We start from the raw sequence: 45,333 nt of genomic DNA on the forward strand, positions 1-45,333 counted from the left end.
AGAGCAAGCATATCAATCGATAAACTCAGGAGCAGGGTTTAAAATCAGTGAACAAATACACGCAGAGTTTGTTTATAAAGATAATGTTAAGTTATACATATATGGCTCTGACCTGAGATGTAGATATATAAATATTCTGTTTGATTGACCTTCTTCTGGCCATACCCCACATGCTGATAATATGAACATAGCGAGTTTTCAATGAAGAATTTAATTGTTGGTCCTTCACATGTTGTAAGGATGCAACACGCAAAAAGCAGCAATTGTCTACCAGCCGACATTGATGAGCCTGTGTTCATAGGTATGGGAGGAGCACCAACATGGAGCGATAATATTTTTAATAAGGTATCAGAGTCATTGGATTCTGGCTCAAAAATTCATCTTATTCTAGGTGATTATCGTTTTGGAAATAACATTCTTGCCGAGGGAAAGGATGTCCTCAGCCAAGATAAGGTTTACATTAATATACATGGGGAGTTTTTGACGCCTGAAAATGATAGAAAAATGTACGGTTTCTATCTACAAGGGCTAGATAAATGGCGTTCATCGTACCCTAATATAAATATTATACCATGGACGTTACTAATGAGGAGGGCTGAAAACATTTCCACTCAACATCACGTCGATGTAAATGGGATCTATACTCATCCAACCGTAAATGAAGAAATGTTAATTGGAAAGTATTGTGAGCCATCGTATCTAAGATGCTTAGAAATTCCCAGTTCTGTTCTCAAGAACTTTTACATAGACAACGATCTTCATCCTTCGACACTTGGTTATGTCTTTCTAACAAAATGTATTATTAAGCTTGACCCACATGAAAGTGTATACGCTAGTTTAAAAATTATAGAGTTCGTTATTTCTGATTTCTTTAAAAAATTAAGTATTGAAAAGAAGATCTATATTACTGGTGATAGTGTCGCTATGGCTACAATCAAGAAGGTGTTGCCTTTCGAATACAATTTAAAAAACTTTCTTTGTTTTGAAAAATATCACGGCGTTGATTACATTGAGATAAATATTGAGTCCGTGACGTCCAGTTTATCCAATTCGAACTTTTCAAATGCCAATGATAATAATAAAATATCATTCCCTTGGGACTACTTAGGATTTAGCGCAATTTCGCAGAGACATCCTGACTTGAAAAGGTTACAACCTGCACCACACACATTGCCTTTGTCGGAACAATTATCCTATTATGAACTATTCAAAAGCGATGAATTTTTTGATATTGGAGAGAAGTTAACACCAACATTAAAGGGTATGCTTTTTATCCTGTCATTAGCGTCAAGAAAGCCATCTAATGAAAAAGTTGCAATTATAAACAACTCAATTAAGGATATGTTCTCTTCGGTCGACCATGCTTCTTTTAAATATCATGAATCAGAACGGAGCATAAAGAAGAGTGATGAAACCATTATGTGGAAAATTTCTAATTTTCTAGTTTCCCTGCTGAAGTGATTTTTTCTTTTTTAATTTATAATTGACAATTTGCACTATAACCAAGTTGGAGCAGACCTTTGGAAAGGAAAAAGATTGAATCGCTCGATTTTGTAAGAGCATTATCTGTATTGTTCATTATCATCTTCCATTATGCAGCGGTCATACTCTATGACAAAAAATGGATGTTAATATATCCAGATATATTTTCCCTTTTTTTGGTGGTCTTGGTGTTTCTTTCTTTATTATAATTTCAGGTGGTGGGATTTATAACTCAATTAGATCAAATTTTAACCTTTCGGATTTTTATAAGCGACGTTTCCTTTCAATATTCCCCTCATACTATGTTGCCTATTTCATAACGGCAGTTGTACTGTTTGTTTTTAGTGGTAGAGTAATTTTTCAAGGTGATTTCTTAAAGATTTTCTGGACTTTGCTAGGTTTGGATGGCTTTTTATCTCAAAGGGTCCAGACTTTTTATTTGATTGGTGAGTGGTTTGTAGGTTTCATCATTTTGATGTATGTGATTTTTCCTGGGATACTTGCGCTATATCGTCGCAGTAAAGCTGTGACTTATATTGTTGCAGTTGGCTTGGCTATTACCTCAATACATTATAATGTTTTTTTATACGAGCATATACCATTTTGGAATAAACGAGACATATGGAATCCTATTGCGCGATTGCCAGAGTTCATTCTAGGTATGGTGCTTTTTGAAGCAATTGCTAATAAAAATCACCAACTATTGAAGTACATTACTATAGTGGCGGTTGCTGTTGTCTTAGGCTACTCTATTCATGATCATAGAGATATGGTGATTAATGAATCCAGGAATATACCTCTTTTCTCATCGATATTAGTAATTTTAGTTGTTGTTTATGAATATGCTCTTAAATTCATTCATTCGAATCATATAATCTCTTTCTTATCGAATTATTCCTTTTTAGCCTTTCTTTATCATCATCAAATTTTATCAATTATCTCATCAAAGATTAACTTCCAGAACCTTGATAAGACTTCACTTATTTATTGTGGCGCTATGGGGATTTCTTTAAGTTTTCTTTTAGCCTACGCTACTTTCGACATCTCAAGTAAATTCAAGGACTTTTTAAGTAAGAAGATCTACCGTTAAGACTTTATGATTCGCAGTGCTGAGCGATTAACGGCTAGCACTGCTGTTTAACTTTAAGTTTTTTTCAAACCACCAACAACTCTCCCTCACGCCCCGCATTCTCCCCAGCCAGCCTCACCACCAGCATCCCCGCTGTCGCAAACTTCATCAAATTCCTTGCATACAGCACGCCACCAAACTCAGCAAACAGCGGCGTCACCTGGTCGGTAATTGGGTCAACAATCTCAGCCACCACTTCACCAGGCTTAATCCACTCACCCAAATTACGACGGTTTAACAGCAGCCCAGAGTGAGGCGCATGAATATACTCACAGCCTGCCAAAGGCGTGGCTGGGTTGATCAGGGCAGGGGACTCACCCAACTCACCCGCAATATAGCCACCTTCAATCAGCGCATTGATAATCGCATCGGCATCTTTTTCTGCTTGTTCTGGCGCAACATCTGCCACGCCGCGTAACTCCAGCGTCACTGGCAACAATCCGCGTGGCATGGGGTATTTATCACCAAACCGCTCAGCCAGCGTTAACCATGGCTCGCAGCAGGCTTCATCAAATGGCTCCCCACCGGAGATTTGCGCCAGCAGCTGCACTTCACTACCCAGCCATCGTGCCAGCGGTTCGATGTCCTGCCAGGCATGCGGAGTGGTGTAGAGGTGTGGCAGTGCATCCCAGTCGCAGTGCAGATCGATCATGAGATCCGCCTGGCTGGCCATGCGCATCAGGGTAAAGCGCTGCGAATCCAGTTCAGTCTTGGCAATACGGTCGCGATAATGACGGTCAATCGCTTCGCGAATCAGACGTTTGTTTTCGTACTCACTTTGCGTCAGTGAATCCGCGAGTTCAGCGGCCAGGGTTTCACCCAATGCCGGGAAGCGGCGATTAAAATCTTGGCCCGATAAAGTGTGGAAGCGTCCCAAGTGACTGCCGTGCCAGTGTTGTCCCATCGCTAAAGGATTGGCGACCGGCACCAGGGTGATCTTTGATTTAAGCTGTCCGGCGGATTCCAGTGCCAGCAGTTTGTGTTTTAAATACCACGCTACCGCCATACCGGGCAGCTCATCACCGTGTAAGGCGGCCTGAATATAGACGCGCTGCTGGGAATCGGTACCGAAGTGGAAGCTAACGATTTCGCGCTGTGTTCCAAGGGAAGCACTCAACAGAGGATGATGTTGCTGTTGCATGAGGTTGTCGATGTCCTGTCTCTACGGCACCTAAAGATTCGTGCCTAAAATTTATTGATTGGAATTATAGTGCTGCTGTGAAAATGAGCGGAATAAAAGCAGTGAATTATGTGTACTGAACAATGGAATCCAGCGGCTGGGGGGGCTGCAGGCCGCCCCTACCAAATACCATACGTTACTGCTGAATGGAGATGTCAGTCGCGAAGTACTTCTTCTGAATCTTGTCGAAAGTGCCGTTCTTTTTGATTTCAGCGAATGCGTTATCAAGGGCAGTTTTCAGCTCTTCATCGCCTTTACGCAAACCAATGGCGGTGCCTGGGCCGATGATCGGGTCTTGTACAATCGGACCTGCCAGTTCGAAGTCTTTNTTTGATTTCAGCGAATGCGTTATCAAGGGCAGTTTTCAGCTCTTCATCGCCTTTACGCAAACCAATGGCGGTGCCTGGGCCGATGATCGGGTCTTGTACAATCGGACCTGCCAGTTCGAAGTCTTTGCCCTGTGGCTGCTTCAGGAAACCATTAGCGGCCTGGGCGGCATCAGTGAACACTACATCAAGACGCCCAGAGATCAGATCACTCTCAACCTGTGCCTGATCGCCATAAGGAACCACTTGTACACCGTGTGGCTGCCATTTTGCCAGCGCATAGCGTTCCTGTACGGTTCCCTGCTCAACACCCACGGTTTTACCTTTCAGGGATTCAGCGGTCGGCAGCAGACCAGAGCCTTTGCGCGCGATCAGTTGGGTGTGCGTATCGTAAAGCGGCACGGTGAAGTCAATCTGCTTCAGGCGCTCTTCGGTGATGCCCATATCCGAGAGGATAGCGTCGAACTTGCGTGCTTTCAGTGCCGGGATCATGCCGTCAAACTGGCTCTCTACCCAGACGCATTTGGCTTTCATCTGCTCGCACAGCGCGTTGCCAAGGTCGATATCAAAGCCAACCAGCTTGCCTTGTGGGGTTTTGGATTCGAATGGAGGATAGGTTGGGTCAACGGCGAAACGAACCTGATCAATCTTTGCCTGAGCGCCAAACGCACAACCTGCCAGCACAGCCAGAGCCAGCGTCTGACGCAGGCGGGCGGTAAAACGAGAACTTGCCATAATAACGGTCTTCTTTTTTCGTGATGTGGAATCACGCAGAGTACCGCTCACCGTCAGCCATGGCAATTAGCAGATTATTTTCAGAACGTTACCATTATGCAGCTTGCGGTAATCCGCCACATTAAGCACCACGGATTTCTCCAGTAAGCCAGCATTAAAGGCAATTTCGTCGTAGCGTTCGAACAGCATGGGATCAACCACCAACTGCAAATCAGGATGGAAACTGAAGGGCGGAATGGCTCCAAATACACAGCCGGTTAAGGCATCCACTTCTGCGGGAGAAGCCAAGGAAGCGCGACGGCCACCCACCGCTTCAGCGACTTTGCTCAGGTCTGCTTGTTGATCGGCGGGTAAGATCGCCAGTACGTGCTGTTTAATGCCGTTGCCTTTCACATGGCACACCAGCGCTTTGGCCCCTTGCCCCACTTCCGTGCCACGGATAGCGGCCACCGCCTCACACTTGCCGGTTGCTTCATGCTTCATGATTCGATAACGGGCGTTGTGCTGATCGAGCAGGGCGAGCAGTTTTTCATGAGTGGTCATGAGACTCTCCGTGTTGAATAAGATTGGTGAGTAGTACCTGCATCATATGTGTCTGGCGAGGCAACAAACCCAGCTTCAATCCTAGCGGCTTAAAAGCGCGATTCAATGTCGTCAACGTTATGCTCTCTTTGTCCTGTTCGACATCGGATAAAGTGCGGCGGCTGATCCCCGCTAAGCTGGCATAGCGATCCTGTGAAAATCCCAGCACCTTTTTACGAAGCTGCATTAAGAGTTGACCATGGGTTAACTTCTCCTCAATGAACTGCTGTAGAAGGTCCAATAACATGGCTTCTCGTTCAAAAGGCGTCATCGTTTTTTTCATAACTGCCACCCAGCAATGCGTTCATCCAGATAATTAAAGCCAATACCGGGCATTTCCAGAATAGATTGCGGTACGCCGCGATCGGCAAGTCGTCCTTTCAATCCAGTAAGTTTATTGGCTAACTCACCTAAGCTTTTCAATAGTGTTGCTTCAGGAATGAGATCGTCCAGTTGATGTGCAATCAATTGCCAATTGTAGTGGCCACCCTCTTCATAAGGTGAGCCCCACTGAGTGGTGCGCACCACGCCCTCAGGATCGGCTTTCATCGGGGCAAAGTCATAAACCGGTGCAAGCCACATTCCTGCCGATTTCTTGAGAATGGCACTGTTACGCCCATGATTATCTGAATTACCAAATGCAATATTGAGCATGTCGCGTTTAACCCATTCACTGACCAACTTTTCTCGATGTTCTCCAGTCAGCGCTAATCGATCAACCAGGCATCGAATGACCTCAAAATGATTGAGATAACTCCCCGGCGCTTTTTTCATCAGCGAATAGATGGATTCCAGCCCGTACATCACTTTTCTATTTTCAACAAACGCGATATCGAATCGTGGTAGCCAAAGAGAAGGGTATCTTTCACCTTCGCACAACAGCATTGCCTGGGTATCAATCGTGTCGATGCCCATGGCCTGTAACTCATGATAGAAATGATATTCCGCACGCAGAATGTCACAGTCGATTGGGCTGCGTGTACCACGCGGATACTTGACCAGATACGGGGTATCCTGGTTTTGTTGATCGTCTTGCCAAGTATCAATCCATACTTCGCTTTTCGTATTTCGCCTTAAAAGTAGTTTTGGCGCTTCCCCACCAGCACCTGTTGCGCCGCCGCTGGCAGCGCCCATTTGTTGTGCATATTCAAGAAAATCACTGTCTCTCTCAATCGCCCATTCGGCAGGAAAACGTCGAGTTTTGAGTTGGCTATTTTCTGGCAATTGGGGAAGGGAATCTTTGATACGCAAATTTCCAACAGGCGCAATAGTTCCGGCTTTTAACAGTGCGTAATCTTGCTCAGCCGACGATTTTCCCTGTAATCCAAGATGTTGAATCCAGTAACGTCTGCTTGCACCCGCAGGAACAATATCATCAAGGAAGCTAAACCAGGGCTGCGCAAAATGGCTGCCAATTAGCATGACGGGGTAGTTCAGGCTGCAGCTTGCGATATCGTTTCGGTCGAGTTGCTCGGCTGCATAATTGAAGTCATAGGCAAGCAATGTGGCGCTTTCACGCCCCTTAGACGGCTCTTTAACATCAAGCTCGGCAGCGTCGTGCCATTGTCCATCAAGGTATAGCTGTAGGGTAAGCATGCTGAACCTCCATTGAGCAGTATGTTGCTCAATTTTAGCTAGCTTTATCTTTTTTGAGAAGTATGCTGCTCAAAATCGCCATAAAAAGCCAATTCTGAGCAGCATAGTGCACAATCTGTTACTTATGGCGTGCACGCAGGTTGTTGATGATAGTGCTCAGATCCAGGTCTTGATCCTGCAACAGCACCATCAGGTGATACAGCAAATCAGAGGCTTCATTGGTCAGCTCGTGGCGATCGTTCACCGTGGCGGCCAACGCCGTTTCAACGCCTTCTTCACCCACTTTCTGCGCGATGCGCTTGGTGCCGCTGGCGTACAGTTTTGCGGTGTAAGAGCTTTCCGGGTCGGCACTTTTACGTGAAGCCAGCAGTTGCTCCAACTGATACAGGAATGCCCAATCAGGTGCGGCGGGTGAGAAGCAGCTTGAGGTGCCTAAGTGGCAGGTTGGCCCAATCGGGTTCGCCAGCACTAGCAGCGTGTCGTTATCGCAATCAGGTGTGATGCTCGCCACTTGCAGGAAGTGGCCTGAGGTTTCACCTTTGGTCCACAGACGGTTTTTGGTACGTGAGAAGAAGGTAACGTTGCCTTCCGCCAGCGTCTTTTGCAGCGCTTCCTCATTCATATAACCGTGCATCAGCACTTCGCCAGAGACGTTGTGCTGGACGATAACAGGCATCATGCCCGCGGTTTTGGCCCAATCCAGTTTGGCCAGTTGTTCTGCAGTTAACACGCGCGAATCTCCACACCGTTGTCGATCAGGAAGTTTTTCAACTCGCCGATATTGATTATTTGTTTGTGAAACACGGAAGCAGCCAGAGCGCCATCCACGTTCGCCTGCTCGAAGGCTTCAAGGAAGTGCGGCATGGTGCCCGCGCCGCCAGAGGCGATCAGTGGCACTTTACACACGTCACGCACTTTCTTCAGTTGCACCAGGTCATAGCCGTTGCGCACGCCATCCTGGTTCATCATATTCAGTACGATTTCGCCCGCGCCCAACTTCTGCACTTCCTGCACCCAGTCGAGGGTTTCCCAGGTGGTGACACGGGTACGTGATTCGTCACCGGTGTACTGGTTAACGTGATACTTGCCGGTTGCTTCATCGAACCAGGTATCAATGCCTACCACGATACACTGCACGCCAAAGCGATCGGCCAGACTGGTAATCAGCGTCGGGTCTGCCAGTGCGGGGGAGTTGATGGAGATCTTGTCCGCACCGAACTGCAGAATGCGCGCTGCGTCTTCCGGGGTTTTAATGCCACCGGCCACGCAGAAAGGAATATCGATCACTTCCGCAACGCGTGACACCCAGCTTTTATCGACGACACGGCCATCTGAAGAGGCGGTGATATCATAGAACACCAGCTCGTCAGCGCCTTCCTGCGCATAACGCTGCGCCAGCGGCACGATATCGCCGATGATTTCGTGGTTACGGAATTGAACGCCTTTCACCACTTGCCCGTCACGCACATCGAGACAAGGAATTATCCGTTTTGCCAGCATGCAATCGCCTCCGCCACTGTGAATTTATCTTCTAACAACGCACGACCGACAATCACGCCCTGTGCGCCGCTGCCGCGCAAGGCAGCGATATCATCCAGCGAGCCGATGCCGCCAGAAGACTGGAAAGCGATATCGGGGAACGCGGCAGACACCTCTTTATACAGTTCGACGTTGGAGCCGCTCAGGGTGCCATCACGTGAGATATCGGTGCACAGTACGTGCTTCAGGCCGACAGGTTGATACCAGCCAATCACTTCTTCCAGCGTCACACCGGCCGCTTCCTGCCAGCCGCTGATCGCCACTTCTTTGCGATTACTGGCGTCGATACGCACATCCAGTGCCAGCACGATGGCATCGGCACCAAACTCGTTAAACCAGCTTTTCACTTCCTCTGGCTGCTTCACGGCGGTGGAGCCAACCACCACACGCGTGGCGCCGGCTGCCAGCAGGGCGGCAACGTCGTCACGATTGCGGATACCGCCGCCGACCTGCACTGGCACGTTGACGCCGCGCAGCAGAGTAGTGAGCAGAGGGATCTGGCGCTTAGCCGGATCTTTCGCGCCGGTTAAATCCACCAGATGCAGCACTTCCGCGCCCTGGCGTTCGTAATCCTGTAGACGTGGCAATGGATCGCTGCCGTAGTCGCGCTGTTGGCCGTAGTCGCCCTGATGCAGACGCACCACTTTGCCGTCGATTAAATCTAATGCGGGGATAATCATCACATCTCCAGGAAGTTTTTCAGCAACTGCGCGCCTGCTTTGCCAGAACGCTCCGGGTGGAACTGCACACCGTAGAAGTTATCTTTCTGCAACGCAGCGGTGAACGGGTGGCCGTAATCGCACTGTGCGATGGTGGCGGCATTCACTGGCATGGCGTAGCTGTGCACAAAATAGAAATAGCTGCCGTCTGGAATATCACGGAACAGGTGATTGCCCGCTTGTGAGGTGATCTGGTTCCAGCCCATGTGCGGCAGCGGTAGATCTTGCGTATCCATCAACGAGACCGGCTCATCCACCAGGCCCAGCGTGGTCACGCCGCCATTCTCATCGCTACCGCGTCCCAGCAACTGCATACCGAGGCAAATCCCTAGCACCGGTTGCGTACAGGCTTTAATCAGGTCGATTAAGTCACGTTCTTTCAACTGGTCCATGGCGGCCTGCGCGGTGCCCACGCCTGGCAGCAGCAGCTTATCGGCACGCAGCACCACATCCGGATCGCGGCTCACCACGGGCGTATAGCCGAGGCGCTCAATCGCCCACTTAACCGAAGAGAGGTTGGCGCAGCCGGTATCGAGAATCACCACGTTCATCACAGCACTCCTTTCGAACTCGGCAGGGTGTTGCCATCGACGCGAATCGCCTGACGCAGCGTGCGACCAAAGGCTTTGAACAGGCTTTCCACACGATGGTGGTCGTTCTTACCTTTGGTTTTCAGGTGCAGCGTACTCATCATGGCGTAGGAAAGGGAGCTGAAGAAGTGCTCAACCATCTCGGTGCTGAGATCGCCAACGCGCTGATAGCTGAACTCGGCTTTGAATTCGATGTGTGGACGGCCAGATATATCCAGCGCACAACGCGCCAGGCACTCGTCCATCGGCAGTACGAAGCCGAAACGACCAATACCGCGTTTGTCGCCCAGCGCTTTCAGCAGGGCTTCACCCAGCGCCAGACCTGTGTCTTCCACGGTGTGGTGATCGTCGATATACAGGTCGCCTTTAACATCGATATTCATGCGGAAGCCGCCGTGTACCGCAATCTGATCCAGCATGTGATCAAAGAAGCCAACGCCGGTGTTGATCTTGCTGCCGCCTTCACGGTCCAGCCACACTTCGACTCTAATCTGCGTTTCTTTGGTATTGCGTTGCACCAGCGCATAGCGGTCACGCTTGGTCAGTTGCGTTTTAATCGCATCCCAGTCAATGCCTTCTGCGCCATAACGCAGGCCCTGAATGCCCATATTCTCTGCCAGCTGAATATCGGTAAGACGGTCGCCGATCACATAGCTGTTGGCGGTATCCAGTGCACCTTGTGCCAGCCAGGCTTCCACCATTTTGGTTTTCGGCTTGCGGCAATCGCAGTTGTCTTCAGGCATGTGCGGGCAGATCAGGATATCGCTGAAGTTGACGCCCTGTGAGGTCAGAATCTGCATCATCAGGTTGTGCGGGCCATCGAAATCCGCCTGCGGGAAGCTGTCGGTGCCCAGACCGTCCTGGTTAGTGATCATCACCAACTGATAGCCCGCATTTTGCAGTGCCAGCAGCGCAGGAATGGCGTTCTTTTCAAACGCCAGCTTCTCCATGCGATCCACCTGATAATCGGTTGGCGGTTCGGAGATGATGGTGCCATCGCGGTCGATAAAAAGGGTCTTCTGACTCATGCTTGCTCCACTGATAAGGCTTGCAGCGCGGCGATCAGGCGCTCGCACTCTTTACGGGTGCCGATGGAGATGCGCAGGCATCCCGCAAGGCCGGGGTTTTTGTTTTGGTCGCGCAGAATAATGCCTTGATCCCACAGCGTTTTAAACACTTTTGGCGAATCGGTGAAGCGCGCCAGAATGTAGTTGGTTTCGCTCGGGAACACCTGCTGCACCATGCTCAGCTGTGCTAACTGCTCAAACAGCCAGGCGCGGTTAGCGTTAAGCTCCGCCACGTGCTGACGCATCAGCGCGATGCCTTGCTCGCTCAGCGCCTGTCCCGCTACATCGGCAACCGGGGTGGCCAGCGGGTAAGGCGCGATGACCTTCATCAGCAGATCGATCACCGGTTTGTTCGCCAGGGTGAAGCCACAACGCAGGCCCGCCAGCGCAAAGGCTTTCGACAGTGTGCGCAGAATCACCAGGTGTGGATACTCTGTTAACCATCCCGCCAGTGTCGCTTCCGGGCAGAACTCGATATAGGCTTCATCGGCGACCAGCAGTGCTTTACCGGCGGTCATGTCGAGTAACTTGCGGATGTCGTCAGGATTGATCAGGTTGCCGGTCGGATTGTTCGGGCTACACATGTAGACCACTTTAACGCCGTCCAGTTGCTCGGCAATGGCAGGCAGATTCAGTTGCCAGTTATCCAGCGCGGCGACGGTGCGATACTCAATGCCGATGGTTTCGGCGCTGACGCTGTACATGCCGTACGTCGGCGGGCAGAACAGGATCGCATCTTTTCCCGGCTCGCAGAAAGCGCGCATCAGCAGTTCAATGCCTTCATCGGCTCCACGGCAGGTCAGCACTTGCTCTGGCGACAAACCGGCATAGGCAGCGTAGCGCTCAATCACAATTTTAGGCTGACACTCTGGATAACGGTTCAACGTTTGCTGAGACAGCTCAAACGGCACCGGCAGCGGGAATTCATTGGCGTTCAGCCACACATCCCCGTTACCCCCTAAACGACGCGCAGAGAGATAAGGCGTCAATGCACGCACGTTAGCGCGGGCTAAATCTTCAATGCTCATGCTTGCTCCTTCAGCGCGGCAACCCGCAGGGTAACGGCGTTTTTGTGGGCTTCTAACTGCTCAGCGGCAGCTAAGGTTTCAATGGTGGCGGCCAGGTTGAGGAAGCCTTGCGGCGTCAACTCTTGCACCGTCATACGTTTCTGGAAATCCGCTAACCCCAGGCTGGAGCAGGTGGATGTATAACCGTAAGTTGGCAAGACGTGGTTGGTGCCAGAAGCGTAATCGCCCGCGGATTCCGGTGACCAGTCGCCGAGGAACACGGAACCGGCGCTGGTGATCGCATCCACCAGATCGCGCGGTTGACGCGTTTGAATGATCAGGTGCTCTGGACCATACAGATTAGAAATTTCCACGCACTGTGCCAGATCGCGCAGCACAATCAGACGGCTGCTTTCCAGCGCCTGGCGTGCGGTTGCGGCGCGTGGCAACTGTGCCAGCTGCGCTTCAACCGCCAGCGCGACGCCTTCAGCCAGCTTCAGCGACGGTGTCAGTAAGATCACCTGCGAATCAGGGCCGTGTTCCGCCTGGGACAACAGGTCAGAGGCGACAAACGCCGGGGTTGCACCTTCATCTGCGATTACCAGCACTTCAGAAGGTCCGGCTGGCATATCAATTGCCGCGCCATCCAGACGTTGGCTGACCTGGCGTTTGGCTTCCGTGACGTAGGCGTTGCCTGGACCAAAGATCTTGTCCACTTTGGGCACGGTTTCGGTGCCGAAGGCCAGAGAGGCAATCGCTTGCGCACCGCCTACCTGAAACACTTCTTTCACGCCGCACAATTGCGCCGCGTACAGAATCTCATCGGCAATCGGCGGCGGTGAACAGAGCACCACACGACCACAACCGGCAATACGTGCTGGCGTGGCCAGCATTAACACGGTTGAGAACAGCGGGGCGGAGCCGCCAGGAATATACAAGCCAACGGATTTCACCGGGCGGGTGATTTGCTGGCAGCGTACGCCTGGCTGCGTCTCAATATCCACTGCGGGCAAAATCTGTGCATTGTGGAAGGTTTCGATGTTAGCAACCGCAACCGCCATCGCCTGCTTCAGCGTATCGCTCAGGCGATCGCTTGCCGCCTGCATCTCTTCAGGTGTGACGCGCAGGTTTTCCACCTGCGCTTTGTCGAAGCGCGCGCTGAACTCGCGCAGCGCGTCATCGCCTTGTTCTTTCACTTTCGCCAGCACATCGCGCACGATTTCACTGATGCTCGCCGACGCAGAAATCGCCGGACGCATCAGCAGCGCCTGCTGCTGCTGTTCATCACACTGTTGCCAGTCAATCGGGGTCATGATTGTGCTCATGCTGTTACTCCAACATTTTTTCGATTGGCAGTACGAGGATCGAGCTGGCACCCAGCGCTTTCAGTTTTTCCATGGTTTCCCAGAACAGGGTTTCGCTGCTGACCATGTGCATTGCGACGCGGCTCACTTCACCTGCCAGCGGCAACACGGTAGGGCGCTCAGCACCTGGCAGCAGGGCGATCACTTCTTCCAGTCGCTCGCTTGGCGCGTGCAGCATGATGTACTTAGATTCACGCGCTTTAATCACGCCCTGAATACGCGTCATCATTTTGTCGATCAGTTCTTGTTTCGCCGCTGGCAGCTCGCCGTCACGTTGAATCAGCACCGCTTTAGAACGGTAGATCACTTCAACTTCACGCAGGCCGTTGGCCTCCAGCGTGGCACCGGTAGACACCAGGTCGCAAATCGCATCCGCCAGGCCAGCGCGTGGCGCCACTTCAACCGAGCCGTTTAGCAGGCAGGATTTGAAAGAAACGCCTTGTTTATCAAGGTATTTCTTCAGCAGGTGTGGATAAGAGGTGGCGATACGTGAGTTCTGCAGGCACTGTGGACCGGTGTATTCGGCATCCACTGGCATCGCCAGGGAGAGGCGGCAACCGCCGAAATCGAGGCGACGCAGGGTGAAGTAACGCGGGTCTTCACCTTGTGCGCGGCGGTCCAGCAGCTCTTCTTCTAATACGTTTTCACCGACGATACCGAGATCAACCACACCGTCCATTACCAGGCCTGGGATATCGTCATCACGCACGCGCAGGATATCAATAGGCATGTTCTCCGCAAACGCAATCAGACGCTGCTGCTGAAGGTTGATTTTGATACCGCAGCGGGCCAGCAATTCGCGTGATTCATCACTTAAACGGCCAGATTTCTGCATAGCTATGCGAATACGGGTGTTATCTAACATGTTTCCTGTCCTCTTATTCAATCCTGTCTGAACTCAGTTGGGTTGCGTCCGCCCATAAAAAAACCCCCGGAAGATGATCTTCCGGGGGCTCTCTTTGCGTTCGCACCACTGGAAGATCCTAATCGTCTCCCAGCACACATCGCCTGAAAGACTAGTCAGGATGATGGTGATGATGGTGGTTGAACTGAACGCGTGTCATAGTAAATTCCGTTGCTGAATGAGTATTCATTTGCGTGCTGATTAACCTAACGAAGATAGCCGCTTTTGGCAACCCTTTTTTAACGTCAGTTCTCGGAACCTTCCGCAACAGTTTGCGCTGGTTTGCCATACGCGCTGGGACTAAGATGAAGTGTCTTAGCGCTGTAAAGCAGGAGTCGGTATGAAAAAAGTCGCGATTGTAGGTCTGGGATGGCTCGGTATGCCGCTGGCAATGGCGTTAACGGCACGCGGCTGGCAGGTCACCGGCAGCAAAACCTCTCCGGATGGTGTCGATGCCGCGCGTCGCTGCGGGATTGATGCGTTTCAACTGGTGCTGACACCCGAGATCGAGTGTGAAGCAGATGAGTTAGCTACGCTGATGGCGGTGGATGCGCTGGTGGTGACCTTACCTGCCAGCCGCACCGTACAGGGTGGCGAAGATTACATGCAAGCGGTGCAGAACGTGGTCGATACCGCGTTAGCACATAAAGTCCCCCGTATTATTTTTACCAGCTCGTCATCCGTGTACGGCACCGGTTCCGGCGTGATGAAAGAGAGTAGCGCGCTGCAACCCGAAAGCGTGGCCGGTAAGACGCTGGTAGAGCTAGAAAACTGGCTGCACGATCTGTCTGGCACCAGCGTCGATGTTGTGCGCCTCGCCGGGTTAGTCGGACCGAATCGCCATCCAGGGCGTTTCCTGGCAGGTAAAACCGGGTTGGATAATGGTGGTCACGCCGTCAATCTGGTGCACCTGGATGATGTGGTGGATGCGATTGTGCTGTTGCTACAAACACCGAAGGGCGGCCGGGTGTATAACCTCTGTGCCTCGAAACACCCCGCACGTGATGACTTTTATCCGTTTGTTTCCAAACAGCTTGGCTTGGTGCCACCGACGTTTGCGGCTGAGGCTGAGCGAACAGCTGGCAAAGTGGTGGATGGCTCGAAGATTTGCAACGAGCTAGGGTTTGAGTACAGCTATGATGACCCGATGAAGATGCCGTTAGAGTGATTTGTGGGTTAATTGCGCTGTTATAGGGCAGCGCATTAATAGAAACCGAACGTATGAGTCGAACATTAAATTATTCATGTAGTAACTTAATTCGAATGTTGGCGATTATAGCCCTGAAAACCCGCAATCTTAAGCGAAAAAAATTACCCATAATTTAGTAAAGATATTGGTGCCTATTCTTTAGGGAAGCGTTAACATAACGACATGATACTTACCCAAAGATATGGCGAATTTATGGATAATCGCAATTGTACGATTGACTGTTTTAGGGCAATGGCCGTTATTCTGGTTTCTTTCTATCACGTATATCGACACATAAACCCTAATTTTACTGTATTAGGATTGAATGTTTACAATACCATTTTAAACGGATGGATGGGGGTTGGTATATTTTTTGTTATATCTGGATATTGTATGGGGATGGCAACAAACTCCATGCAGTCCAGAGGGGTAACCTTAACCTTATATAGGAAATACCTCGCAAAAAGATTCTTTAGAATCTCAGTCCCATATTATTTTGCGGTAATTTTTTGGATAGTAGCAGTCAATATATTTCACTTATTACCCAAAAGCGCAGGTTTGATAGATATTTTTACGCATGTTTTATATATTCACAATTTTAACATTAAAACAATGTATTCTATCTCGGGTGTGTTTTGGTCACTAGCTGTAGAAATGCAGTTTTATTTAATGCTGCCAGTGCTAATGGTAATCTTCAATAGTGATATCAAGAGGGTGTTGCTTGTCATATTTCTTTTCGGATTGTCATTGTCCATCCATCTAATCGCATCTGATAATGTTATTTTGACGTGGGGTATTGCATCTTATCTCTATGTTTTTATTTTAGGGTGGGTTCTTTATCTGAAAAAAGATGCTCTCAAGGGTTACTTAAGTGGCAGGGCACAGTTATATTTCTTGATTGCTCTGTATGTATCAATGATATGTATAGATCCAATTTATATCAAGGTTAATAAGTTTTATGAGCTTTTGGTTTCATCAGTGTTTGGTTTGCTAATGGTTTCTGTTATGAGTCAAAGTATCACGCAAAACCTTCGAAATTCATTTTTCGTAAGATTTTTTTCATGGATTGGAAGAATGTCATTTTCTATATATCTTTATAATTACATTTATGTAGCATTTGGCTTTCCATCCAAAAGTTCATATGGTATTCCTCTGGTCGCATTTATTTTAGTCTTTGGGATTTTTATGTATTATATGGTGGAAAGTCCATATGAAATTATTAGAAAAAGAAATTTCAATAGTAGTGCAATGAGCACCAAATAACCCCCCCACCATCCCGTACAAACCAAGTGATAGGGCAGAGTAGCATCAATTCAGCCTCTGCACGCTCTGATCGGCACCAACGTAGATGAATATATTAGACACCTCGGTGGGTTAGTCAGACCAAACCGCAATTCAGGACGTTCCTGGCGGGCAAAATAGGGCTGGATAATGGCTCGCACCTGTCTATCTGTTGCATCTTGTTGATGTTGTGAATGTAGTTTTACGGTGATCGTCCGGTTACCTAACCTTGCGCTTATGGACACACACTGCGCATGACGACTTTTATCCGTTTGTTTCAAAGCTGGTGGGATTAAGGCCCCCGACATTTGCGGCAGAGTAGGAGCGATACAGGTAAAGTGGTTGATGGTGCGAAGATCTGCAATTAGCAGGGATTTGATTACCGTTATTTAGGCCTAGTAAAAATGCCGCTTTAGTGATTATGGAGTACTGAAATTTCATTGGACAGCACATTAATAAAAGCTTATAAGGTAATTTTTTAAACTTACAATTTAAATTTTTTGAATGTTATTGAAAGTCAAAATTCACAACTTTACTTCACGTTATGTTTACATGGGGTCGTATATTAATCAATGGATTATATAAAAGTAATCTTTAGTATTTTAACTGGAATTAACTTGTTAATTTGGAGGGCGTGCATAAAGTATGCCCTCCAAATTTTATTCTAGAATGAAGTCGAACAATATTTTATTATGTAATTATTATTATCCCTCATAATAGAGCCATTTTGTGGCCAGCAAGGCATGTTTTCTATTTTCGCATGATTCTCTTTTATAATACGATCATCAACACGCTGTAAACTCAAGAAGCTAGTCATGTTTATATATTGAACTATTCTGCTGTCACCATACTGGAAGAATGACATCCCGAAGTTTTCGGAGTTATTTGGCTTCCATTTATTATTCAGAGGATCATTGCCATAAAAGTAAATTTTATCTCTTCTAGCTGAGAATGTTGGATACTGCCTGAAAAGGTCGCTCAGCATCATCTGGCTTAACTGGGTGTCTTGTTGATTTGTTACGTAATCTGCGTAAAACATCCTGTTTGAATTTGCTGAGCCTATACAAAGAAGGGTTAATGATACAGCGTAAAGAAATGTTCTTTCTACATCAAAAAATGTAATAACTACAAGTGCTGCAAAGCAAATGGGCATCTGCGTAAGCGTTCTAGCAGGCAGCCATGATCCAGTAATTATATCCAGAGAAAATGGGAAAAGATAAACGCAAATTACAACAAGTACCGGATAAATATTTTTTCTTGATATAGCATGCGCGATCACTGCAATTATTGAGCAAATTGTTATCCAATAGATCCCTAATCCGAAATGAGATTTGTTAGCCAACCTCCACTTTAAGTGGGTAAAAATCCCCTTCAAAACATTACTGGATGAATCCTTACCCCATGATGCCATATCGGTCAGGTACGATGTAGGAGGGATATGGGTTATCCTTTGAACTAAATGTGTTGCAATTGAATAGAATGCATAAACAGAAATAATGAGAGACAAAAGGAAAAGTATCTTCTTTAATCCATTTTTCAATGATGAATTACCATTCATTGAATTAATGAGTTCTCTACTTAGTATTAAAGCCACTGGCATTAAAATGATGCTCTGATATATTGACATTGACATGATGCCCATGACAATAAATGCAAGAGATTTGATTATCCATTTCAGTTCCCCATCAAAAACCATAGCCATTAATGTTGCCAGAAGTATCGAAATAGACAATGTGTCAGCTTGATTCTGGAATTGAAATTGATATGCCAAAAGAGGAATTGATGCACAAATTATAGAGAAGCAAATTGATTTGTGCTTTTGCTCGAAGAGATAGGTTCCAGCTAATGCTGTTGCAATACTTGTTATTACTATGGATAAGGCCATAGTAAAAAATGGTGCGAATGGTTCAGGAAGAATATATTTCCTAATGATGGCGTGGCCCCATCTTCCAAGCTCAATTGTATGATGGTAATTATCAAAAAAGTCTTCATCAATTGATAAGGTGAAATGAGTTAGTTCGAACCCATACATGACGCAGTAAGAAATAAATGCTGCGAAAAAAGCATATTTAAATGTATTAAGTTTTTCATGGTTAAAATCAATCGATTTACAAAGACTCATGTGGGGTCCTTCTTAATGCTTCTGTAAGAATAATCATTGTTTTTTTGTGGGGCATGCAATTTCCATGATGTAACTCGTACTGTTTTAGCAGCAACGGCCTGGCTTTCAGGATGTAATTAAGCTTCACTATATTAATCCTCGAATTGATCTATCAAGCAATCTCATTTCTTATTGTCATCAGTATTGTAAGTTGATAAGCATGTTAGTTTGTTTTTTTTTTCATGTTATCTTCACAAACCTGCGGTGTCATTTTTTTTGATTTTATATATCTAGGTCGCCCTTTGCTCTCAATATAAATCCTACCAATATACTCACCAAGCACACCAATGCCGATAAGTTGAACGCCACCTAAAAACAGCATTGAAACCATAATCGAAGGATAACCCTTCACTGGGTTACCCCAAAATATGGTATCTATCAACATCCATGCACCATAGATAAAAGACAGGGCAGCAACAAACAACCCAATATACGTCCATATTCTCAGCGGGAAGGTCGAAAACGAAGTGATCCCTTCCAGTGCCAAATTCCACAGTTTCCAACCATTGAACTTCGTCGTACCCGCTACGCGATCAGCGCGGGCATATTCAACAACGGCTGTTTTACCGCCGACCCAACTCAGTACGCCTTTCATAAATAAATTACGCTCTTGAAGCAGTTTGATATTTTCAACCACCTCGCGTGACATCAAGCGAAAATCACCCACGTTCTCTTCAATCTTAGGTGAGCTGATTTTGTTGTGTAATTTATAAAACCATTCGGCTGTTTTTCGCTTTAGGTGAGAGTCTGTACTACGGTCAACGCGTTTAGCGAGCACGATGTCTGCACCTTGCTGCCATTTCTCAATCATCTCAGGAATGACTTCAATGGGATCCTGCAAGTCCACATCAATAGGGATAATGGCGTCGCCCGTTGCGGCTTCTAGTCCGGCAAAAAGTGCCGGTTCTTTACCAAAGTTACGGGTAAATGAAATGTGCTTCACCAGGTTGTCATTGGCTTCTAATTGCGTTAACACTACCTCAGTGCTGTCGGTGCTACCATCATTAATAAACACCAACTCAAGGCTGTGTTCTTTAAAGGCTTCAAATTCGCGCACAGCATTATAAAAGAGGGGAATGGCCTCCTCTTCATTCAACACTGGAACGATCAAAGAGAATTTCATTAACTTTTCCTAAACACAAAAAACTTCGAATAGACGAAGCCGCAAACCAGACTCAGTGCGGAGAAGAAAATCAGTGTCACGATGGGGTTAATATGAAGGCGGTCTGCTGTCCAACCGACTGACACCGCCATGGCTCCCATAAAGAATATATAGAGGAAATATCGCGCGGTGGTGGCTTCGGCGTTAAAGGTCCATTTCGCATTGGCGAAGAAGGAGAATGTGACAGCAACACAGAAGGCAGCAAGGTTAGCCGTAGATTGCTTGGCACCACTGGCTAAGAGCGCACCAAAAACTGCCCAATGGATGGCTGTATTAACCACTCCGACAGAAGTATACCTCGCAAACAACCTAAGCATTTCTGCACCCTTTAAATGAAAGTGCCTGATCCTCGCATTACCGTAGGGTTATAGCAAGTTTTGGTAAAGGAGTGACAGTGATACGTAAACTGCTGCGAGTGCGTGTTGCATAATGATCTTAAAATTAACCCACATTTTATAGATGGTAGCGGCGCGATTTATCGCGCGTTTTTTTAAACCCGCGCAATAAATTGCGCCGCTACAATGCGTTGCGTTTAAACTCCCAACCTATCCCTTAACGCATACCACACCGCGCCCATCGCCGTGAGCGGCACCTTAAACCGCCTCCCTCCTGGAAACGGCAGGTGCGGCAGTTTCGCGAACGCATCAAATCTTTCCGCATGCCCGCGCAGCACCTCAGCGATCAACTTCCCTGACAGGTGAGTGCAGGTTACGCCATGTCCGCTGTCCCCCTGCATAAAGAACGCATTTTTCTCGACCTGCCCAAACTGCGGCATGCGTGACAGCGTGAGCAGGAAGTTACCGCTCCAGCGATGGCTAATCTTCACATCCTTCAGCTGTGGGAAGGTTTTTAGCAGCTTGGGCCGAATCAGCGCTTCAATATCATCCGGCTCGCGTGCGCCATACACCACGCCGCCACCGTACAGCAGGCGGTTGTCGGCGGTCAGGCGGAAGTAGTCCAGCAGATAATTGCAGTCTTCTACGCAGTGGTTATTCGGCAGCAAACCCAACGCCTGGTCACGGCTCAGGGGTTCGGTTGTGACGATCTGCGAGCCGCACGGCATGCTTTTGCGGCTCAGGCGCGGTTCCAATTGCGAGGGCAGATAGGCATTACCGGCAAATATCACAAAGGTCGCCGTCACTTCGCCTTTAGCGGTTTTCACCCGATGCGGTTCGCCGTATTTCACATCCAGTGCCGCAGATTGTTCGTAAATGCGACCACCGTGGCGGCGTATCGCTTCGGCTTCACCCAGTGCCAGATTAAGCGGATGCAAATGTCCGCCTCGCTTGTCCAGCAATCCACCGACGTAGCGATCGGTTGCTACTTCGCGGCGAATACCGCGCTCATCTAACAACTCTAAATCGTGATTGCCATAACGCGCCCAGTTGGCTTTTTGACTGCGTAAGTGGCCCATCTGACGTTGATTGAGCGCGGCAAAAATACCACCGGGGCGATAGTCACAGGCGATGGCGTAACGATCGATACGATCGCGAATAATCTCTGCGCCTTCAAACATCATGCTGCCGAGCATGGCCGCCACGTCCTTGCCGTATCGCTGCTCAATCACATCGACATCGCGGCTGTAGGAGTTCACCACCTGGCCGCCGTTACGCCCGCTGGCCCCAAACCCGACTTTTGCAGCTTCGAGTACCACCACGTCATAACCGGCTTCGGTTAAAAACAATGCAGAGGAGAGGCCGGTAAATCCTCCGCCAATAATACACACGTCACACTGCACCGATTCCTGCAGTTCTGGCCAAACTTCATGCGCGTTAGCCGTGGCCGCGTAATAACTTCCTACATGTTGCATGAGACCCTCCTTTAACGCGGGACGTTAAAAATTCGCCGGCGTATGCGCACTGATAATGCGACACGGTTGTTCTGACGTATTGGTAAAACTGTGTGGCAACCCGGTATCGATTACGTAGCTCTCACCACAATAGAGATGATAGCTTTGGCCATTCACCACCAAGGTGATTTCGCCCTCCAGCACGGTACCGGTCTCTTCACCAGGATGGCGCAATTTCTCACCGGTACTGGCGCCGGGTTCATAACGCTCCAGCAGCATCGCCAGCGCGCGTTTTTCTGCACCGTTTTCCACCAGGCGCAAGGACACGCCCAGACTGCCGATTTCCACGCACTCTTCCGGGCGCACAATCACTCGCGGCGTGCTGTTCACTTTCGGTTCAGAGAAAAACTCCGACAGCGACAGGCCATATACCTTGAGCAATTTCTGCAAGGTGCTTAACGCCGGGCTGACTTTATCCTGCTCAATGGTGCTGATGGCACTGTGCGTTAATCCTGACAACTCAGCGACGCGACGCTGAGACAATCCCAACTCCTGCCGGATTTGCGACAAACGTCGTCCGGGCGTCAGAGTGGCATCATTCATGGCTGTTTTTCCTTGTGGTAACAGACAGCAGCGTGGATAAAGGCCGCGAACAGACGTTGCGAGACCGGATCTTGATCGGAATGCCACTCCGGATGCCACTGCACCGCCAGGGCAAACGGGTGCTGACGTAAACTCACCGCCTCAATCAGTCCATCAGGCGCACGTGCTTCAATGCGTAACTGCGGGCCTGTTTCGCGAATCCCTTGACCGTGTAAAGAGTTCACGGCAATCGCGTCAGCACTCCCCAACACCTGGTTCAGCAGCCCGTCCGCTTCTGGTTGCACTTCATGCACCGGTGCGTATTGCTGATCGAGGGGCAGCGCATCATCTTCCCGATGTTCCTGGAAAAGATGCGTCATATGCAGTTGGCGATACAGGGAGCCACCATTTGCCACCACCAGCTCTTGCAGGCCGCGGCAAATGCCAAAGATCGGCATCTTCTTGCCGATGGCATGGGTAATCAAACCGAAGGCGAGGCGATCGCGCGCCGGATCGGCATGCTCCTCTTTGCCTTCTTCACCATAATGCCAGGGTTCAATATTGCTCGGACTGCCGGTCAGCAAAATGCCATCCAGCAGCGTCATACTGTTTTCTAATAGATGAGGGGCCTGCATCAGTTGATGCGGTAAAGGCAAGGGCACACCACCGGCAAGGACGATGGCATCAAGATATTTATTGTGAACCGTCTGCCCGAGATGGTTGCCAATGTGGTTCTGACACATCACTACGCCAATCAAGGGTTTGTCAAAAATAATGCCCATAACGTCTCCGCGTTGCTGTTCAATATTTTCACCGTTTTTGCGGGTCTGGTCTAAAAAGTGTGCAATATATTGTCAATCTAGCAACCGTCTGTTCGTTCTTCCACCAGATTTGTTACATTTGCACACTTTTTGCGTTGGAGCTATGTTAGAAGAGTGGCTGTTATTTTGAGCATTGCGCGAACCAATACTAAACGGTAAAGGGCGGGTGGGAACATGACGAACCTCGTAGAAGTAGAAGACTTCACGCGGCACAGTGAAGAGAAACGAACAAGCGCGTTCCAGCTGGAGGTTAAAACCTGGCTGGAACGCCATCCTGAAACGCAGTATGTCGATATTCTTCTTAATGATTTAAATGGGGTGTTTCGCGGTAAGCGCATTCCCATTGCCGCACTGGCAAAACTGGATAAAGGCTGTTATTTCCCCGCCTCGGTTTACGCCATGGATATCCTCGGTAATACCGTCGAAGAAGCCGGACTCGGACAGTCACTGGGCGAACCCGACAACCTCTGCATGCCAATTCCTGGCACCCTAATTCCTTCAGGCGCCGATCCACAACGTATCGCGCAGCTGTTACTCACCATGTGTAACCAAGATGGCACTCCCTTTGACGTTGAACCCCGCAATGTCCTCAACCGCTTGTGGCAGCAGCTGCGCAATCGAGGGCTATTCCCGGTGGTAGCGGTAGAGCTGGAGTTCTATCTGGTCGATAAAAAGCGTGATGCGGAGGGCTATATCCAGCCGCCGTGTGCGCCGGGTAGTGATGAACGCAATATGCAGAGCCAGGTTTATTCGGTCGATAATCTCGACCATTTCGCTGATGTTCTGCGTGATATTGACGATCTTGCTCGCCAGCAGGGCATTCCTGCGGATGGCGCGCTGGCGGAAGCGTCCCCAGGCCAGTTTGAAATCAATCTGCATCACACCCGCGATATCTTAAAAGCCTGCGATCACGCGGTTTTACTAAAACGTTTGGTGCGTCAGGTCGCTGAAAATCACGGCATGACCGCCACCTTTATGGCGAAACCCTATGAGGAGTACGCCGGTAGCGGGATGCATGTGCATATCAGTATGCTGGATGCGGCAGACCACAATGCGTTCTCCCTCGATGATGGCAGCGACTCACCTTTGTTGAAGCGTGCGCTAGCCGGAATGATTGATTTGATGCCCGCTTCAATGGCGCTGCTGGCGCCCAACGTCAACGCCTACCGCCGTTTCCTGCCGGAAGCCTATGTGCCGTTACAGGCGTCATGGGGGCACAACAACCGGACGGTGGCGTTGCGTATCCCTTGTGGCGATGCGGATAACCATCGCGTGGAGTATCGGGTGGCCGGGGCAGACGCAAATCCTTACCTGGTGGTGTCAACAATTCTTGCCGGAATCTTGCATGGTCTGGATACTCAGCTACCCTTACCACACCCGGTGCAGGGCAATGGTCATGAGGCGGAGGGGCTGCCATTGCCTGTTCGCCAGAGTGATGCGCTGTATGAGTTTGAGAACAGCTATCCTCTGCAAAAATTGTTGGGTGAGCATTTCAGCGGGGTCTGGCATAGCTGCAAACAGAATGAGTTGATGCAGTTTGAACGGCTTATCACCGCCACTGAAATCGACTGGATGTTGAAAAACGCCTGACCGGGAGAAGAATTTCGCTAACGTCTTGTGCCGATGGCATAAGTTGGGGCAAAATACGCCCCCTGCAAAATGCAAAACATAACCGACGCTTATAACGTCGGTTATTTTTTTGTAGGAAGAAGTACCCACACACATTACCGAGGCCGGACACGCATCCGGATAGATAGATACTGACAACACGCTTGGGCGTGAGATTTGAGGAAAACAAAGATGGGGCTGTTTACAATTGCACCAGCGCAGGCTGGTTCTCGCTTTCGTGATGATTACGGCGCGGCGACAATCGCAAACACTAATATCACTTCTCACTGCAGCACGTTGCGCAGTATCCCGCAGATCACCTCTGTTGGGGGCCTGAACAATGTCGCTTAACACCTCTGCACCACAGCGTGCACACCTGAAAAAATCCCTGACCTTGATCCCAGTGGTCATGATGGGCCTGGCGTATATGCAGCCAATGACCCTGTTCGATACTTTCGGTATCGTGTCTGGATTGACCGACGGCCACGTCGCCACCGCTTATGCTTTCGCGCTGATCGCGATACTGTTTACTGCCGTGAGCTACGGCAAGCTGGTACGCCGCTTCCCATCTGCGGGCTCCGCTTACACCTATGCTCAGAAGGCTATCAGTCCGCACGTCGGCTTTATGGTGGGCTGGTCATCACTGCTGGACTATCTGTTCATGCCGATGATCAACATCCTGCTGGCGAAAAGCTACTTTGAGACGCTGGTGCCAGGTATTCCGTCGTGGATTTTCGTGGTGTTGTTGGTGGCCTTTATGACCATCTCCAACCTGCGTGGTATCAAAACCGTGGCCAACTTCAACAGCGTGATCGTGGTGCTGCAAGTGGTGGTGATGGTAGTGATTACCGGTATGGTGATCTACGGTGTGGCAAGTGGTGTTGGCGCAGGTACACTGACCAGCAGCAAGCCTTTCTGGTCTGAGAATGCCCATGTGGTGCCGATGATTACCGGTGCGACAATCCTGTGCTTCTCGTTCCTTGGCTTTGATGGTATCAGCTCATTGTCAGAAGAGACCAAAGATGCAGAACGTACCATCCCACGCGCGATTTTCCTGACTGCGCTGATTGGTGGTGTGATCTTTATCGGGGTGTCTTACTTCCTGCAGCTGTACTTCCCGGACATCTCTCGTTTCCAGAATCCGGACTCATCACAGCCAGAAATCATGCTGTTCGTAGCAGGTAAAGCCCTGCAAATCGGCATCCTGATCTTCTCTGTGGTGACGGTACTGGCATCCGGTATGGCCGCACACGCCGGCGTTTCACGTCTGATGTACGTGATGGGCCGTGATGGTGTCTTCCCGCAGCGTTTCTTTGGCTTTGTGCATCCGAAATACCGCACACCGTCGCTGAACGTGTTGTTGGTAGGTGCGGTGGCGCTGCTGGCAATCAACTTCGACCTGGTCACCGCGACGGCGCTGATTAACTTCGGTGCGCTGGTGGCGTTCACCTTTGTGAACCTGTCGGTGATTGCCCAGTTCTGGATCCGTGAGAAGCGTAACAAGACGCTGAAAGATCACCTCAACTATCTGGTGTTGCCTGTGATGGGCGCGCTGACAGTGGGTGCGTTGTGGATTAACCTGGAAGAGACCTCAATGGTGCTCGGCCTGGTGTGGGCAGCCGTCGGGATTATTTACCTGGCGTTTGTAACGCGCACCTTCCGCAATCCAGTACCGCAGTTCAGCGAAGAAGTGTAATTACCTTTTCCCTCACCCTAACCCTCTCCCGCTTGCGGGAGAGGGGACTGCTCGCAGAAGTCGTTAAATTCTGAGCGGTTTTCTCCCTCTCCCTGTGGGAGAGGGCCGGGGTGAGGGCATCTGGCCGCAGTAGAATTACCCCGCCAGCACCAATTCCCAACTCCCTGCACTCAGCGTCTCTCGCCCCGATTTACTCAATTCCGTATCCGTAATCAAGGTATCAAAGCGCTCCAGCGGCAAGGCCAGATGCGTGGCAATCTTGTTGTACTTGGAACTGTCGCTCAACAACACTCGCTTGCTGCTGACATCACTGGCAGCCAGCTTCACCGGCACCTTGTCTTCGTCCGGGGTAAACAATCCGCGCGGGCCCCAGCAAGAGGCGGAGATAAAGGCGATATCAATCGCCAACATCCGCAAACTGCGCGCCGCTGCTTCACCGACGCTGGAGCGGTTTTCACGACATACCGTGCCGCCAGTGTGAATCAGCTTGCAGCCGCTGCTCTCCATCAGCAATCGGGCGATGACAAAATCGTTGGTCACCACCAGTAAGTCATCACGCTCCACCAGCTCTCGCGCCAGTGCTAAGGTGGTGGTGCCTGCATCAAGATAGATAAAGCTATTACGCGGAATATGGCGGGCAGCAAACTGGCCAATCGCCATTTTTTCACTGCTATACATATTGGTTTTCGCCAGATGCGACGGTTCAGCCGCCAGGCGATCGGCTGAACGCACGCCGCCGGAAACCGATAACACCGCACCTTGATCTTCCAGCTTCTGCACATCACGACGAATCGTCATATGCGAAACCCCCAAACGCTCGGTCAGTTCGGCAATACTCACCACGCCGCGTTCAGCGACCAGCGCTAAAATCTGTTGATGACGCTCTACCGGAATCACATCGCTCTCCCTGATTTATCATTTTTTCACATTGTAGAGCATCGATTCACAGCCTGCAGCACATTTATCTTTGCGAAATATCTGCTTTTTTCCTGCTGTAGAGCGCCTCAGCGGTATAGAGTCGGTTTGTGAAACGATGTTATCTCCTGTGCAGGTAAGTTAATTTTTGTGATTTACAGCACGTTTCTCAGCCAGTAACTGCGGCAGAATTAACACCAATGAACAAATTATCACTTAAATTAACAACGGAGGTTTGCTGTGTCAGCAACCGTGAATAACATCGGCGTGATTGGTTTGGGTTCCATGGGCATGGGCGCTGCTCAGTCCTGTATCCGCGCAGGCTTGAACACCTGGGGCGTTGATCTCAACCCTAAAGCGCTTGAAACACTGCGTCAGGCCGGTGCCCGTGACGCGCAGACCTCTGCCGCAGGTTTTGCACAACAGTTAGATGCTGTGCTGCTGCTGGTGGTGAATGCGGCGCAGGTTAAAGCGATTCTGTTCGGCGAAACCGGACTGGCCGCGCAGCTCAAGCCAGGCACGGTGGTGATGGTCTCTTCCACCATCTCTTCACAGGATGCGCAAGCGATTGAACAGCAACTGGCGCAACATCAGTTGCTGATGCTGGATGCGCCGGTATCTGGCGGCGCGGCGAAAGCCGCCGTGGGCGAGATGACGGTGATGGCCTCGGGCAGTGATGAAGCCTTTGCCTTGCTGAAACCGGTGCTGGATGCCGTCGCGGCAAAAGTGTATCGCGTGGGCAGTGAAATTGGCTTGGGTTCAACCGTGAAAATCATCCACCAGCTGTTGGCTGGCGTGCATATTGCAGTCGGTGCTGAAGCGATGGCGCTGGCCGCTCGCGCTGGTATCCCGCTGGATACCATGTACGACGTGGTGACCAATGCTGCAGGTAACTCGTGGATGTTTGAGAACCGCATGCGTCACGTGGTAGACGGTGATTACTCACCGAAATCTGCGGTTGATATCTTCGTAAAAGATCTCAACCTCGTGGCGGATACCGCTAAATCGCTGCACTTCCCGCTGCCACTGGCTTCGACCGCGCTCAACATGTTTACCGAAGCCAGCAATGCCGGTTACGGTCGTGAAGATGACAGCGCCGTGATCAAGATTTTCAGCGGTATCACGCTGCCAGAGTCAAAGGAGAAGTAACCATGCGTTTAGGCGTGATTGCAGACGACTTTACCGGTGCAACGGATATTGCCAGCTTCCTGGTACAGAACGGTCTGCCGACGATTCAGTTCAACGGCGTGCCGGAAAGCCATGATGACCTGAGCGCGCAGGCGATTGTGATCAGCCTGAAGTCACGTTCGTGCCCGCCACAGCAGGCGATTGATCAGTCGCTGGCCGCGCTGGCCTGGTTGCAACAGCAGGGCTGTGACCGTTTCTATTTCAAGTATTGCTCCACCTTTGACAGCACCGAGCACGGCAATATTGGCCCGGTGACCGATGCGTTGCTGGCGGCGCTGGGCGAAACGCAAACGGTGATCTCCCCGTCGCTGCCGGTTAACGGTCGTACGGTGTATCAGGGCTACCTGTTCGTTGCCGATCAACTGCTGTCTGAATCAGGCATGCGCCACCATCCGGTGACACCGATGACCGACAGCAACCTGGTGCGCTTAATGACGCGTCAGGCTAAAGGTCAGGCCGCAGTGATCAACGCGGCGCAGCTGGATAAAGGTGCCGCAGCGGTGCGTGAACAGCTTGCCGTACTGAAAGAGCAGGGCATCAACTATGTGGTGCTGGATGCGCTTAACGAACAGCATCTGCTGACGCAGGGCGAAGCGTTGAAAGAGACCGTGCTGGTGACAGGCGGATCTGGGCTGGCGATTGGTATCGCGCGGGCATGGGCTACGCAGCAGCAGAACAGTGATGCTGAACAAGCAGGGCGTCCACAGGGTGAACGCGCGGTGGTGATTTCCGGTTCGTGCTCGCAGATGACCAACCGCCAGGTGGAAGCTTATCGTCAGCAGGCCCCTTCTCACGAAGTGTTGGTGGAGCGTTGCCTTGATGATGCCGAAGGCTATGCGCAGGAGCTGTGTGATTGGGTCGCCGCTCATCATCAGCAGGCGCTGGCTCCGCTGTTGTTTGCCACCGCAGACGCTCAGCAGTTGCAGGCGATTCAGCAGCAGTATGGCGCAGCGCGCAGCAGTGAAGCGGTGGAGCATCTGTTTGCCGCCGTCACGCGTGAGCTGAAATCACGTGGCTGGCAGCGCTTTATCGTGGCCGGTGGTGAGACCTCTGGTGTGGTCGCGCAAAGCCTTGGTGTCACCGCTTTCCACATCGGCCCGATGATCTCCCCAGGCGTGCCGTGGGTGCGTGACATCCATCAGCCGCTGTCACTGGCGCTGAAATCCGGCAACTTTGGTGACGAACAGTTCTTCGCCCGCGCACAAACGGAGTTTTCCTCATGACTGAACAACAAGCACGCGAAGAGATGGTGCAACTGGGCGCATCCTTCTTCCAGCGCGGTTACGCCACCGGCTCGGCAGGTAACCTGTCGCTGCTGTTAGAAGATGGCAACCTGCTGGCTACGCCGACCGGCTCCTGCCTGGGCGAATTGCAGGCCGATCGCCTGTCAAAAGTCACCATGCAGGGCGAGTGGATCTCGGGTGATAAGCCCTCAAAGGAAGTGGCGTTTCATCGGGCGCTGTATCTGAACAATCCGGCCTGTAAAGCGGTGGTGCACCTGCACAGCCATTATCTGACGGCGCTGTCGTGCCTGAACGATCTGGATAGCGATAACTGCATTCGCCCGTTCACACCCTACGTGGTGATGCGCGTGGGTGATGTGCCGGTAGTGCCGTATTACAAGCCGGGCGACGATCGCCTGGCGGAAGATCTCGCACAGCTCGCGCCACGTTACAACGCCTTCCTGCTGGCCAATCACGGTCCGGTGGTGGTGGGTAAATCGCTGCGTGAAGCGGCCAATAATACTGAAGAGCTGGAAGAGACCGCGCGTCTGATGTTCACGCTCGGCGACCGCTCCATTCGTTATCTTACCGATGACGAAGTGGCGGAATTGAGGAATTACTGATGCCAAAGTTTGCTGCCAATTTATCGACCCAGTTTGGCGAACTGCCATTTATCGAACGCTTTGCCGCCGCGGCCAACGCCGGTTTCCGCGCCGTTGAGTTCCTGTTCCCGTACGACTATCCGGCTGAGGTGATTAAAGCCGAGCTGGAGAAACATCAGCTGGAGTTGGTGCTGTTCAACACCGCGGCCGGTAATGTGCAGGCCGGTGAGTGGGGCGTGTCTGCCATTCCGGGCCGTGAAGCGGAAGCTCGCGCTGATATCGATCGCGCGCTGGAATATGCCATTGCCCTGAATTGCCCGCAAGTGCATGTGATGGCAGCCACAGTGCCAAACGGTGCCGATCAGGCGGCGTACGAAGAGACATTTGTGCGCAACATGCATTACGCCTCAGAGCGCTTTGCGCCGCACGGCATTCGCTTGCTGCTGGAAGCACTGAATCCGGTGACCAAACCGAATTACCTCTATTCCAGCCAGTACCAGACGCTGGCGATGATGGAGCGTATTGACCGTCCAAATGTGTTCACGCAGTTGGATCTGTTCCACGCGCAGCTGGTGGACGGCAATCTCAGCCACCTGATCCGCGAATACGCCGGACGCTATCGCCACATCCAGATCGCCTCTGCGCCGCATCGCCACGAGCCGGATGAGGGCGAGATCAACTATCCGTACCTGTTCAACCTGTTGGATGAGGTCGGTTACGACGGCTGGGTTGGCTGCGAATACTTCCCACGCGGTCGTACCGAAGCGGGACTCGGCTGGTTCGCCCCTTACGCCAAATAACCTTTGTTGTACCGCTCAGCACAGTGCTTTTGCGCCCTGTGTTGAGTGAAGTCTTACCTGAATTTGTAAAACACTAAAAAAACATACCCAAGGCTCCCCTAAATAATTCGAGCTGCAGGACAAAAGCGTCGAAGGACGCTTTTGAACAGCGTTTGCGCTGGCCCGCAGGGTGAGGCCATAGGCCGAATCATGCGGCAAGTGGGCGAATCCCCAAGAGCTTACATAAGTAAGTGACTGGGGTGAATCCACGCAGCCAACGCACCTGCGGCTTGAAGTATGACGGGGAATAGAATTAGAGGTTTATCATGTCTACCGCGTTGCTGCTTGCTATCGCTACGGCCAGCATAGTCATATTGCTGCTGCTGGTGATTAAAGCCAAAGTTCATCCGTTTGTTGCTCTACTGATTGTCAGTCTCATCGTTGCCATCAGCACCGGGATCCCGGCTGACAAAATCATGGAAACCATCTTTAGCGGCATGGGTAACCTGCTGGGGCATATCACCATCATCATCGTGCTGGGGGCGATGCTGGGCGCAGTGATTGAAGCCTCGGGCGGTGCCGAATCGCTGGCGCAGCGCTTCAGTAAGTCGCTCGGTATCAAACGTACCGTTGCAGCACTGACCATGGCGGCCTTTATCCTCGGTATTCCGGTGTTCTTTGAAGTCGGCTTTATCATCGTGATCCCGCTGATCTACGGCTTTACGAAAGTGGCTCGCGTCTCACCGCTGAAGTTTGGTCTGCCAATGGCGGGTGTGATGCTGACGGTGCATGTGGCGTTGCCAACGCATCCGGGTGCTGCCGCCGCCGCCGGTATTCTGCATACCGATATGGGCTGGTTGATGATGTTGGGTATCCTGATCTCCATTCCAGTGGGTGTGGTGGGCTACTACGTCGCCAAAGCCATGAACCTGCGCCAGTATCACCTTTCGGTGGATGTGCTGGAGCAGTTGCAGTTAGCGAAACCGGAAGGTACAGCGAAGAGTGAAGTGCCACCGCCGGGCGCACTGACCATTGCGGGTCTGATTGTGGTGCCGATTGTGTTGATCGTACTGGGCACCCTGGCGCACTCGGTGTTAGCTGAAGGCAGTGTGCTGCGTTCAGTGATGACGGTGATTGGTAATCCGCCGATTGCCCTGTTAATTGCACTGGCATTGGCGGCCTGGCTGCTGGGTATACGTCGTGGCTGGAGCAAAGAGAAGCTGGAAGATCTGACTGGCCGTGCGATTCCAAGTTCTGCCAGCGTGATTCTGGTGGCGGGTGCGGGCGGTGCTTTCGGTAAAGTGCTGGTGGAATCTGGCGTGGGTAAAGCGCTGGCGGTGACGCTGGAAACCTTGCATCTGCCACTGGTGCCGGCGGCGTTTATCCTGTCACTGGCGCTGCGAGCGTCACAGGGCTCTGCCACGGTGGCGATTCTGACCACCAGCGGCCTGTTAAGCCAGGCGGTGGGCGATGTGACCGACATGCAGCGCGTGCTGGTGACATTAGCAGCATGCTTCGGTGGCCTGGGCTTGTCACACGTTAATGATGCCGGTTTCTGGGTGGTGACGCGCTATCTGGGTCTGTCAGTGGCTGATGGCCTTAAGACCTGGACAGTGCTGACCACGCTGATGGGCCTGAGCGGTTTTGCCCTGACGTGGATGGTGTGGGGCTTGATTTAAATAAGCAGCTAAAGGCCCTCACCCTAACCCTCTCCCACATGCGGGAGAGGGGACCGCCCGCAGAAGTTGTTAAATTCTGTGCGGTTTTCTCCCTCTCCCTCTCCCTGTGGGAGAGGGCCGGGGTGAGGGCATCAGACTGCTAATGATTAAGACACCAGTTCCTGCGCATACAAATACAACGCTTTCAGCTGTGCCATCTTCTCCGCGTTATCCTCATGCAAACTCGCTAACGACTCCAGCTCCAGCAAAAACGCCTGCACGCGCTCGGCATTCAGCGCTTCACGGCGGTGCTGTAACCAGCGCTGCTGCTCTTGATCATCCAGGGTGCCAGGAAAGTTGCGCGCGCGGTAACGGAACAGCAGTTTGGCGATGCGTTTATCGTCAAAGGCCAAATCCAGGGCCGGTAAATTCTGGGGTGGCGTCTGGCGCACAATGTTCATATTGGCGCGATCGGCATCGCTGAAGAAGCCGTTATACAGCTGAGCATCAACATCATCGGAAGGCTTAAACGGCTCCGCTTCGGCAAATAGCGTGACCGCTTTCTCACGCACTTCGGCATGTTGACGCAGCAGCGCAAGGTTCGCCAGGCAGCGCTGACGATCGATATTCAGCCGCTCGGCATCTTCAGGGCGCAAGGTATTGGCAGGCGCAAGCACCGGGCACTTATTAATATGCACCAGTTTGATCGGCACGGCTGCCCGGTCACCCAGTTCACTTTGTTTGGTGTAGAGACGCTCACGCAGTTCATCGGCATCGAGTTCAAGTAGCGGCGACATATCTCCCGCCAAATCCACCACGATCAGCGCATTACGATTATCCGGATGCCATGCCACGGGCACCACCCAGCTGGTGTTGCCGCGCGCCGCACCGAACATGCCTGAAACATGCACCAGCGGCTTCATCTGTGGGATATCAATCAGGTTCATCAGTTTCTGTTTATTGCGATGGGTAAACAGAAACTCAAACAGCTTCGGCTGCTTCTCTTTGACCAGTTTGGCCATCGCTAGCGTGGCGTAGACATCGGACATCGCATCGTGCGCTAGCTCATGCGCCACGCCGTTCGCCTTGGTGAGGTGTTCCAGCTTAAAGCTGGGGAAACCGTCATCATTCTCCGGCCAGACAATGCCGTCAGGACGCAGGGCATAGCAGGCACGCATCACATCCAGCAGATCCCAACGTGAGTTGCCGTTTTGCCAGCTCCAGCCGTAGGGATCAAAAAAGTTGCGATAGAAGATGTTGCGCGTCACTTCATCATCAAAGCGCACGTTGTTGTAACCAATCACACAGGTTTGTGGCTCGGTAAACAGCCCGTGAATACGCTCAGCAAAGGCCGCTTCCGTCACGCCGCGCGCTTTGGCGACCTGCGGTGTGATACCGGTGATCATTACCGCTTCCGGTTGTGGCAGGTAGTCATCGGCGGGCTGGCAATAAAACACCTGCGGTTCACCTACCGCATTGAAATCTTTATCGGTACGCAGCCCGGCAAACTGCGCGGGACGGTCCAGTGAGGGACTTTTACCGAAGGTCTCGTAATCATGGAACAAGAAGGTGAACTCAGAGGCGGGCACGGCGGTATCCTGACAGTGGAAAATCAACGCACAGAATAGTCGTGTGCAGGGGCCAGCACAACCTTGTTCGCCATCGCTGCGGAAGGGCGCGCAGCATTTGTCCGCAGTTCATACTTTTTTTCAATTTATTCAAATATCAAAGCGCTAATTGCCGTAAAACGTGCGGCGGTAAATTCATTTTTTTGATTTCGAGGAAGAAGTGTTGAAAAGGCGTCTGTTGGTAACTGTATCTGGAATGATTGTTTGGGCATCGCTGGCACAGGCTGACGACAGCATGCCATTCCCTCTGACGCCTCCGCCGATTGATGCGGCTTCATGGGTGTTAATGGACGCCACAACGGGCCAGATCCTCACGGCGGGCAATCCCGATGAAGAGCGTAATCCGGCGAGCCTCACTAAACTGATGACCGGATACGTGGTCGATCGCGCGGTCGATCAGAAAAAAATCACTCGTGATGATGTGGTCACCGTGGGTAAAGATGCCTGGGCGGCGGGCAATCCGGTGTTCAAAGGCTCTTCACTGATGTTCCTTAAGCCCGGAGATAAAGTCACCGTTCGCGATTTGATGCGCGGCGTGATCATCGATTCCGGCAACGATGCTTGCGTGGCGTTGGCAGATTACGTCGCGGGGAGTCAGGACAGCTTCGTCAATATGATGAACAACTATGTCCAGAAGCTCGGCCTGACGCACACCCATTTTGAAACCGTGCACGGTCTGGATGCGCCGGGTCAGCACACCACCGCGCGTGATTTGGCGGTGCTGTCACGTGCGATCATCAACGGCGAGCAAGATTTCTACGCCATGTACGCAGAGAAAACCCTGAGCTGGAACGGCATTACCCAGAACAACCGTAACGGTTTGTTGTGGGATCAAAACCTTCACGTAGATGGCATGAAAACAGGCCATACTGAAACAGCAGGTTTTAACATCATCGCGTCAAACATTGTCGGCCGTCATCGTCTGATTGCGGTGATCATGGGCGGCAAGAGCTCAAAAGGGCGCGAAGAGCAGGCGCGCAAACTGCTGGTGTGGGGCCAGAACAACTTTGACACCGTGCAGCTGTTCCATGCCGGTAAGAAAATTGGCACCGAGAATGTCTGGTACGGCAACCCACATAAAGTGGATGTCGGCACCACCGAGGATATCTACCTGTCGCTGCCGCGTACTGAAGTCTCCAACGTGATGGCGAAATACGTTATCGAACGTAAAGACCTGGAAGCACCGCTGAAAGCAGGCGAGCAGGTGGGTGAAATTCAGGTGATGGACAAAGATAAACAGCTGGCAAGCTATCCGCTGTACGCATTACAAGCGGTGGACAAAGCGGGCATCATCACGCGCATCAGCGACTACGTGAAACAGAAACTGTAATCCGCAGCGGGTTTCAGAGCCGCTCCTGTCGCCGGAAAGGTTCAGGAGTGGCACACTCTGGCTTTCTGCTGCTGACCGGAGGCAAAAGTATGAAAGCATCAATTGTCGAGCGTAAGCCACAAAGCTGGCTGGGCTACCATCTGCAAGGGCCTTGGCAAGAGACCGTACCACACGGATTCAACCAGTTAAAAAGCTGGGTGGAGCAGCATGGTATGGTCGGTGAATGGCTGGCTATCTATTACGGCAATCCTGAAGTGCTACCCCCTGAAGAGCTGCGCGTCGAAACGGTCATCACGGCCCCTACCGATGCGGTCCCCTCGTATGGCGATGATATTGAGCAGGGGCTGTTGCCCGGCGGCCACTATTTTCATGCCCGCATGGAGGTGGTGAACAACGATTTCTTCACCGCCTGGCACAGTTTATTCGATCACCTAAAGGCGCAGGACGGCTGGCAAGTCGATAACCGTCCATGCTTCGAACACTACCTTTCTGATGGGTCCGACAGCGGCGACTGGCTGGTGGATATGTACATACCCGTGCGTGCAGCCGACTAATATCTCCGGCGCGTTACATCTATGTTTAGATGGAGAAAATTAGATGTAACGCATTTGTTGATTCGTAAAAAAAGAGCGGAAAAAGTGCTGCGCAGCACTCAATGTTCGTGTCGTGCCAGGGTAACATAGCGCGCAAATTTTTATCGCTCCCGGACCATCATGTTACGTGCTGACAAGCCTATATCGCCGATTGAATTCTGGTTCTATCGCCACTACCGTGCCGTGCATGGCGTGCGTATCGCGATTGCCTTTGTGCTCTGTTTTCTGTTTGTTCGACTGACGGATATCCCTGAAGGCACCTGGCCGCTGATTACACTGGTGGTGGTGATGGGGCCGATCTCCACTTGGGGGAATGTCTTCCCGCGCGTCATTCAGCGTATCAGCGGCACCTTTGCCGGTCTGGTATCGGGCCTGATTGCGCTCAAGTTAGAGTTGTTATCGCTGCCGATGATGCTCTCATGGTGCTTTGTGGTGATGATCATCTGCGGCTATCTGACGCTGGGGAAACACCCCTATATGGCGCTGCTGATTGGTATCACACTGGGCGTGGTGGTGGGTGCTCCCGCCGGAGATTTTACCGTGGCACTGTGGCGCGGCGGGGATGTGATTCTGGGTTCGGTGATGGCGTTGCTGTTCAGCGCAATTCTGGCGCAGCGGGCTTTTACCCACTGGCGCATTCAGCTGTCTGATTCGTTTCTGGCGATGGCCAAGCTGCATCACACCGGGTTCTCCGCCAACCTGTTGGAAAAACCGCGTTTAAACAAGCCGTTTCAGAAGCAGTTAACCAGCGTGATCAAGATGCGCTCGCTGCTGGAGCCGGCCAGTAAAGAGACGCGCATTCCAAAATCGGTGTTTGAAGCCATACAGACCATTAACCGTAATATGGTTAACACCATGCAGATGCAAATTGATGCGTGGTGGTCATCGCGTGAGAGTCACTTACTGCTGCTCAATGCCCCGGCACTGCGCCGCAGCCAGAAAATGACGGAAGACACGCTCAACGCGCTGGCGACCTTGATGGTAAAAGGGGAGACGGAGCAGGTGATCGCCAATAGCCATCAACTGGAAGAGATCACCCAAGAGCTGGAGCAGTTGATTGCCAACCGCAGCGGGCGGCTGGAGACCACGGCCATCTATGGCTATGTGTGGCTGAGTCTGGAACAGGCGCGTCAGTTGGAGCGGATGACAGACCTGGTACGACTAGCATTGCGCAAATAGTTTTCTCAGGCAATGACTTAATGTGAATCACCCTTTCTTTGCGCTAAGATAAGTGCCAGTCCGAAATTAGCTGTGAAAATTGCGAACCAGGCTAGCAAGCCGCTAAGCTGTAGCTCATGACTATTCCGCCTGCCGCGGCAGGCTCAAAGAAAGGTGCCAACATGGAAAATGCCAAGCAATCATTTCAGGACGTACTGGAGTTTGTGCGTATGTTTCGTCGTAAAAACAAACTGCAGCGCGAAATCGTGGATAACGAGAAGAAAGTCCGTGATAACCAGAAACGTGTGTTGCTGCTGGACAACCTGAGCGAGTACATCAAACCCGGCATGAGCGTAGAAGCGATTCAGGAAATCATTGCATCTATGCGCGTGGACTATGAAGACCGCGTTGATGAGTACATCATCAAAAACGCGGACTTGTCTAAAGAGCGCCGCGAGCTGTCGAAGAAACTGAAAGCGATGGGCGAACCAAAACCGCAATAAATTTTCAGGGTCGCCGTTTACGGCGACCTTTTTAATTTCCGCGCTAACACCTGCAACTGCTCGGCAATCTCCATCACATCCACACCTGTCTGCATCGGCGACGCTGTCGTCTCACGCAATACCAGTTCGGTCTCCAGCGCTATCGCCTGTTGTGCATCACCATCCAGTTCTGCCAGTAAACGATCGACACTCACGGCCCCTAACTGCTGCAAATCCTGCCGTACCGTGGTGAGCGGCGGCTGATACCAGGCGCTCTCGGCCGTATCGTCGTAGCCGATGATCGACATCTCGGCTGGAATGTTCACCCCATGCTGATGCAGGGCGCGCATCGCCCCCAGCGCCATTTGATCGTTGGCAACCAGCAGCGCTTGCGGTAAGCGATCCGGCAATAGCTGCAACAGTGCCTGATAGCCTGAGGCCGCACTCCAGTCGCCGTAAAGTACACAGCTTGCTTCCAACTGATGTGACGCCAGCGCCTGCTGCCAGGCCTGGAAGCGCGCACGAGCGGACGCTGAGCGGGTAGGGCCGTTCAGCACGCCAATCTGTTGATGGCCGAGTGCAACAAGATGTTCCACCGCCTGCTGCGCCCCTAAATCGCTTTGATACTGGCACTGCGCCACAGCAGCATGCTGTTCGACATCGAGAAACAGCGTGGGTTTGCTGCCGCACTGCTGCTGCACCTGAGCAGCCTGCGCGGCATCCAGCGGTAGGTTAATCAACAGGGCGTCCACGCGCTGGGCCAGCAGTTCATTCACCGTATCCTGGGCGCTTCCCGTTGCGTTCGCCATGGCAATCACCAGATGGTATCCGCGCGCGGCGGCACGTTGCTGAATGGCGGAAGCAATTTGCGCGGGTGCCATCAGCGCCAGATCGCTGGTGGCCAACCCGATGGTGCGGGTTGCTTTGCCCGCCAGCTGTTGCGCCACACGGTTCGGCACATAGTTGAGCTGCTGCATCGCCGCCTCGACCTTGGCGCGCGTGCGCGGCGAGACCTGCACGGAATGGTTAAGCACACGGGAAACGGTCTGATAAGAAACCCCCGCCAGTTGAGCGACATCATCGAGGGTAACGGAACGCGCAGTCATAAACTCTCCTGAATCTGATAGCGGCGAGTGTAGCAAATTTTTCTCTGCTGTCGCGGAGTTAAGCCGCTACACTGCCAAGGTTAACGCGAGGAGAATGCGATGCAGCTCAATGACCAACAGATTCAGGACATCAATACGCTGGCGGCCTGGCTGGCGCTCGACCACATGCCCGTGGACGGTACGCTGGAGGTCGATCTGGCGATTCTTGCCGGTCATGCGGTCCTGCCCAATGTCGAGGGCGTGATTGCGCTGGCGAAAAAGTATCAATTACCGCTGCTGATCAGCGGCGGTATCGGTCACTCCACCACGCTGCTGGCGCAGATGATCGCCAACCATCCGCTTTACCGACAGATCGCTACCCAAGGCAAAAGTGAAGCCGAACTGCTGGGTGAGATGGCGCAGATTTTTGCTGCACTGCCAGACGATCAACTGCTGCTGGAAACCGCCTCACGTAACTGCGGAGAGAATGCAGCCTTCAGCCAAAAATTGCTGGATGAGCAAGACTGGCAGCCGCAGCACGTATTGCTGGTGCAGGACCCCTTGATGCAGCGCCGAACCTGGGAAACGTTCCGCTACCAGTGGCGCGATCGCGCCGACGCACCAGAATTTATTAGCTGGCCGGTGTTTACCCCACAGGTGATGATGGATGCAGGCATGTTGCGCATCATTGGTGCACCACCGCAGGGGTTGTGGTCAATGGAGCGTTTTCTCTCATTACTGATGGGGGAAATTCAACGTCTACGCGATGACGAAAACGGCTACGGTCCGCGCGGCAAAGGATTCCTTGGACACGTCGATATCCCCGAAGAGGTGGAAGCAGGTTGGCAGCGGTTGATGCAGCTGCCGGGTGTGCAAACGCGCCTCTAAGCTCAGGTCACCATAAATGGTGACCCTACAACATTCGTAGGGTGCGCATTTATGCGCACCTGGCTCAACACACTTACGCGCGGTTCTGCAAATACACCTGCAAGTTCACATACACCGCATTCAGCAAAGGCGTTACCACGCCACTGCGTGCGCCGCGCACCAACAGATCGCCAATCACCTGATCCGCCTCAATTTCATAACCTTGCGTCAGATCGCGATACATGGAGGAGGTCATCGCCACCTGTGGGTTATTCAGCGTCTCATAAATCTTCGCCGTCACCGCTGGGCGCGCCTGATAGCCATCAGCGCTGATCACCGACAGCACTTCGGCGAAGATACCCTGTAACAGCGCTTCACCGCCGTGTGAACGCAGCACCTGCTGGGTATTACCGCGCGCAATACAGCACACCGCACCCAGCGTGCTCAGCAGCAGCCACTTCTCCCAAAGCTCGCTGATGATGTTATCGGCAAACACGGTATCGAACTGCGCCACCTTCAGCGTCTCATCAAGGCGTTGCAGGCGCGCATCATTCTGCCCATCGAGTGCGCCATAGTAGAGAATATGCAGCGGCGTCATCTGCACCACCTCGCCCTGATCGCCCAGCGTGGCGTTGATCTTGCACAGCCCACCAATCACCTTGTCGCCAAATCGCGCACGCAGCGTATCGATATGGCGCATGCCATTGAGAATCGGCATGATCAGCGTCTCTGGCCCGACAGACGAGGCGATATCTTCGATCGCCTGCTCCAGACCAAAGCTTTTCACCGTCAGGATAATCAGATCGAACTGACCCTCAAGTTTACCGGTTTGCGCCAGCTGTGGCTGAAGCACTTCCGTGCCACCCGGCGTTTTCAGCACCAGGCCCGTTTGCTGCAGTTGCTGAAAACGGCGCTCGCGCACCAGAAAAGTCACATCACGTCCTGCTTGCGCCAGACGTGCACCGAAATACCCGCCGGTGGCACCGGCGCCGACAACCAGAATGCGCATGGTTAGATTTCCCGTTGAGAGTGAAACCCTTACCATAAATCGACCATGACAAGCATGCCAGCCCGGAAATGCTGAATCTTCCTCAAGTTTCGCCGATGGCTAAAAAAGGCTCAAACTGTTCGTATTTACTCGTACAATAGGTCTATGCTGTTGCGCAGCGGCGGGCAATGGTGCTCGCCCACTTTTTCAGTCGAACAGACTAAGGACGCATCATGCCCCGACCCCTACCTATCGAACGTTATCGCAACATCGGCATCTCCGCGCACATCGATGCCGGTAAAACCACCACCACTGAGCGCATCCTGTTTTACACCGGAATGAGCCATAAGTTAGGTGAAGTGCACGATGGCGCGGCAACCACCGACTGGATGGCACAGGAGCAGGAGCGTGGTATTACCATTACCTCGGCAGCGGTGAGCTGCTTCTGGCCGGGTATGGATGGCAGCTTTACGCCGCACCGCATCAATATCATCGACACCCCCGGCCACGTGGATTTCACCATCGAAGTGGAGCGGTCCATGCGCGTGCTTGACGGTGCCGTGATGGTGTATGACGCCGTCGGTGGCGTGCAGCCACAGTCGGAAACCGTATGGCGTCAGGCCAACAAGTACCACGTGCCGCGCATTGCCTTCGTCAACAAGATGGACCGCCAGGGTGCGGACTTCTTCCGCGTGGTGCAGATGATGAAAGATCGCCTGCATGCCAATCCGGTGCCGATTGTGATTCCGATTGGCGCAGAAGATCACTTCAGCGGTGTGGTGGACCTCAACAAGATGCGCGCTATCTACTGGGATGATGCCAGCCAGGGCATGACCTTCAGCTACGCACCGATTCCAGAGGAGCTGCAGGCGCTGGCGGCCGAATGGCGTGAAAACATGGTGGCGGCAGCGGCGGAAGCCAGTGAAGCCTTAATGGACCGTTATCTGGAGCAGGGCGATCTCAGCGAAGAAGAGGTGATTGCGGGGCTGCGTCAGCGCACGCTGGTGGGTGAAATCCAGCCGATGCTGTGTGGCAGTGCCTTTAAAAACAAAGGCGTGCAGCGCATGCTGGATGCGGTGATTGAGCTGATGCCCTCACCACTCGATGTGCCACCGGTGGCCGGTGTGAATGAGAAGGGTGAGCACGATGAACGTCATGCGGATGATGATGAGCCGTTCTCTGCACTGGCGTTCAAACTGATGAGCGATCCCTACGTGGGCCAGCTCACCTTCGTGCGCGTCTATTCTGGCGTGCTGCGCAAGGGTGACAGCGTATGGAATGCAGTGAAAGGGCGTAAAGAGCGTATCGGCCGTATTGTGCAGATGCAGGCCAACGATCGCATCGAAATTGAAGAGATCCGTGCCGGTGATATTGCTGCCTGTGTGGGATTAAAAGAGGTCACCACCGGTGAAACCCTGTGTGACCCCAATGCGGTGATCACCCTGGAACGCATGGAGTTCCCGGACCCGGTGATTTCATTGTCGATCGAGCCGAAAACCAAGAGCGATCAGGAAAAGATGGGCCTGGCGTTGCAGCGGTTAGCGGCAGAAGATCCGTCGTTCCGCCTGCACACCGATGAGGAGTCAGGCCAGACCATCATCTCGGGTATGGGCGAGTTACATCTGGAGATCATTGTTGACCGCATGAAGCGTGAGTTTGGCGTGGAAGCCAACATTGGTCGCCCGCAGGTCACCTATCGCGAAACCATCCGCAAAACGGTGCGTGATGTGGAAGGCAAGTTTGTGCGTCAATCGGGCGGTAAAGGCCAGTATGGTCACGTGGTGTTGACGCTGGAACCGCAGGCTGCCGGTGCCGGTTTTGCCTTTGAAGATGCCACCAAAGGCGGGGTGGTGCCGCGCGAGTTTATTCCTTCGGTAGAGAAGGGGATTCGTGAAGCGCTGAACAGTGGCGTGCTGGCGGGTTATCCGGTGGTGGATCTTAAAGCCACGCTGACGTTCGGGTCTTACCATGAGGTGGACTCCTCGGAAATGGCGTTTCGTATGGCGGCGATTTTTGGTTTTAAAGCCGCAGCTAAACAGGCCGATCCGGTGATTCTTGAACCGGTGATGCAGGTGGAAGTGGAAACGCCAGAGGAGTATGCCGGTGGCGTGATGGGTGATCTGTCATCGCGTCGCGGTACGCTGCAAGGCATGGACGAGCGCTTTGGTGCGCGTATCATCCGTGCCGAAGTGCCGCTGTCAGAGATGTTTGGCTACGCCACCACGCTGCGATCCATGTCTCAAGGTCGTGCGACCTACAGCATGGAGTTCGCGCATTACGCCGAAGCGCCACGCAATGTGGCCGAGGGGATTATTGCCGCGCGTGCGGTGTGATTTTTTGGGCGGCAGGGATGCCGCCACAAAATATCATTTCAGATATCGATTCGTAGGGTGCGCATTCATGCGCACAGGGTTTTAGGTCGCCATAAATGGCGACCCTACGAGCGTTGAAGCGTAATTTATTTCGTTTGTTTCCTTTAAAGCATTTCATCACATCGATAGCCAATATTGTCGTTTTACATTTATTTATCCGAATTTTAATAATTCAGCGGGAAATATAAATCAAGCCGGTACGCGGCTATTTAAAATAACACCTGCAATCACCAAGGATAATATGAAAGCGAACGCAATCACTCTGGCTCTGGGTTTCTTCTGCCTGCTGGGCAATGCCGTTGCCGCCGATAAACCGGTTAGCGGCGGTAGTCTGACGGTCGGCGTAGAAACTGAACCCACCACCTTCAACCCACAACTTAACGGGCAGGACAAAGCCGAAATCACCCTGCGCAACTTCTGGGAATCGCTGCTGGCCCGCCGTCCAGACGGCAGCTTTGTGCCGTGGCTGGCGGAGAGCTATCAAGCCAGCGAAGATGGCAAAACCTTGCGCTTCAATCTGCGCCGCGATGTGACGTTCTCCAACGGCGAAAAGCTGGATGCCAACGCCGTGGCCGAAAACTTTCGCCAAACTCAGGTGGCGCAGTACTGCGCCGGTACCAGCCTGTGCCTGATGGGATCGCACATCGACAAGATTGAAACGCCCGACGATCACACGGTGGTGATTACACTGAAATCGGTCTATTCACCGTTCCTCTCCTTCGCGGCGGGGCTGCAAATCCTTTCCCCCTCCAGTTGGAAATCATCGCAGCTAAAATCGGGTGGCACGGAGATTGCCGGTACCGGGCCGTTTATCCTGCAAAGTTACGAGAAGGGCCAGCAGGTTACTTTTGTGAAGAACCCGAATTACCACTGGGCACCGGCCACCGCGAAACATCAGGGACCGGCCTATCTCGATCGTGTCACCTATCGTTTCTTGCCGGAATCCTCGGTGCGCACCGGGGCGTTGCTCTCCGGTCAGGTGGATGCGATTGAAGGCATTTCCGGTAACGACGCGGGTGAATTCAAGGACAACCCTGATTTTACCTACCAGCACGCGCTCAATACCGGTACCCCGTACTCACTATTCCTCAACGTCGAATACGGCCCCACACAGGATGTCAAAGTGCGCCAGGCCTTGTTGCAGGGGCTGGAGATCGATCCGCTGCTGAAATCGGTGTATCGCGGCGAGCGTACCCGTGCCTGGGGCATCACGTCACCGATTGACCCGCTGTATAACAATGAGCTGGAAGGGAAGTACGGCAACAACCCTGCTGCCGCTAACAAACTGCTGGATGAAGCGGGTTGGCAAACCCGAGACAGTAAGGGCTATCGCACCAAAAACGGTGAGCGCTTGCGCATTGAGTTGATTCAGGCGCAGGCCACCGTACGCGACCAGCGAGATGTGTTGTTGCAGGCGATTCAGGCACAGGCGCGTCAACGGTTAGGAATCGATCTCAAACTCAACTATGTGGATTCCGGTACCTATGTGGACGTCCGCAAAAGCGGCAAGTTTGGCACCATCGCTAACTCCAACACACCGACCGACGGCGTGGATATTGAAAACCACTACCGCCCCATTGCGCAGGGTGGAGCGATTAATTACAGCCGCGTCAATGATGCCAGTATCAATGGGCTGTTGGATCAAGCCGCCGCGACGCTGGATTTGAAGCAGCGCCGCCAGTATTACAGTGAGTTGCAGCAACGCGCTTTACCGCAGTTGGCGTTGGCGGTTCCACTGTATGAACCGGAAGATCAGCTTGCCACCGCCAGTTACGTGCATGGTTATGGTTTCCGCAGTTATAAGCAGATGCCGGAAAGCGTTTACGATGTGTGGTTGAGTCAACATTAATATCGCCAGGTGCGCATAAAGGTGCAAACCGGGCACATAGGTAACACTTTAGACCGGGCACATGGGTAACAGTTATAAATTGGCATAGCAGAGGAGACTCACTATGC

At 52.0% G+C, this 45,333-nt stretch carries 43 protein-coding genes, 1 pseudogene and 1 other annotated feature (1 of these 45 cut by a window edge); of the genes and pseudogenes, 19 read left to right on the forward strand and 25 right to left on the reverse strand.

The genetic code is table 11. From position 1 onward, the window contains the following. The 3 genes from ACPUC8_RS18695 to ACPUC8_RS18705 all read left to right on the forward strand — a co-directional run. Window positions 1-148 carry the final stretch of a capsular polysaccharide export protein, LipB/KpsS family gene (locus ACPUC8_RS18695; RefSeq protein ID WP_494926990.1) on the forward strand. The gene continues 1,664 nt to the left of window position 1, outside the view, so 148 of the gene's 1,812 nt are visible here — the last part of the coding sequence; its start codon lies off the left edge, out of view; the stop codon is at window positions 146-148. A 53-nt stretch (window positions 149-201) separates the two neighbouring features. Beyond that, window positions 202-1,461 (forward strand): hypothetical protein, encoded by a 1,260-nt coding sequence (locus tag ACPUC8_RS18700; protein WP_494926991.1) that lies wholly within the window; start codon window positions 202-204, stop codon window positions 1,459-1,461. A gap of 160 nt (window positions 1,462-1,621) precedes the next feature. Then, entirely contained in the window at window positions 1,622-2,572 is a 951-nt protein-coding gene (locus ACPUC8_RS18705) for an acyltransferase family protein (RefSeq protein WP_494926992.1), read from the forward strand. Window positions 2,573-2,636: 64 nt separating this feature from the next. On the opposite strand, the gene ACPUC8_RS18710 is transcribed toward ACPUC8_RS18705, so the two are convergent. The 15 genes and pseudogenes from ACPUC8_RS18710 to hisL all read right to left on the reverse strand — a co-directional run bounded on the left by ACPUC8_RS18710 (window position 2,637) and on the right by hisL (window position 14,380). Continuing rightward, on the reverse strand, window positions 2,637-3,752 hold the full coding sequence (locus ACPUC8_RS18710; RefSeq protein WP_494926993.1) for a succinylglutamate desuccinylase/aspartoacylase family protein: 1,116 nt from the start codon (window positions 3,750-3,752) through the stop codon (window positions 2,637-2,639). Between the two features lie 175 nt (window positions 3,753-3,927). Then, window positions 3,928-4,119, reverse strand: a pseudogene (locus ACPUC8_RS18715) (transporter substrate-binding domain-containing protein); the annotation flags it as partial. Beyond that, the gene (locus ACPUC8_RS18720; RefSeq protein ID WP_494926994.1) at window positions 4,046-4,852 is read right to left on the reverse strand and encodes an ABC transporter substrate-binding protein; all 807 of its coding nucleotides are present in this window, start codon (window positions 4,850-4,852) and stop codon (window positions 4,046-4,048) included. The gene ACPUC8_RS18720 and the pseudogene ACPUC8_RS18715, both read right to left, overlap by 74 nt. 66 nt (window positions 4,853-4,918) lie before the next feature. Then, the gene (locus ACPUC8_RS18725) at window positions 4,919-5,395 is read right to left on the reverse strand and encodes a YbaK/prolyl-tRNA synthetase associated domain-containing protein (RefSeq protein ID WP_494926995.1); all 477 of its coding nucleotides are present in this window, start codon (window positions 5,393-5,395) and stop codon (window positions 4,919-4,921) included. Beyond that, window positions 5,382-5,717, reverse strand: a complete 336-nt coding sequence (locus ACPUC8_RS18730) for a helix-turn-helix domain-containing protein (RefSeq protein WP_039327840.1) — start codon at window positions 5,715-5,717, stop codon at window positions 5,382-5,384. The genes ACPUC8_RS18725 and ACPUC8_RS18730 overlap by 14 nt, the downstream gene beginning before the upstream one ends. Next, window positions 5,714-7,030, reverse strand: coding sequence for a type II toxin-antitoxin system HipA family toxin (locus ACPUC8_RS18735; protein ID WP_494926996.1), 1,317 nt, complete (start codon window positions 7,028-7,030; stop codon window positions 5,714-5,716). Before ACPUC8_RS18735 ends, ACPUC8_RS18730 begins: the two co-directional genes overlap by 4 nt. A 118-nt stretch (window positions 7,031-7,148) precedes the next feature. Further along, entirely contained in the window at window positions 7,149-7,760 is a 612-nt protein-coding gene (gene hisIE, locus ACPUC8_RS18740; RefSeq protein WP_039327843.1) for a bifunctional phosphoribosyl-AMP cyclohydrolase/phosphoribosyl-ATP diphosphatase HisIE, read from the reverse strand. Beyond that, window positions 7,754-8,530: an imidazole glycerol phosphate synthase subunit HisF gene (gene hisF / locus ACPUC8_RS18745; protein ID WP_494926997.1), complete on the reverse strand. Its 777-nt coding sequence runs from the start codon at window positions 8,528-8,530 to the stop codon at window positions 7,754-7,756. The genes hisIE and hisF overlap by 7 nt, the downstream gene beginning before the upstream one ends. Continuing rightward, a complete protein-coding gene (hisA, locus tag ACPUC8_RS18750; RefSeq protein ID WP_039327847.1) occupies window positions 8,512-9,249 on the reverse strand; it encodes a 1-(5-phosphoribosyl)-5-[(5-phosphoribosylamino)methylideneamino]imidazole-4-carboxamide isomerase in 738 nt (245 codons plus the stop codon). Before hisA ends, hisF begins: the two co-directional genes overlap by 19 nt. Then, the gene (hisH, locus tag ACPUC8_RS18755) at window positions 9,249-9,839 is read right to left on the reverse strand and encodes an imidazole glycerol phosphate synthase subunit HisH (RefSeq protein ID WP_058973518.1); all 591 of its coding nucleotides are present in this window, start codon (window positions 9,837-9,839) and stop codon (window positions 9,249-9,251) included. The genes hisA and hisH overlap by 1 nt, the downstream gene beginning before the upstream one ends. Further along, window positions 9,839-10,906 (reverse strand): bifunctional histidinol-phosphatase/imidazoleglycerol-phosphate dehydratase HisB, encoded by a 1,068-nt coding sequence (gene hisB / locus ACPUC8_RS18760; protein ID WP_494926998.1) that lies wholly within the window; start codon window positions 10,904-10,906, stop codon window positions 9,839-9,841. The genes hisH and hisB overlap by 1 nt, the downstream gene beginning before the upstream one ends. Beyond that, window positions 10,903-11,973, reverse strand: coding sequence for a histidinol-phosphate transaminase (gene hisC / locus ACPUC8_RS18765; protein WP_039327854.1), 1,071 nt, complete (start codon window positions 11,971-11,973; stop codon window positions 10,903-10,905). The genes hisB and hisC overlap by 4 nt, the downstream gene beginning before the upstream one ends. After that, window positions 11,970-13,277 carry a histidinol dehydrogenase gene (gene hisD / locus ACPUC8_RS18770; protein ID WP_058973516.1) on the reverse strand — a complete coding sequence of 436 codons (1,308 nt, stop codon included), beginning with the start codon at window positions 13,275-13,277 and terminating at the stop codon, window positions 11,970-11,972. The genes hisC and hisD overlap by 4 nt, the downstream gene beginning before the upstream one ends. A gap of 4 nt (window positions 13,278-13,281) precedes the next feature. Next, window positions 13,282-14,181 carry an ATP phosphoribosyltransferase gene (gene hisG, locus ACPUC8_RS18775; RefSeq protein ID WP_034824735.1) on the reverse strand — a complete coding sequence of 300 codons (900 nt, stop codon included), beginning with the start codon at window positions 14,179-14,181 and terminating at the stop codon, window positions 13,282-13,284. A 54-nt stretch (window positions 14,182-14,235) separates the two neighbouring features. After that, window positions 14,236-14,357, reverse strand: a sequence feature (His leader region). Next, on the reverse strand, window positions 14,333-14,380 hold the full coding sequence (gene hisL, locus ACPUC8_RS18780; RefSeq protein ID WP_100396937.1) for a his operon leader peptide: 48 nt from the start codon (window positions 14,378-14,380) through the stop codon (window positions 14,333-14,335). Its footprint overlaps the feature before it by 25 nt. A 180-nt stretch (window positions 14,381-14,560) precedes the next feature. Here hisL and ACPUC8_RS18785 point away from each other — a divergent pair, with 180 nt between their 5' ends. Further along, window positions 14,561-15,388 carry an SDR family oxidoreductase gene (locus ACPUC8_RS18785; RefSeq protein ID WP_494926999.1) on the forward strand — a complete coding sequence of 276 codons (828 nt, stop codon included), beginning with the start codon at window positions 14,561-14,563 and terminating at the stop codon, window positions 15,386-15,388. 234 nt (window positions 15,389-15,622) lie between these two features. Further along, the gene (locus ACPUC8_RS18790) at window positions 15,623-16,672 is read left to right on the forward strand and encodes an acyltransferase family protein (RefSeq protein WP_494927000.1); all 1,050 of its coding nucleotides are present in this window, start codon (window positions 15,623-15,625) and stop codon (window positions 16,670-16,672) included. 682 nt (window positions 16,673-17,354) lie between these two features. Here the strand turns inward: ACPUC8_RS18790 and ACPUC8_RS18795 are convergent. From ACPUC8_RS18795 to puuD, 6 genes are all read right to left on the reverse strand, one after another. Then, window positions 17,355-18,812 (reverse strand): glucosyltransferase domain-containing protein, encoded by a 1,458-nt coding sequence (locus tag ACPUC8_RS18795; protein ID WP_039327864.1) that lies wholly within the window; start codon window positions 18,810-18,812, stop codon window positions 17,355-17,357. Window positions 18,813-19,014: 202 nt separating this feature from the next. Continuing rightward, window positions 19,015-19,974 (reverse strand): glycosyltransferase family 2 protein, encoded by a 960-nt coding sequence (locus tag ACPUC8_RS18800; RefSeq protein WP_494927001.1) that lies wholly within the window; start codon window positions 19,972-19,974, stop codon window positions 19,015-19,017. Beyond that, window positions 19,974-20,330: a GtrA family protein gene (locus tag ACPUC8_RS18805; RefSeq protein WP_058973513.1), complete on the reverse strand. Its 357-nt coding sequence runs from the start codon at window positions 20,328-20,330 to the stop codon at window positions 19,974-19,976. Before ACPUC8_RS18805 ends, ACPUC8_RS18800 begins: the two co-directional genes overlap by 1 nt. Before the next feature lie 215 nt (window positions 20,331-20,545). After that, window positions 20,546-21,823, reverse strand: coding sequence for an NAD(P)/FAD-dependent oxidoreductase (locus ACPUC8_RS18810; RefSeq protein WP_058973512.1), 1,278 nt, complete (start codon window positions 21,821-21,823; stop codon window positions 20,546-20,548). 24 nt (window positions 21,824-21,847) lie between these two features. After that, entirely contained in the window at window positions 21,848-22,405 is a 558-nt protein-coding gene (gene puuR, locus ACPUC8_RS18815; RefSeq protein WP_494927002.1) for an HTH-type transcriptional regulator PuuR, read from the reverse strand. Continuing rightward, window positions 22,402-23,166, reverse strand: a complete 765-nt coding sequence (puuD, locus tag ACPUC8_RS18820) for a gamma-glutamyl-gamma-aminobutyrate hydrolase (protein ID WP_494927003.1) — start codon at window positions 23,164-23,166, stop codon at window positions 22,402-22,404. The genes puuR and puuD overlap by 4 nt, the downstream gene beginning before the upstream one ends. Window positions 23,167-23,379: 213 nt before the next feature. Here puuD and ACPUC8_RS18825 point away from each other — a divergent pair, with 213 nt between their 5' ends. Next, on the forward strand, window positions 23,380-24,795 hold the full coding sequence (locus ACPUC8_RS18825; RefSeq protein WP_058973509.1) for a glutamine synthetase family protein: 1,416 nt from the start codon (window positions 23,380-23,382) through the stop codon (window positions 24,793-24,795). Between the two features lie 358 nt (window positions 24,796-25,153). Continuing rightward, window positions 25,154-26,509 (forward strand): APC family permease, encoded by a 1,356-nt coding sequence (locus ACPUC8_RS18830; protein ID WP_039327876.1) that lies wholly within the window; start codon window positions 25,154-25,156, stop codon window positions 26,507-26,509. 135 nt (window positions 26,510-26,644) lie between these two features. Here ACPUC8_RS18830 and ygbI read toward each other — a convergent pair whose 3' ends face one another. Next, window positions 26,645-27,406 (reverse strand): DNA-binding transcriptional repressor YgbI, encoded by a 762-nt coding sequence (gene ygbI, locus ACPUC8_RS18835; RefSeq protein WP_494927004.1) that lies wholly within the window; start codon window positions 27,404-27,406, stop codon window positions 26,645-26,647. Window positions 27,407-27,664: 258 nt separating this feature from the next. On the opposite strand from ygbI, the gene ltnD reads away from it, so the two are divergent. The 5 genes from ltnD (at window position 27,665) to ACPUC8_RS18860 (ending at window position 32,895) form a co-directional block, all read left to right on the forward strand. Then, window positions 27,665-28,573: an L-threonate dehydrogenase gene (gene ltnD / locus ACPUC8_RS18840; protein WP_494927005.1), complete on the forward strand. Its 909-nt coding sequence runs from the start codon at window positions 27,665-27,667 to the stop codon at window positions 28,571-28,573. Window positions 28,574-28,575: 2 nt separating this feature from the next. Beyond that, window positions 28,576-29,835: a 3-oxo-tetronate kinase gene (otnK, locus tag ACPUC8_RS18845; protein WP_494927006.1), complete on the forward strand. Its 1,260-nt coding sequence runs from the start codon at window positions 28,576-28,578 to the stop codon at window positions 29,833-29,835. Next, window positions 29,832-30,458: a 3-oxo-tetronate 4-phosphate decarboxylase gene (gene otnC, locus ACPUC8_RS18850; protein ID WP_494927007.1), complete on the forward strand. Its 627-nt coding sequence runs from the start codon at window positions 29,832-29,834 to the stop codon at window positions 30,456-30,458. The genes otnK and otnC overlap by 4 nt, the downstream gene beginning before the upstream one ends. Beyond that, window positions 30,458-31,237 (forward strand): HPr family phosphocarrier protein, encoded by a 780-nt coding sequence (locus tag ACPUC8_RS18855; protein WP_058972503.1) that lies wholly within the window; start codon window positions 30,458-30,460, stop codon window positions 31,235-31,237. The genes otnC and ACPUC8_RS18855 overlap by 1 nt, the downstream gene beginning before the upstream one ends. A gap of 305 nt (window positions 31,238-31,542) precedes the next feature. After that, window positions 31,543-32,895, forward strand: a complete 1,353-nt coding sequence (locus ACPUC8_RS18860; RefSeq protein ID WP_058972502.1) for a GntP family transporter — start codon at window positions 31,543-31,545, stop codon at window positions 32,893-32,895. 146 nt (window positions 32,896-33,041) lie between these two features. Here the strand turns inward: ACPUC8_RS18860 and sbcB are convergent, their stop codons facing one another. After that, entirely contained in the window at window positions 33,042-34,463 is a 1,422-nt protein-coding gene (gene sbcB / locus ACPUC8_RS18865; protein WP_494927008.1) for an exodeoxyribonuclease I, read from the reverse strand. A 202-nt stretch (window positions 34,464-34,665) separates the two neighbouring features. Between sbcB and dacD the strand changes: the two genes are divergently transcribed. The 4 genes from dacD to tmaR all read left to right on the forward strand — a co-directional run bounded on the left by dacD (window position 34,666) and on the right by tmaR (window position 38,086). Then, a complete protein-coding gene (gene dacD, locus ACPUC8_RS18870; RefSeq protein ID WP_197063295.1) occupies window positions 34,666-35,832 on the forward strand; it encodes a serine-type D-Ala-D-Ala carboxypeptidase DacD in 1,167 nt (388 codons plus the stop codon). Between the two features lie 89 nt (window positions 35,833-35,921). Beyond that, window positions 35,922-36,386 (forward strand): GyrI-like domain-containing protein, encoded by a 465-nt coding sequence (locus tag ACPUC8_RS18875; protein WP_494927009.1) that lies wholly within the window; start codon window positions 35,922-35,924, stop codon window positions 36,384-36,386. Window positions 36,387-36,545: 159 nt separating this feature from the next. After that, complete coding sequence (locus ACPUC8_RS18880) at window positions 36,546-37,604, forward strand: FUSC family protein (RefSeq protein ID WP_494927010.1); 1,059 nt, start codon at window positions 36,546-36,548, stop codon at window positions 37,602-37,604. Window positions 37,605-37,765: 161 nt separating this feature from the next. Next, complete coding sequence (tmaR, locus tag ACPUC8_RS18885) at window positions 37,766-38,086, forward strand: PTS system regulator TmaR (protein ID WP_034824689.1); 321 nt, start codon at window positions 37,766-37,768, stop codon at window positions 38,084-38,086. Between the two features lie 17 nt (window positions 38,087-38,103). On the opposite strand, the gene ACPUC8_RS18890 is transcribed toward tmaR, so the two are convergent. Further along, window positions 38,104-39,171 (reverse strand): LacI family DNA-binding transcriptional regulator, encoded by a 1,068-nt coding sequence (locus ACPUC8_RS18890; RefSeq protein ID WP_494927011.1) that lies wholly within the window; start codon window positions 39,169-39,171, stop codon window positions 38,104-38,106. A 99-nt stretch (window positions 39,172-39,270) separates the two neighbouring features. On the opposite strand from ACPUC8_RS18890, the gene ACPUC8_RS18895 reads away from it, so the two are divergent. Beyond that, on the forward strand, window positions 39,271-40,038 hold the full coding sequence (locus tag ACPUC8_RS18895; protein WP_494927012.1) for a YdcF family protein: 768 nt from the start codon (window positions 39,271-39,273) through the stop codon (window positions 40,036-40,038). A gap of 73 nt (window positions 40,039-40,111) precedes the next feature. Here ACPUC8_RS18895 and ACPUC8_RS18900 read toward each other — a convergent pair whose 3' ends face one another. Next, complete coding sequence (locus ACPUC8_RS18900) at window positions 40,112-41,026, reverse strand: ketopantoate reductase family protein (RefSeq protein ID WP_494927013.1); 915 nt, start codon at window positions 41,024-41,026, stop codon at window positions 40,112-40,114. 212 nt (window positions 41,027-41,238) lie between these two features. Between ACPUC8_RS18900 and fusA the strand changes: the two genes are divergently transcribed. Both fusA and ACPUC8_RS18910 read left to right on the forward strand, forming a co-directional pair. Then, window positions 41,239-43,338: an elongation factor G gene (fusA, locus tag ACPUC8_RS18905; RefSeq protein WP_494927014.1), complete on the forward strand. Its 2,100-nt coding sequence runs from the start codon at window positions 41,239-41,241 to the stop codon at window positions 43,336-43,338. Window positions 43,339-43,618: 280 nt separating this feature from the next. Further along, window positions 43,619-45,226 carry an ABC transporter substrate-binding protein gene (locus ACPUC8_RS18910; protein ID WP_494927015.1) on the forward strand — a complete coding sequence of 536 codons (1,608 nt, stop codon included), beginning with the start codon at window positions 43,619-43,621 and terminating at the stop codon, window positions 45,224-45,226. The last annotated feature ends 107 nt before the right edge of the window (window positions 45,227-45,333 follow it).

The sequence above is a fragment of the Pantoea sp. CFCC18177 genome (assembly GCF_059412425.1).

What these genes read in the sequence shown, in the direction of transcription:
- ACPUC8_RS18700 (WP_494926991.1), top strand. Translation starts at nt 202, where the DNA reads ATGAAGAATTTAATTGTTGGTCCTTCACATGTTGTAAGGATGCAACAC.
- ACPUC8_RS18705 (WP_494926992.1), top strand. Translation starts at nt 1,622, where the DNA reads ATGGATGTTAATATATCCAGATATATTTTCCCTTTTTTTGGTGGTCTT.
- ACPUC8_RS18710 (WP_494926993.1), bottom strand. Translation starts at nt 3,752, where the DNA reads ATGCAACAGCAACATCATCCTCTGTTGAGTGCTTCCCTTGGAACACAG.
- ACPUC8_RS18725 (WP_494926995.1), bottom strand. Translation starts at nt 5,395, where the DNA reads ATGACCACTCATGAAAAACTGCTCGCCCTGCTCGATCAGCACAACGCC.
- ACPUC8_RS18730 (WP_039327840.1), bottom strand. Translation starts at nt 5,717, where the DNA reads ATGAAAAAAACGATGACGCCTTTTGAACGAGAAGCCATGTTATTGGAC.
- ACPUC8_RS18735 (WP_494926996.1), bottom strand. Translation starts at nt 7,030, where the DNA reads ATGCTTACCCTACAGCTATACCTTGATGGACAATGGCACGACGCTGCC.
- hisF (WP_494926997.1), bottom strand. Translation starts at nt 8,530, where the DNA reads ATGCTGGCAAAACGGATAATTCCTTGTCTCGATGTGCGTGACGGGCAA.
- hisA (WP_039327847.1), bottom strand. Translation starts at nt 9,249, where the DNA reads ATGATTATCCCCGCATTAGATTTAATCGACGGCAAAGTGGTGCGTCTG.
- hisH (WP_058973518.1), bottom strand. Translation starts at nt 9,839, where the DNA reads ATGAACGTGGTGATTCTCGATACCGGCTGCGCCAACCTCTCTTCGGTT.
- hisB (WP_494926998.1), bottom strand. Translation starts at nt 10,906, where the DNA reads ATGAGTCAGAAGACCCTTTTTATCGACCGCGATGGCACCATCATCTCC.
- hisC (WP_039327854.1), bottom strand. Translation starts at nt 11,973, where the DNA reads ATGAGCATTGAAGATTTAGCCCGCGCTAACGTGCGTGCATTGACGCCT.
- hisD (WP_058973516.1), bottom strand. Translation starts at nt 13,277, where the DNA reads ATGAGCACAATCATGACCCCGATTGACTGGCAACAGTGTGATGAACAG.
- hisG (WP_034824735.1), bottom strand. Translation starts at nt 14,181, where the DNA reads ATGTTAGATAACACCCGTATTCGCATAGCTATGCAGAAATCTGGCCGT.
- ACPUC8_RS18785 (WP_494926999.1), top strand. Translation starts at nt 14,561, where the DNA reads ATGAAAAAAGTCGCGATTGTAGGTCTGGGATGGCTCGGTATGCCGCTG.
- ACPUC8_RS18790 (WP_494927000.1), top strand. Translation starts at nt 15,623, where the DNA reads ATGGATAATCGCAATTGTACGATTGACTGTTTTAGGGCAATGGCCGTT.
- ACPUC8_RS18795 (WP_039327864.1), bottom strand. Translation starts at nt 18,812, where the DNA reads ATGAGTCTTTGTAAATCGATTGATTTTAACCATGAAAAACTTAATACA.
- ACPUC8_RS18800 (WP_494927001.1), bottom strand. Translation starts at nt 19,974, where the DNA reads ATGAAATTCTCTTTGATCGTTCCAGTGTTGAATGAAGAGGAGGCCATT.
- ACPUC8_RS18805 (WP_058973513.1), bottom strand. Translation starts at nt 20,330, where the DNA reads ATGCTTAGGTTGTTTGCGAGGTATACTTCTGTCGGAGTGGTTAATACA.
- ACPUC8_RS18810 (WP_058973512.1), bottom strand. Translation starts at nt 21,823, where the DNA reads ATGCAACATGTAGGAAGTTATTACGCGGCCACGGCTAACGCGCATGAA.
- puuR (WP_494927002.1), bottom strand. Translation starts at nt 22,405, where the DNA reads ATGAATGATGCCACTCTGACGCCCGGACGACGTTTGTCGCAAATCCGG.
- puuD (WP_494927003.1), bottom strand. Translation starts at nt 23,166, where the DNA reads ATGGGCATTATTTTTGACAAACCCTTGATTGGCGTAGTGATGTGTCAG.
- ACPUC8_RS18825 (WP_058973509.1), top strand. Translation starts at nt 23,380, where the DNA reads ATGACGAACCTCGTAGAAGTAGAAGACTTCACGCGGCACAGTGAAGAG.
- ACPUC8_RS18830 (WP_039327876.1), top strand. Translation starts at nt 25,154, where the DNA reads ATGTCGCTTAACACCTCTGCACCACAGCGTGCACACCTGAAAAAATCC.
- otnK (WP_494927006.1), top strand. Translation starts at nt 28,576, where the DNA reads ATGCGTTTAGGCGTGATTGCAGACGACTTTACCGGTGCAACGGATATT.
- otnC (WP_494927007.1), top strand. Translation starts at nt 29,832, where the DNA reads ATGACTGAACAACAAGCACGCGAAGAGATGGTGCAACTGGGCGCATCC.
- ACPUC8_RS18855 (WP_058972503.1), top strand. Translation starts at nt 30,458, where the DNA reads ATGCCAAAGTTTGCTGCCAATTTATCGACCCAGTTTGGCGAACTGCCA.
- ACPUC8_RS18860 (WP_058972502.1), top strand. Translation starts at nt 31,543, where the DNA reads ATGTCTACCGCGTTGCTGCTTGCTATCGCTACGGCCAGCATAGTCATA.
- ACPUC8_RS18875 (WP_494927009.1), top strand. Translation starts at nt 35,922, where the DNA reads ATGAAAGCATCAATTGTCGAGCGTAAGCCACAAAGCTGGCTGGGCTAC.
- ACPUC8_RS18880 (WP_494927010.1), top strand. Translation starts at nt 36,546, where the DNA reads ATGTTACGTGCTGACAAGCCTATATCGCCGATTGAATTCTGGTTCTAT.
- tmaR (WP_034824689.1), top strand. Translation starts at nt 37,766, where the DNA reads ATGGAAAATGCCAAGCAATCATTTCAGGACGTACTGGAGTTTGTGCGT.
- ACPUC8_RS18890 (WP_494927011.1), bottom strand. Translation starts at nt 39,171, where the DNA reads ATGACTGCGCGTTCCGTTACCCTCGATGATGTCGCTCAACTGGCGGGG.
- ACPUC8_RS18895 (WP_494927012.1), top strand. Translation starts at nt 39,271, where the DNA reads ATGCAGCTCAATGACCAACAGATTCAGGACATCAATACGCTGGCGGCC.
- ACPUC8_RS18900 (WP_494927013.1), bottom strand. Translation starts at nt 41,026, where the DNA reads ATGCGCATTCTGGTTGTCGGCGCCGGTGCCACCGGCGGGTATTTCGGT.
- fusA (WP_494927014.1), top strand. Translation starts at nt 41,239, where the DNA reads ATGCCCCGACCCCTACCTATCGAACGTTATCGCAACATCGGCATCTCC.
- ACPUC8_RS18910 (WP_494927015.1), top strand. Translation starts at nt 43,619, where the DNA reads ATGAAAGCGAACGCAATCACTCTGGCTCTGGGTTTCTTCTGCCTGCTG.